Below are 57,671 nucleotides of genomic sequence, written 5' to 3' on the forward strand. Positions count from 1 at the left end.
CGAAATAAATGCATAATAACGAACCTGCAAAATCCCTGCCCGTACTATTCTGATAATTTCTTTTCCAAGAAAATACTTATTCTTCAGTAGCTTCGTTTTTAGGCTTCTCTTTTGCTTCTTTACGCAACGATAGGCTTGAAAGGTTTAAAGCAAAACAAAAAATCAATACTACAAGCTACAATCACCTGAGCATCAGCGAATGAAATTTATTACCTGGCTTACATTTATTTTGACCCTCCTAGTTTTTGGCAGTGTTTATATTTCGCCTGAAAACTTTCCCTACGTTGGATTACTTCCTTTTTTCATTCCTGTTGCTTGGCTTTTCAATCTTTTTTTATTCATAATTCTTGCGCTTTCATGGAGAAAATTATCATTTGTTCCTCTTAGCGCTTTATTAATTGGATATAGGTTTGCTGAAATTACTTTTCAGTTAAATGACCAAAATAAAGAGTCTGAAGGCCTTCATGTACTCACCTACAATGCGCATCTTTTTGATTACAAAAGACGAAGCGGAGGAGAATTTGACCCAAATGTTTTTGCATGGCTTCAGGATCATCCCGCACAGGTCAAAGTTTTTCAGGAGTTTTATCAGGATTACACTACTCCCTCAAGAAATGCTGTTCAGCTATTGGGAAAAGATTCGGGGATGGAAATATCTTATCAGATTATAGAAGGAAACCCGCAAAAAAGATCCTACGGCTTAGCTATTTTTTCCAAATACCCAATCATTAATGAGGGAAAAGTATTCGACAATAACAGAACCAATGGAGCCGTATTTGCCGATATCCTATATAATTCGGACACCCTAAGAATTTATAATTGTCATCTGGAATCGATGAAAATAAATTCTGAAGCATTGGATAACATAGATGGTGTAAGAGAGAATTACCGTCAAACTTTGGGTAAACTTAATAGAGGCAGTTTGGCCAGAAATAAGCAGTTAAATGTTTTGGAAGAACATATTCTGAATAGCCCTCACCCAGTCATTTTGATGGGGGATTTCAATGAAGTTCCTTATTCAAACACTTATTTTAGGCTAAATAAAATATTAAACAATGCCTTTGAAAGTGCCGGCAGGGGGTTTGGTTTTACCTACAATAAGGTATTATTCTTCTTGAGAATTGATCACATTTTTAGCTCCAAAGAACTCAAGGCTGTAGATTTTGATACTCATAGAGAGGTAGATTATTCAGATCACTATCCAGTCTCTGCAACCTTTATTTTGGAAAAGGATATCTCAGATTAATCCTGCCCATTCTTCTTTTCCCAGACCTTTTTCATAGGAAGAAGGATCACGGGCAGCAAAATAAGGTCCGCTAACAAGGCAAAGACCAGGGCAGAAGAAATCAATAACCCCGTGTAATGAGTCACACCAAACCTGCTAAAAATCAAGACTGCAAAACCTGAAACCAAAATAAGAGTAGTAAGGACTATAGCCTTTCCTGTTTCCAAAAAAGTCCTCTTGAGTGCATATAATAGATTTTTACCATTACTCAATTCCATTTTCAACCGGGTCATAAAGTGTATACTATCATCAACAGCAATACCAAATGCCACTGTAAATAGGATAGCCGTTGTTAGTTTAAACTCTACTCCCAAAAAATACATCAGTCCTAACATCCAAAGCAATGGAATAATATTTGGAATTAACAGAATGAAAGAAATACGCCAGGACTTGAATAAAAATCCTGCAATTATACCAACCAACAAGAAAGCTACTCCAAGTCCTCTAGCCATTTGAATGGTAACTGACTCATGTCCTTTATCAATTAAATAGGAAGTACCTGTCCATCTTACTTGAATAACATCCCCGTTTATCTCCTCTTCAATATATCCCCTTACTTTCTCTCTTATTTGGCTCATTTGCAGGCTCCCTAAATCCGGAATTCTAGCTGAAATCCTACCTTCCATCAGATCCTCGGAAAGAACCAAAGACCCTTGATTTTTCGAAACCCTGCCTAAAAACCTTTCCATCCTTCTAAATTGCCCTGGACTGGGAAAAACAAAGGCAGCATAATCACCTTGATTTTGTGCTTGATTTAGCGTTTTCACCAAGGTTACCGGAGATAATACACTGATCTCTCCAAACTCCTTTTTCAATTTCATTTCTAGCTTATCTATTTCTTTCAAAGCCTCATAATCGAGAAGATTTTTAGATCCATTACTTGATTTCAAATAAATTTCTAAAGGATTAGACCCTCCAAATTGCTCATTAAAAAAATTAAAGTCATTTTGGATAGGATGGTCTGAAGGTAGATTATCGAGAAGATATCCATTGATATCTATTTTACTGCCTAGATAAACAGATAACATGCTGATGAAAAAAAAGAAAACTAAAATCTCTTTGCTTTTTATAAATATTTGCCTGAGAGCCTTGTGATAAAAATCAGGAGCTATTTTTTCAGAATCACTACTTACACTCAACTTTTTCCAGCGATATAATAGAAATGGAGTAATTAAACTCACTGAAAAAAACATCATCAGAATCCCTAAACCAGTGGTCAACCCAAAGTCCTTCAACGCTGGAATACTTGTGAAATAAAGAGAAAAGAACCCTAAAGAGGTGGTCAAAATTGTCAATGTCACAGGAACCCATAACTCTTTAAAAACCTTTGAAATGGCTTCATCTTTTGACTGGGTTACTTTTAAAGCTTTGATAAGGTGTGTGAAAAAATGGATTAAAGCACTAAGTCCTACGATTAAAAAAATTGTGGGCTGCATTACAGACATCAATGCCAATTTTTTCCCGATCAATAGAATCAATGCAAAAGCCCAAAGTACTCCAACCAACAATACTAAAATCGGTATCACCACTCCCCACCAGCTCCGGAAAATCAAAACTAAAATAAGTAGCATCAAAATGAGAGAAGCCCCGAAAAACAAACCAAATTCATTTTGCATCAAATCCACAAAATCACCTTGTGTCTGTATTTTGCCTGCCACTGCCTTGGGGGCTAGGTCTTGAGACTTCCACAATTCTTGAATCTCTCCATAAAGAAGGTCTCCATCCTCTTTGGAAAGATTATCCTCATTTTTAATCAAAACCAAGAGACTTTCTCCATCCTTGGCAATAAGGTTGCCTTGATATTTCTTCTCGTCCCCTTGAAAGTTTACTTCATCTTTCTCCAAATCCCAAGACAAGGCAGCACGTTCTCTAACACCAAATGGACTAATAATAGGTTCCTTAACTGTTAAAATCGAAAAGACCGAATCCACTTTTTCCAAACTTGTAACAGATTCCTGAAACTGATCTAGCTCCGATAAGAAAGAAGCATCAAACATCCGTCCATGTGAATTTTCAAAAGCTAGTAGCAGATAATCATTATCGCTGCCAAAAATCTCCTCATACTCCCTGTAAAAGGCTAAATTCTCATCATCTTGAGGAAAAAACTGTTCGAAATCATAATCAAAAACCGGCTTTGGCTGAAGAAAACCCAAGATCAGACAAAAAATCACTGCAATGGAAAATGAAAAATTAGCACCTGATTTAGTAAACATCCAATAGCAGTTTAAATATGTCTCCGACTCCAAATGTCACACAATTATAATCAGATTGTGTCTTCTTTGTTTGATAGCAATTCCGATATTTGTCTGAAGCTATTATCTTGTTGACTAGAAAAAAACCAAAACAACCATGGAGCAATATCATGACCTGATGAGGAAAATATTAAAAGAGGGGGTGAAAAAATCTGACAGAACAGGTACTGGAACGATCAGTATTTTTGGACATCAGATGAGATTTGATTTGTCAGATGGGTTTCCGGTTGTGACTACCAAAAAACTTCATTTGAGGAGTATCATAATAGAACTTCTCTGGTTTTTGAACGGTGATAGCAATATCAAATGGCTGAAGGAAAATGGTGTTTCCATTTGGGATGAATGGGCAGATGAAAATGGAGACCTTGGACCTGTATATGGATATCAATGGAGACATTGGCCTGACGGTAAAGGTGGCGAGATTGACCAGATTAAGAACTTGATCCATCAAATTAAAACCAAACCTGATAGCAGGCGCCACATCGTTAGCGCTTGGAATGTTGCCGATGTAGATCACATGGCTCTTCCTCCTTGCCATACGATTTTTCAGTTTTATGTAGCAGAAGGAAAATTATCCTGTCAACTGTATCAAAGAAGTGCTGATGTGTTTTTGGGTGTTCCTTTTAATATTGCGTCCTATGCCCTATTTACAATGATGGTGGCTCAGGTTTGTGATCTTCAGCCGGGTGAATTTGTACACACTTTCGGAGATGCTCACTTGTATTTAAATCATTTGGAACAAACTGAGCTGCAGCTAACTAGAGAGTGTAGGCCTTTGCCTACCATGAAAATTAATCCGGAGGTAAAAGATATTTTCAGTTTCAAATACGAGGATTTTGAATTGGTCAATTATGATCCCCATCCACATATCAAAGCCCCAGTTGCTGTATAAAAAATTAGCCCCGAATTTCAGAAAATTCGGGGCTATTTAATTATTGACCTAATTCATATTTTAAGGTTCTTCCTTTCTCGACCGCTGGAAGACCTTCAGTCATCCATAGCGGAGCCGGAGCGCCTTTCAAATAATGATCAAAGAATTGACTGAGTCTAATTGACAAGTCCTTTCTATTTTTTCGCTGACGCAAGTTATGATCTTCACCATTGTATTGAAGCAACCAAGCTGGCTGGTTTAAACGCTTCAGGGCCATAAACATCTCAATACCTTGATACCACGGAACTGCTCCGTCTTCATCATTATGCATGATCAATACTGGGGTATTAACTCTATCCATGAAAAACAAAGGTGAGTTTTCTATATAATAAAGTGGCTTCTCCCAAAGAGTCCCTCCTATTCTAGATTGAGTTTGCTCGTATTGAAACATACGGCTCATTCCTGTACCCCATCTGATTCCCCCATAAGCAGAAGTCATATTTACCACAGGAGCTCCAGCTCCAGCTGCTTTAAACATATTGGTTTGCGTGATCAAATACGCCACTTGATATCCACCCCAGCTTTGCCCTTGAATTGCCATATTATCGGCATCCACAAAACCTTTGGCAACGATAGATTGGACCCCCGGGATGATACAGTTGTAGGCACTTGGTCCTGGTAATCCCAGATCATATTTAATATCCGGAACAAATACCAAATAATCATTGCTGACAAAAAACGGAATATTAATCGTTGAAGCTGAAGGTGCAGGGCTTCTGTAATTATGCAAACCATCACTATTTCTCTCATAGAAGTAAACCATCATAGGATACTTCTTATTGGGATCAAAATATTCCGGTTTAAAGAGAAGTCCTTGAAGTGGTGTTCCGTCATTTGCCAGATAACTTACCAATTCCACAGAACCCCATTTAACATTTGCTTGTTGCGGATTAAGATTAGAAGCTTTTCTTAGATTTTTGAACTTCAAATCACCTAAGTACAAATCAGGAGATTCTTTATAGGTACTTCTCTGAACCAGAATTTCATCTGAATCTTCAGCTTTCGTCAATCCATAATATCTATGAGCAGTCATCAGAATTGATTTAGGAGCAGAGCCATTCATTGAACCTTCAGCTATGCCACTTTCTTTTGACATTTCATTGAAGGCTGTCAGATAAAGTTTTTCTTTTGGATCAATGCTTTTCTCTTCTCTATCCAAAGTAATTCTTCTGTACTCGATTTTATTTTTTCTTCCTTCTCCGGCTGTTACATTAACAGCAGCATTTGGATTTCTAGGATCAATTTTCCAGATATCATATCTATCATTGATCAAAATTGCTTCGTCTCCAGCCAACCAACCTGCAACGCCATAGGAACCAGGAAGAGAGGGAGAATCATGCAATTCTTCATAAAAGACGACGTTTTCAATTCCAGAAGTTAGGTTAATTTTCTTTTGGGCAACAATATCGTATGCAACCCAGGCGCTATCGGTACTTGCATACCAGGTTACATAATTTCCTTCAGGTGAAACGCTTGGGTATCCCGGCGCATTTTTTTCGATCAAAGTTCTTTCGCCGCTTTCAAAGTCTACCAAGTATAAATCTCTTCCAATCTGAATATCCCAGCTATAAGCTCTTCTATATGGAGCATCAGTCCAAGCTATTCCAAAATCTCTTTCTATTTTGTTTTCGAGAATGACATTGTTGACTTCCCTGTCCTCTAACTGTGCAATGCTTCTATCAGTTAGGTCCATTGCAGCTGTGTAGGACCGCTTTTCCTCTCTGGACTTATTTCTCAATTGCATAGGCTGAATTTCAGCATCTTGCCAGCCCCAGATATCTAAGCTTACTCTCTCATCATCCAAAATAGTAGTATCAGATTCGTAAGCATAATCCACATAGTCTTCAGCTACACCGAAAAACAACCTGTTTTCATTTTCAGAAAACCGAATAGAGCCATCATTACTGATTCTTCCATTTTCTAATATGCCCTGACTATTTCTTGTAGCAACCTCCTCTACCTTGGGATTAGAGGTGGTTGTGAGATACAGGTTATAATATGGCTTTTTGGATTTGGCTGAATCATTTGTACTCAAAAATGCCAGATATCTGGATTTTGGAGAAAAAGTCACTCGCTCGTAAGCTGTATTCCCTTTATGTAAGACTGTGGATTGTCCCGAACTTAGGTTGAGTAAATGAATTGCAGCATTATCCAACGTATCCTCTTCAGCTAATACATAATGAAGGAAATCACCATTTCTGGAGAACCCATAAGATTTAACTCTGGCGAATTCATAGGATTTGGATCCATCTAGGGATCTTACCAACAATTTAGTACCATCCGTTTTCTTAGGCTTTTCTGCTTTTGCGGTGGAATCAGCAGGATCTTTTTTCGCTGGCTTTTCCTTTTCAAATTGAATAGCAATCCAACTTCCTCCTTTTTCAGGAATTGCAAAAGACTTAACCTCTGCCATTTTTTCCAGTTTGCCAGTTTTCATTTCATAGATGAACAAACTATCCTTAGGCATGTCGTCCTTTTTGGTCTTTTTCAACTTCAAAACGCGAATTGAGTCTTCTTGCGGAACAATCTTTCCGACCGCGTAAGTATCGTCAGGTGTGAAGTTCCAACCCTGAGCTCTAGGGATCACAAACTTTTTACTGACATCTTTAAAAGGTAAAATCTCTAATCTTCCATCTCCATCCTGTGGAGAAATCATATACCCTACCCAAATTCCATTTTTTGTAATTCGATCTGATGACAGGTTCTCCCAGCCATCATAATCATCATGTGTAAGGGAACGCTTTTGCTGTGCCTGTAAACCTGAAATGGTCAACATCACAGAAAGCATCAGTATTCCGCTTATTCTTCTCAGCATAATTGATTGGTTTAGAATGTATTATTTCAATGTAAATTCCTGTACAAATAACCCTCCTCTTGTAGAAGAGAGCTTAATTTTTCCTTTTACCTCTTCGGCACTATTTACTTTCACTTTGAAGCTGATCGTTTTCTTCTCACCTTTTCCGGTGTAGCCCGCATAAATAGTTTTGTCATACAAGTCAGGACTGGTTATTTGAACTTTCGCGTTCTCGTATCCTTCAGTCAATGCTTTGGCAAATTCCAAGGATACTCTGTCTTCCTGAACAATCTTTACAAGTTTGGCTTGCTCCAGTGCTACAGGAAGCCCCCCTACATTTTCCCAAGTGAGGAAAATCTCATATTCTCCATCTTTGATTTTTTTAATTACTGGCTTTTCTATTTTGATCTCAGGAAGCCTTTTTGCCATAGCTAGATTAAATAAAGCCTGTTTCTTGGCCCAATTTTCCAATTGCCAAGGCGGACCGTTTTGTCCAAAAAACTTCGGATGAAATCCTCCAATTTCAACTTCGCCTAACTCAGGGTGATTAAATGGTGTCCAAGACTTAAAGCCTTTCCCTCCATTTTCTTCTTCATCCCAAACCAAGGCATCGTAATCATCATAAATGCCATCATTATTATAATCCTTCATGGCTCCGTTGTTCCACAACTCATCACCATACCAAATACTTCCAAAATAGAAGTAGCCAAAATCAGGTCCATGCCCAAATAGTGGAGAAGGCTTTAGGGGATCACCTGTCATTCTATTGACTTTATATCGGGTAGAATAGGTTTCATACACATCCCCGGCCCATGGATAAGCTGTATATGAAAGTCCCAGTTCATCCATCTCTTTATATATAGCCAAATCTTCTGGATACATTCGCTCTTCACTTTTAGAAGTTGAAGGCGGTCTTAAGTGCATGGGAACTCTGGTATCCATAGAATTGACCACAGAAATATTGGCATGACTTAACATCCAAAGGACAGTAGATCGAGTTTCTGGCTCACTCAAAGGATACTCACCAGCACCATATTGTGTATAACCTCTTCCCGTCAAGTCACCACCTATATCAGGTCTCCAGTTTTCAGGATAATTTCTATGAAGGTCTAGACCACCTACGCCGTCTTCATTATAATCTCCATCCCCATCATTATCGATCCCTTCTGTGTAAAGTAGATAATCACCTTTGCCAGGGAAAACTCTTTTCATCAATTTCCCAGATGGATGATCAGGATCTATGATATAATTGGCCTTTTTCTTTTCTTCCTCGGTGACTGCCTTTTTTCTCATTTGATAGATTATTCCATCGCCGTCCAAATCCTCCTCAGGGTCTTCATCTATTAGTCCATCTCTATCATTATCGTGGGGTTTTACCGTACTTCTGTTTCTTTGCTCGGTATATAAGTAAAGATTGGAGCCATCCGGATTGTTTTGAGGTCTTAAGTAGATGGCTTTGGTGTCAATCAGATGAGTAATCTCTTTGTCCTTGCCATAATTCTCCAACAGATGTTGAGTCAACCAAAGAACAGACTCGCTAGCAGTGATTTCGCCTGAATGTCTTCCTCCTTCGAAATACGCTGCTGGTTTTTCGGTGTCTTTTCCAGTCTTTTTATTGGTAAGCGTCATCTGATAGATTGGTCTTCCTTCAAATGACTCTCCTATTATATATAGGTCAACAATTTCAGGATAGAGTTCTGCCCATTTCTCATACCAATGATACATGACATTGACTGTATGATACTTGTCAAAAGTCAGCTTTTCTCCCGGCACATATTCGACTTCAGGGAATTTGTGTTTTTTAAAAAAAGAGGGGCCATGACGCTCGCCCGATACTGTATGAAATTTGGCACTGGTATCACTTTCAGTAAAGACTTTGGCTTTTTGAAAAGTATCAATTTGGCCGTAACTCATCACAGAAAGTAACATCAAACTTGATAAGCTTGCTATTTTCTTCATGATTCGGTGGTTTTTAGAATGGCTAAAAGTAAAAAAGGTGATACATCTCTGTATCACCGTTTACAAAAAAAAGCCGGAAAATTCCGGCTTCTATTTTCTAATTGTCAGTTCGAATGTTTCTGGAGAATAATTCGCAAACCCAGGAACAGGCTTGCATTTTGGGAGCTGCCTCACCAAATAATCAATTCTTTCTCGCAGGCCTTTATCAGTCTCAGTCAATAATTCATAGCCTGAAAGTTTTCCTTTAGAATCCACCATCAATAAGACTTTCACTTCCTCCACGTCTCTTGACTTTTTTGTTCTAAAAAGAAAAGGTGAATAGGAATCAATCATGTCTAGCGTATATTCTGGCCAAGCCCAGTGGGAATCTAAATTTGAAGCCATGCTTTCTTCTGTGTTAGTCAAGGGCTTTAATTCCAAATCCTTGGAAATTGTAATCTCCTCAGCCTTCACAGATTTATTTGGAACAGACTTTAAGCTCAATCTATTATATCTAACAATTGAACTTTCAAGTTTATCATCATTTGATTCGTCCCCATTCATTTGCGCGGCAGCAGAAACAGAAAGCTGAACCGCTAGAAAAATCATTACCGTCGCGATAGGGCCAAGAGTCTTTATTTTGAATGAATTCATCATATTCAAAGTATTTGTAACAAAAATACACTTTAAATTTTATCAAATGCAAAAAATTGTATTTTAAATTTTAAAAAAACCAATAAAAAAGTCTTGCCAGCAGCAAGACCCTTTTCAGAATATAAACCCAAATATAACTTTAGAGATTAAAAGTTTTTCTTTTTCAACTGAATGTTTGGAGTTTTCTCCATTTTTCAAATTTAAAATTTTGCCTTTATTCTAAAAACAAAATAAACTGAAAGACATTCATTTCGATTCCAAAGTAAATGCATTTTGAATATAATTACAAATTGAAAAAATAATTTTGCAATATTTTGAACAATCTTTAATTTACATGCGATTTCATTAACAATCATCTAAATCCAATCAAAAAAAATGGATAAAATTTTAGATATCGATAACATAGACCTCAAGATTATCTCCTTGCTGAACGAAGATGCCAAAACACCTTATACCGAAATTGCCAAAAAGGTATTTGTGTCTTCGGGGACTGTCCATGTGAGAATGAAGAAATTGGAAGATATGGGCATTGTTAAAAGCGCAACTCTGAATATCGATTTCTCCAAACTTGGTTATGACATCTCAGCATTTTTAGGCATTTATTTGGAAAAAAGCTCCCTATACGATACAGTTATTGAAAAATTAAAGGCAATTTCCGAAGTAGTAAGTGCTTACTATACGACAGGTAATTATTCAATTTTTGCAAAAATCATCTGCAGAGACACCAATCACCTTAGACTCGTATTGGATAAAATTCAGAAGGTAGAGGGCATTGACAGAACAGAAACTTTAATTGTTTTGGAAGAAAGTATAAACAGACCAATTCAATTTTTTGATAAAGAAAAAGGATAAAAATATCTATTTAGATCAAATCTAAATAAAGAAAAAGCGATATTATCGCAAATAGCCTGGCATTGTCAGGCTTTTTTTATTTCCGAGAAAATATTCCCAAATTTGAACCTGAAGGGCATTTTTAATCGAAGAATTGTATCTCCAATAGATTTTTCGAATGTGATTGAACATAATATTTTGATTATATGTTGTACCTTCGCAGTCAAAATGTAATTAGTCTAAATAACTCACCAATAATGAGCAAAGACAACGAAATTTTAGAAGAATTCACCTCAAAGGAATACGAACACGGTTGGTCAGTCAATTATGAGGCTGATGAAGCAGCTGTGGGCTTAAATGAGGATATTATAAAATGGATCTCTGCAAAGAAAGAGGAGCCTTCTTGGCTATTAGAGTGGAGACTCAAAGCTTTTAGAACTTGGCAGGAAATGGCTGAGCCCGATTGGGCCAACGTGACTTATCCTAAAATTGATTTTGATAAGTTGAGATATTACTCTGCACCTAAGCAATCTAATAAGCCAAAAAACTTAAATGAGGTTGATCCGGAGTTATTAGCGATCTACGAGAGACTAGGTATTTCTTTAAATGAGCAAAAAAGACTTCAAGGTATTGCTGTAGATGCAGTCCTTGATTCAGTTTCTGTTGCTACTACCTTTAAAGGTACACTTAGCAAACTCGGAATCATTTTCTGCTCCTTCAGTGAAGCGGTGAAAGAGCACCCTGAATTAGTTAAAAAGTATTTGGGATCAGTGGTCCCAATGACAGACAATTATTATGCAGCTCTTAACTCGGCTGTCTTCTCTGATGGATCATTCTGCTACATTCCAAAAGGTGTAAGATGTCCTATGGAGCTTTCCACCTACTTCCGAATCAATGCCGCAAACACGGGTCAATTCGAAAGAACCTTGATCGTTGCGGAAGAAGAGTCATATGTATCTTATTTGGAAGGCTGTACAGCACCTCAAAGAGATGAAAACCAACTTCATGCGGCTGTAGTTGAAATTTACGCAGCAGCTCATGCAGAGGTGAAGTACTCTACCGTTCAAAACTGGTTCCCAGGAGACAAAAACGGTAAAGGAGGTATTTACAACTTTGTTACGAAGAGAGGAATCTGCGCTGGAGATCATTCCAAGATTTCTTGGACTCAGGTTGAAACTGGATCTGCAGTGACATGGAAATATCCATCCTGTATATTAAAAGGAGATTACTCTATAGGTGAATTCTATTCAGTAGCCGTAACCAACAATTACCAACAAGCTGATACCGGGACCAAAATGATTCACATTGGTAAAAACACCAAATCAAGAATCGTATCCAAAGGTATCTCAGCTGGTAAATCCCAAAACTCCTATAGAGGTCAGGTTCAGGTGATGAAGAGAGCAGATAATGCCAGAAACTTCTCCCAGTGCGACTCCTTATTAATGGGGGATCGATGTGGAGCTCACACTTTCCCATATATCGATATCAATAATCCAAGCGCCAAAGTAGAGCATGAAGCGACTACATCGAAAATTGGTGAAGATCAAATTTTCTATTGCAACCAAAGAGGTATTGCCACAGAAGATGCTGTTGCTTTGATTGTTAATGGGTATGCAAAAGAAGTTCTGAACCAACTTCCAATGGAATTTGCAGTGGAAGCGCAAAAACTATTAGCCTTAACCCTAGAAGGATCTGTAGGTTAAGCGCCTGAGTTAAAATTTGAAATTGAAAATCTAGAACCATGTTATCAATAAAAAACCTACACGCATCAATTGAGGGCACTCCTATCTTGAGAGGCATCAATTTGGAAGTAAAAGCAGGTGAAGTTCACGCTATCATGGGACCTAATGGGTCCGGAAAATCTACTCTTGCCTCAGTTTTGGCTGGAAGAGAAGAATATGAAGTAACTGAAGGAGAAGTGACTTTCAAAGGCAAAGACCTTTTGGATCTTGCACCAGAAGATAGAGCTAGAGAGGGCGTATTCCTTGCATTTCAATATCCTGTAGAAATTCCTGGTGTATCTTCCACCAACTTCCTCAGAACTGCCGTGAATCAGGTAAGAGAATATAGAGGTTTGGAGCCTTTGGATGCGGTGAAGTTTCTTTCTTTGATGAAGGAAAAAATGAAATTGGTTGAGATTGACCAAAAACTTTTGAGCAGAGCTTTGAATGAAGGTTTTTCAGGAGGGGAGAAAAAGAGAAATGAAATTTTCCAGATGGCAATGTTGGAGCCAACATTATCCATTTTGGACGAAACTGACTCTGGATTAGATATTGACGCACTTAAAGTCGTATCCAACGGAGTTAATCAATTGAAATCAGCAGATAATGCTACAATCGTAGTAACTCACTATCAGCGACTTTTAGATTACATCGTACCAGATTATGTACATGTATTATATAAAGGAAGAATAGTGAAATCAGGAACCAAGGAATTGGCCTTGGAACTGGAAGAAAAAGGTTACGACTGGATCAAAGAAGAAATTGATTCGGCAGCCACTGTCTGATTTATAAAAAAACTACCATGAGTACCTTGACAAAACAAGATACCTTCTCTCCTTTATTGGAAGCAGCAACTGACAATTTTAATGAGCAGAGAACTCTGGGTAAAGAGAGTTTTCTTTCTCAAGGTTTGCCGGCTGTAAAGGAAGAGGAATATAAATTCACTCAGATATCCAGAAAACTGGAAAAAGAAATTTCAGACTTTCAATCTGCAAAACCAATTGAGTTGACCAAAGAACTTGTCGACCAATCTATTTATGAAGGTTTTGAGGGAAATGTCCTTGTATTCAACAATGGATACTTTATTTCTGAACTTTCTGACTTGCCTGAGGGTGTAGAGATTTCTTCTATTTCAAAAAAAGAAGACTTGAATATAGGAAGCATTGCCAAGCCTGAAAAGGATGCTTTTGCTGCCTTAAATTTAGCTTCATTTCAAGACGGTGCATTTATATCTGTTCCAAAGAAAACTCAAATAACTGCACCAATACTCTTGCTTTCATTTTTTAAAGCAAATTCTGGACAGGTTGTACAACCTAGAATATGGATTGAATCTGGTGATTTTGCTGAAGTTACTTTCATTGAGCAGTCTGTCCTTCTAGGAGAAGAAACTGTCTTTGCCAATAAAGTGGTAGAGATCAAGGGAGGATTGAACACCAAGATCAATTACTACAGACTTCAGAATGAAGGCAGGCTATTCATCGAAGTAAGCAATATTGAAACTGATATTCACCAAGACTCTCAGTTTTCAGCAGTTACCATATCACTTTCAGGAAATATGGTTAGAAATAACCTCAACCTGAATATTCTGGGAAGTAATTCCGTTGGGAACATGTACGGCATTTACCTATTGAACGGTAAAACACACGTGGATAATCACACGAACGTAGATCACACCGTGCCTCATGCAGAATCTAATGAATTGTACAAAGGAATCTTGACTGACCATTCAAGAGGAGTTTTCAATGGAAAAATCTTTGTAAGACAAGATGCTCAGAAGACCAATGCTTTTCAGCAGAACAATAACATCTTGCTTTCTGAAAATGCGGTAATCAATACCAAGCCACAATTAGAAATTTGGGCAGATGATGTGAAATGTTCTCATGGATGTACGACAGGCCAGTTGGATGAAGAGGCTTTGTTCTATTTGCAGGCGAGAGGGATAGATAAAATGCAGGCAAAAGGTTTGCTTTTGTATGCATTTGCAGGAGAAGTATTAGAACACATAGAAACCGAAAGCTTCCAAGCATACTGTACTAATTTGGTGCAGGAAAGACTTGGAAGTAAATTCTAAAATCCATTCATGAATTTTGATGTGAACCAAATCAGGGGCTTGTTTCCTGTGCTTCACCAAGAAGTACACGGCAAGCCCTTGATTTATTTTGATAATGCAGCAACTACACAAAAACCGAAGCAGGTTCTTGAGGCATTAACCTCCTACTATGAAAAGGATAATTCCAATATTCATAGGGGTGCACATGCTCTAGCTGACAGAGCTACTCAGTATTTTGAAAATACCCGCGAGTCCGTTAGAAAATTTATCAATGCCAAAGAGAGTGCTGAAATAATCTTTACAAAAGGAACTACTGAGTCAATTAACCTAGTAGCGCAGACCTTTGGTAGGAAATTTATCGGTAAAGGTGATGAAATCATCATCTCGACCATGGAGCACCATTCCAATATTGTTCCTTGGCAAATGCTCTGCGAAGTAACAGGAGCAGTCCTGAAAATCATCCCCGTTCACGAAAATGGAGAGCTAGACTATCAGGAATTCGAGAAACTTCTTACTTCCAAAACCAAACTTCTAAGCGTAGTTCATGCTTCTAATGCACTGGGCACGATCAATCCAGTCAAGAAAATGATTGATGCAGCGCATGCTGTTGGAGCCAAGGTGTTATTGGACGGAGCGCAATCCACGAGTCATTTGGAAATAGATGTTGTGGGCTTGGATTGCGATTTTATGGTGTTTTCTGCTCACAAATTATATGGTCCTACCGGATTGGGAGTGTTGTATGGAAAAAGGGAAATCCTTGAAGCCATGCCACCATTTTTGGGTGGTGGAGAAATGATCAAGGAAGTTACCTTCGAAAAAACAACCTACAATGACATCCCTTTCAAATTCGAAGCAGGAACTCCCAATATAGCTGACGTAATTGCATTCGACGCTGCAATAGAGTTTATTGACTCCTTAGATAAAAAGGCAATTAAGGAGCACGAAGATGAGCTTTTGAGCTATGCCAATGAATTGACGGCTGATATCAAAGGCTTTCAACCGATAGGTACGGCAAAACAAAAAGTATCTGTTCTATCTTTCAATATCAACGGCATGCACCCATTCGATGTAGGTCAAATGCTGGACGCTAGAGGTATCGCTGTGAGAACAGGCCACCATTGTACTCAGCCTTTGATGAAACGATTTGGAATAGAAGGAACTGTTAGGGCTAGCTTTGCTGTTTACAATACCAAATCTGAAATTGAGCAAATGGCAGAAGGAATTGCCAGAATAGCCAAAATCAAAAATAAATGAGCAGCATCAACGAAATTCAAGACGAAATCGTATCAGAATTTGAGATCTTGGGAGATGACAGAGAATCCACCATTTTCTACATAATGGAACTTGGAGGAAACTTAGAGGATTTTCCCGTTGAGGAGCAAAAAGAAGATAATATCATAAAAGGCTGTCAATCTAAAGTGTGGTTGATTGCAGATGAAAATGATGGTAAAGTACACTTCAAAGCTGATTCAAATACGGACATTACCAAAGGATTGATTTCGCTTTTAATTCGTGTTTTGAATGACAGAACTCCAGAGGAAATCATCCATGCTGATCTCAATTTTATTAACAGAATAGGCATGGGGAGTATTATTGGGAGTCAAAGATCCAATGGGTTGGCTTCAATGATTAAGCAGATGAAGTTGTATGCCATTGCCTTCCAAACCAAGCTAAACGCCTAATTATGGAAACTGAAAATAATACAGTTGGACAGGTTACAAATTTGAAGGAGAAAGTGGTTCAGGCCATTAAATTGGTTTATGATCCTGAAATTCCAGTAGATGTTTATGAATTAGGATTGATCTATGAGATCACTGTTTATCCTGTCAATAACGTCTATGTTTTAATGACCTTAACCTCACCGAACTGTCCATCAGCGGAATTTATACCTTCTGAGGTAAAAGATAAAATACAGCAGATTCAAGGAATTAATAATGTGGAAGTAGAAGTAACATTTGATCCACCCTACTCTCAAGATATGATGTCTGAAGCTGCAAAACTTGAATTAGGATTTCTATAAAGAACTATAAATAATAAGATAATATGTACCCTGAAGAATTAATTGCTCCTATGAGAGCTGAACTCTCAGATGTAGGATTTGAAGAGTTTAGAACAGCAGAACAAGTTGCTACCCACCTAGGTCCAGACCATAAAGGAACCACTTTCGTGGTGGTGAACTCTGTCTGTGGCTGTGCTGCAGGTGCAGCAAGACCGGGCGTAAGATATGCTTTGGAGAATGCTTCGAAGAAACCGACTACTCTTGCAACAGTATTTGCCGGAAACGATCGTGAAGCTGTGGATAAAGTGAGAGAAATCGTATTACCTTATCCTCCATCCTCTCCTGCTATGGCTTTGTTCAAAGATGGAGAACTAGTTCATTTCATCGAGCGTCATCACATTGAAGGAAGAAATGCTAAAATGATCGGTGACCACTTAGTTGAGGTTTTCGAACATTTTTGTGATTAAAAAAAGCCCTTCGGGGCTTTTTTCATGAAAATTTTGCGAGAGCAATCTTTTTCGAAAAGAAATTTTAAGGATTTATTGTATTTCCAATAACCAATTTAAAATTCCCTTGCTTTTCAAACGGTAAAAAGAGCATTTTTGCAAAATTATATTACCCATCGCATAATAAAACCTTAAAAAATATGGGATTTTAGTAACTTAAGGCCATCTTTTACGGTTTTTATAAAAACGCAATCCAAAAACAAGTTATATGTCTGATTCCGCCAAGTTGTCCTATAACGGACAAGATTTTGAGTTTCCGATTATAGTCGGAACCGAACAAGAACCTGCAATCGATATTGCAAAACTAAGAGGAGCTACTGGTCTAATCACCTTGGATCCAGGTTATAAAAATACCGGATCAACCACTAGTGCAATCACATTTTTAGATGGAGAAGAAGGAATTCTTCGATACAGAGGATACAGAATTGAAGATTTGGCAGAGAAGTCAACTTTCTTGGAGGTAGCTTACCTTCTTATCTACGGTGAACTTCCTACCCAGGCTGAATTTGAAAACTTCTCCAAAGAAATCACTCATCACACTTTGGTACACGAAGACATCAAGAAGATTCTAGATGGCTTCCCTTCCAATGCGCACCCAATGGGCGTGCTATCTTCTTTGATTTGTTCTCTATCTGCTTTCTACCCTGATTCATTAAATCCAAATAGAAGCAAAGAAGAGGTGAACATGAGCATCATCCGTCTTATTGCCAAAATGCCAACTTTCGCAGCATGGGCATACAAGAATGAAATGGGACATCCAGTAAATTATCCAGATAATACATTGGATTATTGCTCCAATTTCTTAAAAATGATGTTTGCCCTTCCGGCAGAAAAGTATGATGTAGATCCTGTAGTATCTAAAGCTTTGGATAAATTATTGATCCTTCATGCCGATCACGAACAAAACTGTTCTACTTCTACAGTGAGAATTGTAGGTTCTTCTCAAGCAAGTATCTATGCTTCTATTTCTGCAGGTATCAATGCGCTTTGGGGACCACTTCACGGAGGAGCAAATCAGTCAGTAATCGAAATGCTAGAAGCTATCAAGGCTGATGGTGGAGATGCTAAAAAATATCTAGACAAAGCAAAAGACAAGAATGATCCTTTCAGATTGATGGGTTTTGGACACAGAGTGTATAAAAACTTTGATCCGAGAGCGAAAATCATCAAGAAAGCAGCTGACGATGTATTAGAAAAACTAGGAGTAAATGATCCAGTATTAGAAATCGCCAAAGAATTGGAATACGCTGCATTGAATGATCAATATTTCGTAGACAGAAAGCTATATCCAAATGTGGATTTCTATTCTGGAATTATCTACCGTGCATTGGGTATACCTACTGATATGTTCACGGTAATGTTTGCTTTGGGTCGTCTTCCAGGTTGGATCGCACAATGGAAAGAAATGCGTGAAAACGGTGAACCAATCGGTAGACCAAGACAAGTATATACTGGTGCAAATGAAAGAGATTATGTTTCTATGAATAGAAGATAATTTGATTTAAGCTAAAATATGAAAGCCAGCCTTCCTAAGGTTGGCTTTTTTATTGACATATCTCATCCAAACCGGATTTTTAGCGGATATTTGGAAACTGAAAACACCAATTAGAGTTTACATGAAACCTACCACACTGGATGAGGCAATGGCCTTAACCAAAAAATTTACAGAAAGACCCAGTAATGAAGAATTATTGAAACTTTATGGCCTTTACAAACAAGCCACTGAGGGAGATAATACAGGAGAAAGACCGGGGGGATTTGACTTCAAAGCTGCTGCTAAATACAATAGCTGGTTGAGTTTAAAGGGAAAAAGTCAGGAAGAGGCTACCCAAGAATACATCGATTTTGTCGGTAATTTGTCCGAAAAGTACATCTAAATAGAAAGAGGATAGAATTCATCAGAGAGATCTATCCTCTTTTTTTGACTTATTCTTTAACAAGTTTTTTTGACAAAAGCCTATCGTTCTTGTCTTGAAAATCGTTGGGCTAAAATAGATCCGACAATCAATTGCTGAATGTGATAAAGCATCACTGGAAGAAGTACTAATCCCAGAATAGCAGGATCGGGGAATATCACTTTTCCAATCACAACTCCATGCACCAAAGATTTTTTGGAACCACAGAAAAGAGCCGTAATCCTATCTTCTACTGAAAAGGAAAGTACATTTGAAAGGTAGTATGTAATCATGCATATCAAGGCGAAGAGCCCTAACATGATCGCAGCTAACTGAAAAAGAGTAGATAAGGAATATGGCGCAAATATTTTTTGAGTAAATGACTCCGAAAAAGCCGTAAAAACAATAATCATAATTACGCTTTGATCCACATATTTCAGTCGTTGCAGATGTTCGTGGATTTTAGAAAAAAGCCATTTATGAAGAAATATTCCTAAACAAACCGGGAGTATGACCTTATAAGTTAATTCCAAAAGAGTTGGCAAAAAGTCTACCTCAACTCCCAGGCTAGCTTCTCCTAGAACATCCATCCAGAGAGGAGTGACTACCACTCCGATCAAGCTGGAAATACTTGCGTTAAATATAGCAGCAGGAATATTCCCCCTTGCGATTGAAACCATTACTACTGATGCACTAACGGTTGAAGGCAAAGCCGATAAATAACTAATTCCCAAAACAAAATCCTGTTTGATTGAAGGAATCAATTGAAGTCCCAAGAATACTAGCAATGGAAAAAGCAAAAACGTAGTTAATTGAATCAAAAGGTGCAATTTCCAGTTGGAAAGACCTTGTCGTAACTGATGCGGATCGAGCTTCACTCCATAAAAGAAGAAAACCAATGCAATTCCTACATTGATGATCGGTTTCCAAGGGACTGGACTGGATGCTGCCCCCCATTCTGGAAATAGATAGCCCAAAGCAATGGCTCCAAATAGTCCTAAAAGAAAACCATTGAGACCAACTCTCTTCAGAAGACTCCAGATTTTTTCCACTTAGCCAATCAATCTTTTAAAATTATCACAGAGGACAGCAGTCGCTATCGCAACATTCAATGACTCGGCAGAGCCAAAGGCAGGAATGGTTATTTTCCTTGAAACAAAAGGCTCTACCTCTGGAGAAATTCCTTTCGATTCATTCCCCATCAAAATTACCCCCGGTTCTACTTTTGACAAGCCATGCAGATTTTCCCCATCCAAAAATGCTCCATAAACCGGTAAATTCCAGGAGGAGAGAACTGTAGGTAAGTCTCCGTAAAAAAATTGAATCCTGGTAAATGACCCCATACTAGCTTGAATAACCTTGGGGTTATAGAAATCAGCCGTTTGAGAGGAAAAAAGAAGTTTTTTGATTCCATACCAATCCGCAATACGGATGATGGTCCCTAGGTTCCCGGGATCTCTTACATCATCCAGCGCAACGACAAGCTCATTTCGATCGGGTGTAAAAGCTTCATTGACTTTTTGCTTTACCACTGCTAAAGCCGAATCATTGCTTTGATATTGACCCAAGCTTTCTAATTGATTTTTTGTTGCTTGGATAATTTCGAAACTGCATTTTTTTAAAAGAACATTATGCCTTTCGATAAAATCAGGAGTAGCCACCAAAAAATCAATGATGAAGTCTGAGTTGATCACCTCCACAACACTTTTTTCACCTTCTACAAAGAACTTTTGATGTTCGGCACGGTATTTCTTCTGATGTAAGGATTTTATAAACTTAACCGTATTTTTGCTAAGCATTGTGATTGAATCTTTCGATTTGAAATTCTCCAAATATATACTTTTTCTTTCTCTGCTAGGGCTTGCTTCAGCTTGTTCCTTGACTAAAAATCTCCAAGAAGGAGAATATGTAGTCTATGAATCTGATATAGAAGGGGTAGAAAAAGCTAGCGAAGAAGAAATAGCTGGTTTAATCCAGCAGGAACCCAATTTTAGAATTCCTGTTTTTAATTTTTCTCCAGGAGTCACTATTTACAGATTTGGGAAATCATTCTTTGACAGTGTCGCAGTCAGTGAAAAAAGGGTTGAAATTGAAAAAGAGCTAAAGCAAATAGAACAACAGCTTGACTCTATTCCAGGGGACAGAAAACTTCAGAAAAAATCCGATAAGCTCAATACCAAAATCGAGAATCTCAAAGAAAAAGAGGAATATGGAAATGGGTTCATGCGAACTGGCAATCCGGTAACAGTTTTGGATAGCAGCCTTTTGGAATCAACAAACAGGAATATTTCTGCTTACCTCCAGAATAATGGTTTTTTTGATTCAAGGAGCTCTTTTGAAGTAGAAACAAAAGGGAAAAAGGCATATGTAACTTATAGTATTGTAGAAAATACACCTTATAGAGTCGACTCTGTTTATACCAGAACTGACAACGAGGATATCCAGATTATTCTCAATCAGAACAAATCAAAATCCAACTTAGCCAAAGGGAAAATCTATGCCCAAAATGACATCATTGCTGAAAGAAATCAAGTAGAAGAATTATTGAAAAACAATGGGTTTTACATGTTTTCCAAATCCTACTTGGAGTACAATGTGTATCAGGATACTGCTAAGAAAAATGTTCAAATTGAGCAAATTATAAGGAAACCCACATTTGCTGAACAGCATGAAATCTATACGATTGAAAATATTAATTTTAGGATTAACCCTCCCTCAGATGGATTCAGCGACGGCAGAGTTTCAGGTCAATATGACGGTATAAATTTCAATTTTTATAGAGATCGATATTCAGAGAAAATTCTTGCTTCGAGAATTCTATTTGATAAAAATGATCGATACAGCCGAAATAAAGTAATTGAAAGCCAAAGGCAACTAAGCAATCTGGACCTTTTCAGGTTTGTCAATATTTCCTTTGACACCTTAGGTACTTCATTAACAGCAAATATTTTTACTCAGCCAGCTCAAAAATATCAATTGACAAATCAGCTGGGTTTGAGTGTAACAGAACAGTTGCCTGGACCTTTTTTCAGTACCTCATTAAGAAATAGAAACTTTTTCAGAGCTGGAGAAATCTTGGAATTCAACTTCAGAGCAGGTCTGGAAGGTGTGGCCTCTGCGACAAATCAGGGGGTGTATCAAAGTCAGGAATTAGGAGTTTCAGCTTCTATTATTTACCCGAGATTTTTGATTCCATTCGTTCCAAATACTCTGAAAAAATACGGGAAATACAATCCCAATACACGAACCCAAATCGGTTATAACTATACTAACCGACCAGAATATACCCGAAAGGGTTTGAACGGTTTGCTAGCATATACTTGGGCTACCACGAATCAAAGACAGCAATTCACCATCAACCTTGCTGATATCAACTACATCAGAACTCCAAATATCACAGATGACTTTTTGGATGTTTTGCAGAATTTAGCCAATCAGGGAAATAATTTGATCTGGTCCTTCCTTCCTTCTTTTGTAAGTAGCGTTTCCGGCCAATCCGTCATCAACTTTAATCGTTATGGAGACTGGAAAAGAAGACCATCTTCCCTTCTTCGATTGTTTGTAGAAAGTGGCGGTACTTCGCTCAACTTATTCAATGTGCCGAGCAACAACAATGAAAACCTTCAGTTTGCCAATTTCCAGTGGCTTAAATTTCAGGCAGATTTTAGGAGATATTATCCAGTCGATCAAAAACAGACTTTTGCCTATCGTTTAAATTTCGGAATCGCCCAACCTTATGGAGTGAGTGCTGGAATTCTTCCTTACGAAAAATATTTCTTTGCGGGTGGAGGTACGAGTATCAGAGCATGGCAAGCAAGACGATTGGGACCTGGAAGCTCTGTACCAACCATAGGTGATGGAGGGCGCTATGATTATAATTTCGAGCAACCTTCGGAAATGATCATAGAATCCATGCTGGAATATAGAAGAAAGCTTTATGGCTACTTTGACATGGCCTTGTTCATCGATGTGGGGAATTCATGGATGATAGGCGTAGATGCCAGTAGACCCGGAGCAGATTTTAGGTTTGATCGATTCTACAAAGAGTTTGCTGTAGGTTCTGGCATAGGTTTGAGAATGGATTTTGACTTTTTGATTATTAGGCTAGACTTAGCTACGAAAGCAATTGACCCATCTCAACCAGAAGGAGAACGATGGGTGTTGGACAATATTAATTTCAGAAGACCATTTGGCCTAAGAGGTCAAACTGTACTTAACTTTGGGATTGGATATCCCTTCTAAACAAATGGCTAGAGCGAGTAAAGAGGAAATAGCAGAATTATATCAAAAAATCCAGGTTCATATATGCTCAGAATTAGAGCAATATGATGGAACGGGAAAATTCAAAGAGGACAAATGGGAAAGAGCTGCAGGCGGCGGTGGGAGAACCCGGATTTTTGAAAATGGCCAAGTGATAGAAAAAGGTGGCGTTGCTTTTTCAGCTGTTCATGGTCCAACACCTGAAAAAATCCTGAATAAACTGGGTTTGGAAAAAGCAGATTTCTACGCTACAGGTGTCTCGATTGTACTGCATCCTATTAACCCTCATGTCCCCATCATCCATATGAATATTCGTTATTTTGAAATGGAAAATGGCGTTTATTGGTTTGGAGGCGGCATTGATTTAACCCCTCACTATATAGTACCTGACGATGCTCGGTATTTTCATCAGCAATTAAAGTCGGTTTGTGATCAATTTGACGATACTTATTATCCAAAGTTTAAAAACTGGGCGGACGATTATTTTTACCTCAAACACAGAGATGAGACGAGAGGAGTTGGAGGAATATTTTATGACCGCTTAGCCGGTAAAAACGATGAGCAATTTTCAAGCATACTTGAATTTAGTTTAGCCTTAGGAAGACTATTTCCGAAAATTTACGGGCACTTCATGAAGAAAAATGCCGGAAATCCAGTAACTGTGGAAGAGAAAGCCTGGCAAAATTTGAGAAGAGGAAGGTATGTGGAATTCAACTTGGTATGGGATGCAGGCACTAAGTTTGGTCTGGACACAAATGGCAGAACTGAAAGCATCCTGATGAGCATGCCTCCTCAGGCAGAATGGACCTATATGCACGAGCCAAAATCTGGGAGTCGGGAGGAATTTACGCTCAAGCATCTTAAAAAAGGGATAGACTGGCTTAATTTTCACCCATGATAGAGCAAATCAAAAAATGGGATGAGGATTTATTCCTCTGGCTTAATTCTTTTCATACAGACTGGTTGGATCCAGTCATGTACCAAGCCACAGAAACAATTACTTGGATTCCATTATATGCTTTTTTGATCTATAAGATTTATAAATCCAACCCCTCAAATAGTTGGTGGGTATTTGGAGGTGTGGCGCTGACTATTTTGATTTCGGACCAATTTACTTCTGGATTTATGAAACCATTTTTTGAAAGATTAAGACCCTGTCATGACGAAAGATGGACTGATGTCATTCATAATTATGGGAGATGCGGAGGCTTGTATGGATTCGCATCTTCACACGCCGCAAATACTTTTGGCTTAGCAGTTTTTCTCAATAAAAAATTAGGAAAATCCATTAAAGGACTGGGCTGGATATTTTTATATGCAATTTTAGTCAGTTACACCCGGATTTATTTGGGAGTTCACTATCCAGTAGACATCCTGATTGGAGCAAGTATTGGAACAGCGGCAGCCTTTATCAGCTGGTTTTTGATAGTATTTGTGAAAAGAGAGTTCTTGAAGAAATTTTTGAAATGAACTTAAACAGAACATCAAATGAGCAGGAAACAATTTTGAAATTCCTAAAGGAAATTCAATCCTACTCTCCTTTGGAAGACCATTCTGAGAAGGCTCTAGCAAATATTTGTTTTACCCAAAAAGTAGGAAAAAATGAGGTCCTTCAAGAAATAGGAAAAACTTGTAAAACCATATATTTTGTAATGGAAGGCTCTGCCAGAATCTTTTACCTAAAAGACGGGCTTGAGATTACGGAGTATTTCGCTTTTAAAAATGATTTAATAGTCAGAGCTGAAAGTTTGTTTAAATCTTTACCAAGTAACAAGGGGATTGTATCGATAGAAGAGACCTTATTTGTTGGAATTCCTTCAAATGCACTTTTCTCATTATTTGACGAGTTCCATGATATTGAAAGACTTTTTAGGATACTAATTCAAACAGTCTATCTAGAAACTATAAAACGTCTTGAATCCATTCAATTTCAAACTGCAGAAGAAAGATATAAAGGCCTTTTTGAGAACCATCCTGAATTCATTCAAAAGATACCCTTAAAACACATTGCTTCATACTTAGGAATTACCCAGGTAAGTCTCAGTCGAATAAGAGCGGGAATTTCCTGATTTTTTAACATTTGTAAAAAGAATACTTCCTTGAAAACCCCAGTTTTGAAACATGAATTCAATTCATTATCAAGCTGTTCAAGGACTAAAGGAAAATTGGAAACAATTCAGTCTTTTAGTAGTCATAAATGCTTTGGTGGGAAGTATGATTGGCTTGGAACGCTCAATTTTTCCTGAATATGCATCCACCATTTTTGGAATTGAGTCAAATTCAGCTTTTCTGACATTTATCATAGTATTCGGAATCAGTAAAGCTATTTCCAATTATTATGCGGGAAAATATGCCAATCGATTAGGGCGTAAGAATTTATTAGTCCTTGGATGGATAATTGTCCTGCCCGTACCATTGATTTTAGCTTTTACAGATTCATGGCTAATAGTCTTGTTAGCAAACCTATTACTTGGTGTGAGTCAGGGTTTAACCTGGAGTAGCACAGTCATAATGAAAATCGACTTAGTTGGGCCAAAAAATAGGGGCTTAGCGATGGGTTTGAATGAATTTGCGGGATATCTTGCAATTGGTATTACGGCCTATTTCACAGCTAATTTGGCATCAAACTTTGGAGTGAGACCTATTCCATTCTTAATAGGTTTTGGAATAGCTCTCCTAGGGCTATACCTTTCTTTCTTTTTTTTAAAAGACACTACTCGTTTTATCAGGGTAGAGAAAACCGATTCCAAAAAGGAAGAGAAGAATAACATTTTTTGGAATACCACCTTCCGTAGTCCAAATTTATCTTCAATAACACAGGCTGGATTAGTAAACAATCTGAATGACGGAATGATCTGGGGCTTGTTACCTTTATTATTGATTCAAAAGGAATTTTCTTTAAATGAAATTGGAAAACTGATTGCTATTTATCCTTTGGTTTGGGGAATGGGCCAATTATTTTCAGGGAAAATAGCTGACATTATTTCAAAAAAATTCTTGATTGTTTTTGGGATGATTATTCAAGGGTTTGCAATAATAATTTTAGCATACTCAAATTCCTTTAGTCAATTTTCATTTATCTCTATTGTATTGGGAATTGGAACTGCAATAGTATATCCTACTTTTCTAGCTGCGATTTCAGACGAAACCCATCCGGAAGTTAGAGCGGAAAGTGTTGGGGTATTTCGACTTTGGAGAGATTTGGGCTATGCTTTTGGAGCAATTTTATCTGGATGGATCGCTGATAATTTTGGACTTGAATTAGCAATTGTCTCCGTAGGTATGTTGACAATAGCATCTGGAATAATCACTCAATTAAGAATGACTCGAGAGGCATTTTTCAGAAAATTGAGATAAATAATTAAGTCATTCCAGGAAATTTTCATTCATAGTGATTTTATGCTTTAATTAGTGACATCACACCAAACCTTAAACAAAATGAAAAAACTGAAATCAATTTTCACCCTAGCCTTAGCGTTCAGCTTTTTAGCAGCAGTAACATTTACTTCATGCGGTGGCAAGAAAGAGGAAAGCAGCGAAACAGAAACTGAACAGGTAGAAAGTGAGCACCCAGATGAAGGTGAGCATCCAGCAGGAGACAGCACAGAACATCCAGCAGGAGGTGAGCATCCAAGTAGTGACTCAACTTCTGAAAGTTAAAAATCAAAAAAGGCTATCGAATTCGATAGCCTTTATTTTTTAGGAATTTACTTTTCTTTGAAAGGTGAATTTGGATGGTGCCTTTATCTCTTTTCCATTGATCTCTAAATAGGGAAATGCAATGAAATTAATTGGGCCCGCATTAGGTCCTGGATTAACTTCCAAATCCCTACCTCTGCTTAACTCAATTCTATTGGCAGGGTGCCTTCCGAAATAATAAGTAGCTAAAGCAGTATATTTATTAGCTTCCGAAATATCAACTGGCCACCATTTCCCATCTGCATAAAACTCTGCCCAGCAGTGATAACCATCAATTCCACCTTCATTCCTATCCGAAGGAATAGATGCTCCAATCGCAAATCTTGCTGGTATATCTACTGATCTGGCCAAGGAGATAAAGAAGGAATGAAATTCAGAGCAATTCCCGGTTTTTGAATCACAGGCGTAATTTGAGTCTCCATTGCCATAATCGCCAAATTTCATATAGCGCATATTGTCTATGATATAATCATATAAGGCTCTGGCTTGAATTAAGTGAGACTCTTTCAGCTTTTCTCCCAAAACTTCTTTAGCGATCTCTTCAAACCTCCCTCCTTTTGGCATGAGTCTGTTGGAAGCTAAATACACCTTGGGGTCTGGAGCAGAAGCCTCGTAAGGACCTTTTTCTTTCCTTTTTACCTCGTAGCTGATTTGGATTTCTTTCCCGGAATCTTCTGGCTTTAATTCATAATAAAGCAAAGTATTGCCAAAAACCTTCTCTTCAATTTTTCTGGACTCTATATCAGATTTCGTCTCTATCAGTTTCACATCCTGAAAAGGGTCTGACTCAGGAACTGGAATCCACATCCGCGCAGGACCTTCCAAGCTAGGAATTTGAACAGTATAATAGAATTCAAAATGATCAGTCCCTTCGACTACTCCTAACAGGTTATTGTTTGATTGTTCCAAAGCCACTCTATACCAAGTTTTATCTTCCTTATTTTGCTTCCAACTGTAAAAAGGTTTCCCATTCAACTTATGCACCGTGGTCTGAGTGACATTCATTGCTCCAGGCTTCCCTTCCATGAAGAAATCTACATCGTATACGTCTCCACTTTCATCCACCAAGTCAACACAGGCAAAATGACTATCGGGGCCTAGGTTGGATAGGTATTCGGTATGTACCCGAACCAACTTCATTTTGAGATCATGATTTTCATCTTTTACCGGAAAAACTCCGTCATTTTCAGCTGTTTTGACTGCGATGAAGTCTTTTATTCCTTGTTCTATTTCAGGTATGGAAACCGCAGAACTTGATGAACTTTTAGTTACTGTATTTTCCTCTTTGGAATTACAAAAGGTTAAGGCCAAAAGCCCAGAAAATAAAACCGTTCTTGAAATTGTGAGAATATAACTTTTCATGCGTCTAAAATACACATACCGTTTCAAAAGGACTTCAAATACAGGAATAAAGAATATTTTTTACTTAATTGAATAAAACACCAGTAATACTATGAAACTATCCATTCTAAAAACCAGAATCTTATCTCTTTTGGCTTTACTCCTTTTTTGCGGGGTAATATTTGTTTCTTGCGGAGATAAGAAGGAGGAGAAATCTGAAAACAATACCGAGCAAACAGAAAAGATGGAGAACCCGGACGACGAGCCGGCTATCACTCATTAATTTTTTCAAGATCTAGATCGAAGATTTGCTTTTGTAATTTTATTCATCGTAATATTGCAATATATTATTATATAGATATCCGCTTTCTTACCAGCATTGACAAAAATACGGCTTATTGTCAGCTGAAAGGATCAGAATCCGAAAGCTTCGGTCTTCGGTCATCGGTCGCCTGTACTGAGCGAAGTCGAAGTATCCAACCTGTCAAGCAAGGAAAATAAGGCTACTGGCATGATTGCGGATAATCAGATATTATTATTACGATGGGGATTACTCAAACGCACCTTTTTACTGACGCTCAAAATGAATTGGCCAATGTCGCCAAAGCTTTAGCACATCCAGCTCGAATTGCAATCATACAATATTTGATCAAAACGAATACTTGTATCAATGGGGATTTGGTACAAGAACTGGGACTGGCGCAAGCCACTATAAGCCAGCATCTTCGTGAGTTGAAAGAAATTGATATAATTCAGGGAACCATTGAAGGGACAAAAGTGAATTACTGCATCAATCCTGAAAAATGGAACTCCATCAAGAGCTTGTTTCTAGGCCTCTTTGATCAATTCAATTCAAATAATTCCTCAACCTGCTGTTAAAATCATATCGCTATGAAACTTTCAGAAATTAAGTCCATCTTAAAAAACTCTCGAACTATCGAGTTTCAACTCCCTAATGGAGAATTGGTTCCAAGTCATTTTCATGTGACAGAAATCGGGAAAATATCTAAAAACTTCATTGATTGTGGGGGGACCATTAGACAAGAGGAGAAAGTCAATTTTCAATTATGGAATCAAAATGATTACGATCACCGACTACACCCAGAAAAACTTCTGAAAATCATAGAACTATCTGAATCGAAACTAGGAATACCGGATTGGGAAATTGAAGTGGAGTATCAAGGTGAAACTATTGGAAAATATGGTTTAGACTATAATGGAAAATCATTCCTCCTTATCACTAAAATGACAGACTGTTTGGCCAAAAGCGAATGTGGAATTCCTTCAAAGCCGAAAGTCAGACTCTCATCATTGCAATTAAATTCCAACTCCTGTAGTCCAGGTAGCGGTTGCTGCTAAATTTTAGCTATGGATTATACACCACTCACCTTTTTACCCAAGCTTGAAGACTCCATCAAGCAAATCCTCAATACTCCAATCACTGACGAAAGGAAGGAAGTGTTGAGCCCATTGATTCATTATATCAGAGAAAAGCAGGATAAAAATGAAGCTATCAACCTGAATTTTATTTGCACACATAATTCTAGAAGGAGCCAATTTTCACAAATTTGGGCTAAGGTAGCTTCTAGCTATCATGGCATAAAGACCAACTGCTTCTCAGGAGGAATCGAGATCACTGCTTTTAATGAGAGAGCTGTAGCTTCATTGCAAAGAATTGGGTTTCGTATCATTTCGGATAATGCGACTGATAACCCGAAGTATGAAGTCTTTTATTCAGATACGGCACAAAGCATCAAAGCTTTTTCCAAACTTGTTGAGGATCAGTCTAACCCAACTTCCAATTTTGCTGCGATTATGACCTGCGATCATGCCGACGAGAATTGCCCAATAATTTCAGGAGCAGAAATACGAATACCCGTCAGGTTTGAAGACCCAAAAAAATTCGATGATACTGAATTAGAACAAAAAATGTATGATGAAAGAAGTCTTCAAATAGCGTCCGAAATGTTTTATGTGTTTTCGAGGGCTAATGATTAAGAAATTCATTATAAAACTTTTCTATAAGGCTCAATGAGACCAACCTTTACCTTACCAATCCTCTATTTTTATCAAAATTTTTTATTGAATTATTAGAATATTCAAAATTTTATTATATATTCTAATGGATTTAGGCGCAAATACCTACTAATTATTCGAAACCCAGTAACGAAAGAATAAGCTAAGTCCTCCTAAATCCTATCCATTTGACGCTCAATTAATTGAATAAAGAATGGTGACACCAATGCTTTAAATACATTCAGTTAGAATAGGTAGTAAAGCAGAAAATCTAGGATTCTTTTGAACATTCACTAGTTCAAAGGATTTATAACTAAAAGTACTCAGCAATCTTGTCTGAGATTAACACTTTCATTTTGTAATAATTATGCAAATACATTTTATGAAAAAAAATATACTATCCTTAGTCTTCACTTTGTGGTTTGGGCTTGTTGCCTATTCGCAAGAAGCTATTACGTCAATTAACCTGGACCTCATTCAAAATGAGATCAACGGCGGAAAACCACTGCCGGCTGAAGAAAAATTCTATTTCAGAGGAGCCATCCCTCAGGATGTGGAAATGGTTAAACTTTTCATATATCAGTCAAAAAAATCTCCTAAGGCAGGTGATAGTTATTTTTGGAAAGCCCCATTTGGATACAAGGAACTTTCTTTTCAAATCTTGGTAGACAATCCTTTAAGATCTACAGAGGAGTTTAATCTTGAATTTGGATTTTATAAGAAAGCTGGAGAAAAAGAGTTGGAAGAGCTCCGAAGACTTATTCAAACCAACCTAGCAACTTATCTCAACACCATTTCTTCCGTGAGAAGAGGAGGCATCAAATTCGAAGATTCTGACGAGCAAATACTTTCCAATATGGATCAAATTGTCCAATCAGGAGCTTATTATTTCGAATTACCTGATGGCAAACCTTTCCCAGGTTTTTCTGATATCACTCGAAAGAAACTGGAGCAAAGAAAACGCCTAAAATTAGGTAAGGCGAAATTCAACATCATCAAAAAAACCGAAAACGAAAATGAGCGGGCTGTTTATGCACAGCAATATTTACAGGAGTTAGAAACCATCGTTTTTGCTGAATTAGATCAATTTCTCAGTCCTAACATGCTTGTCCAAGTAGATCAGATTCAATTTCAGAATTATAGAAGCGAGAAAACCCCTAATTCTATTCCTATCAATTTTGGGTTTGGTGCCATCTCACTTTCTCAGGATTTATCCTCTCAAGAGTTTGTATACAGTCCATACCTTGGTTTTTCCTTCCCACTCGGCAACAGGACTTTTACTCGTTTCATGAGTAATTTATCGATCAGCACAGGAGTGTTTATTTCCGGAAGCATGGAAAACTCTTTGGGAGAAGCTATCAGTGGGCCAGTTTTAGACCGACCAGTATTCGTAGGATTGGGTTATAACTTCTTCCGATTCATAAGACTCAATGCTGGAGGCACATATCTAACTACCAACAAACTGGATGGAAGTAAAGCGGACAGAATTCAACCCTATGTTGGATTAAGTGCCGAAATCAATTTGTGGTTAGGATTTGGAAACAAAAAATGAAAATTATGAAAAAGCTAAGCTTGATTTTCATTTTATCACTGATCATCAATTCTGTAAACGCCCAGCTTTACGGGTACAAATGGAGAGTTGGAGCAAGTTTTGGAACTACCAATTACATTGGGGATATCCGTCCTTTTGGACTCAATAGTCTGAGTGATGTAGGTAGACTCTATCAACGATCAACTGTCTATTCTGAAGACCTTTCTTATCAATTTTCTCTGGAATATGCACTTGGCAACTCAGTTGGAATTATGCTCACGGCAGGAAGCTATCAATTTGGCTCAAGCGATAGATATATCGAAAATGATGGCACTTTATATAGGGAAAGTAATAGGTTCGACAGGGCTTTAAATTTCAGAACGGATTTAATTGATGCCGGGCTTTCCTTTGTTTTAAAACCTGATAATAACTGGTTGCTTTCCGGTAAATCCTTCCTTGCTCCATATTTGGTTGTTGGGATGGGAGTTCAAAAATTCGATGTATATGGAGACCTTTTGGATGAAAACGGAAACAGATATAATTACAGCAATCCCAATTTAATCCCAGATGGAAGTTTTGAGACGAGATTGAGGGATGTTGAAACAGAAGTTCCAGGAGGTTATAAAAAAGCTACTCTTTATGCTCATTTGGGCATGGGAATCAGATTCCGGATTACCAAAGGAATTGAACTTTTCGCACAATCAGATTTTAAAAGGGCGGCAACTGATTATTTGGACGATGTGTCTGGAAGATATAGAAATCGATATGACAACTCTTTTCAGCATTATGCAGCATTGCCAGGGACTAATACCCCAACACCGGATAAGCCCTATCGAGGAGACGTAAATTCGCAGGCAGACTGGTATATCTATCATGGGATGGGCATTAAGTTCAGCTTAGGAGCAAACAAGGAAAGTTTCAATCCTCCTACCGTATCCCAGCGCTATACCTACACCCCTAAAGTTTTGAGCGAAAAAACTGAAGCAACTGCTGACTCAATTCAAAAAACTGAAGAACCAAAAGTTAATCTAGCACCCACTGTTACAAATAATTATTTTACGATTGTACAATTACCAGGATTAGAAAAATCAGCACCGATCATTGATACGGTAAGACTGGATTCTATTCAAAAAGCCAATATTGATAGGAAAATTGATTCATTGAAAAATACCAGAGCGCTGGTACAAGCAAACAAGGATTCGATTCAAAATAGGCTTTCAGAACTCAGTGAGAAGATTAATGAGTTGCAAATTGACAGTCTCAGTTCAAAGGATTCTATACAGATATTGATCAATCAGTTTGAGAATCAAACTTTGGATTATCAAAAGGAGATTAGCAGAATTGACTCTTTGGATAAGGTTTTGGTTATCAAGGGAGATTCGCTATTGGGAGCGAAAAACACACTAATCATCTCTAAAGTTGATACGGCCCAATTCATTGAAAAAATCTTGCTTTATCCAGGGAAAGTCAATAAAATCATTTACTCTCCTAAAGGATTTAGCGAGTTCGAGCTGGACTCTCTTTCAAATTCACAAATGAGAATCAGCAATCAGCAAATTCCGGATACAGTGAAGAGTACAGAGGTGCTGATTCCGGAAATTGAGAAATCAAAAACTGACGCCAAACCAGTCGAAAATGCTCAATGGATAAGCCGAGAAGATTTTGAAAAAGAAATTTTAAAATACAGGGAAGAAATGCTTAAGGCGCAGGCGATTAGAGACTCCGCAATGCTCAAGGCTTTTTCTTCCAGACTATCAAGCTTCCAAGCTCAAAATAGTAATCAAGAAGAAAGAACGACACCTCAACAGATAGTAGTTAATCCTCAATCTAATAATACGAATACGTCCGAAGAATTAGAAAGGTTGAGAAGTAGACAAGAAATACTAGAGAGGAGAAATCGGGAACTCTTAAGAGATGCAGCAATCATCGGTGGCACGGCTGCAACAACTTCTGCTTTAAAGAAAAATAAAACAGACGAAAGTCAAATACTATATATACAGGATAGCACCCTTTTGGATAGAATTACTCAAGATGCTATTCTGATAGATAGCCTTCGAAAAGAGGCCTCAAAAGAAAAAGTGAGGATAGACACCGTGGAAGTTGAGAAAGTGGTTGAAAATACTAAGCCTGTCCTTCTGGAGGAAAGTAAACTTGAAGTCTATTTTGGAATCAATCAATCAGAGTTGAGTGAAGAAGAAAAAGCAAAGTTGCTTCGGTTGAAAGAGATCTTGGAAACAAATCCCCAATTAGGCTTGGAGCTAATTGGTTTTGCTGATAATACGGGAAGCGTCTCCTACAACCTCAGATTGGTAGAGAAGCGGGTGAATTCCGTCGAAAAACAACTAATAGACCTAGGAATAGATCAGAAGAAAATTTTCAAAGATTCTGGAGGTTTAATTTTACGCGGAGCCTCCAAAGGTTCAGTTGACAAGGACAGAAAAGTAGAAATCCGTCTAACCTCTCTTCCTGCCGGGAAAGACTAAATTTCAAATGCTTTTTAAGTATTCTTTCCATTTTTAACAGGAGAATAAGAATCCTGCTAAATTTAAAGAATGAAGAAAGCATTTCTTGCCAGCATTGTCTTGCTCTTAGGCGGTATTGCCTTTGGACAAGAAAGTAAAGTCTATGAATCGAATAAAGTTCAGGATTTTAAACTTGTACCCTTACCAGCCATAGCTTATAATCCTGCCAATGGTTGGATGTTTGGGCTAGCTCCTTCTGCTACTTGGTATATGGGAAATCCCACTACTACCAAAATGTCCAATTTCGTAGGGAACCTACTATACACAACTAAAAAACAGTGGATTTTTAGCTCTAGAAGTAATATTTTCTTAGATGAAAACAGCTTGATCTTAGTGGGAGACTGGAGATATTTTGTCACTTCCCAACCAACCTATGGTCTAGGCAGTTCTACCCCGAATGACCCCTCCCCTAACCCCAATCAAAACTCAAGCTTTTGGGGTGCACAACAAATGGATTTTAGACTGATTCGTTTTTATGAAACTATTTTAAAACGAATCTCTGACAGCAATTTTTACTTGGGATTAGGTTATCATCTGGATATACATTCGAAGATTGATAATTTTTTCTTGAATGAAGATTCAATTGAGCCTATTTTGGATTTTGCTCATAATCAATACAATGAGTCATTAGGCTTTGATACAGATAGATATGCATTATCCGGAATTACCTTAAATGCAGTTTATGAAAATCGAGATAGGGCGGTTGCTCCTTATGAGAAAAACTTTGCCTTGCTTTCTTATAAAATCAACCCTTCATTTTTAGGGTCTGACCAATCTTCCTCCACACTATTGTTGGATTACAGGCATTATATCAACCTCAATGAACAAAGAAAAAGGCATTTAGTCGCCTTTTGGGCATATGGTAACTTTCTAGTCTCTGGAAATTTACCTTATATGAACTTACCTTCCCTTGGTTGGGATATGTTTGGCAGAACGGGAAGAGGCTATGCACAAGGAAGGTTCAGAGGGGAAAACATGGTTTATTCAGAAGTAAAGTATCGGTTTCCACTACAAAGGTTCAAAGAAACCTTTGGAGGAACTTTGTTCGTGAATGCCAACTCCTTCAGCAGCAAATACAATTCTGAAAAACTATTTGAGCAAGTCAACCCAGGTTATGGCTTAGGATTGAGAGTCATGATAAATAAAGAAAACAGAACCATTATTTCTGCAGATTATGGCTTTGGAAGAAGCGGTAACTCAGGTTTTTATCTTAACATCAACGAGTCCTTTTGATTTCGCTTAGTTCTAAAAATAATTAGGCTATCTCAAAGTTGATGCATGTCCCAATGAGCGGTCAGTTAAAGGTCTCCAATGAATTTTCTAGTATCCATTAGCCTTTGACTCCACTCAGGCTGACAAAACAACGCCATTAAGATAGCCCCTTAATTAATGCTCATAGTATCATGCAGCATTTCTGGCTGCATTGATAATCCCGAACATACTTCTTAAAATTAATCGCTGTAGCACCTCATTGCTCTTCCCATCTTCCAGCATACTCTGAATAGCGTATTGTTGTATGGTAATGAGTGGCAAAACAATCCTTTCCCGAATGGCAATTGAGGTTTTAATCACTTTATTATCCCCCATCAACTCCTCCATTTGAGAAACTTTTTTAAGTTTTTCTACAGATCGCTCATATTCTTGGAACATGAGTTTCCAAAACTCCCCATACTCTTCGTTATTTTTTAGGTAGGAAGTTGCTGGGTAGAAACACTTATTCAAAGACTGCATGGAGTTACCAAGAAGTGTCCTAAAGAATAAACTGTTTTGATACAATTCCTTTAATTCATCTACCCGGTTTTCCTTTTCCATCTCTGCAATAGCCGCACCTACTCCGTAATAGCCAGGGATATTTTGCTTCATTTGAGCCCAAGAACCAACAAATGGAATCGCTCTTAAATCCTCAAACTTCAAGCCTTCGCCCTTTCCTCTTTTCAAGGGACGGCTGCCAATATTCGTCATTCCAAAGTACTTAAGTGGAGTTACATGCTCTAAATATGGGACAAACTTGGGATGATTCTTAAAGGCCTTGTACGATTCATAACCTCTATTAGCCAACTCTTCAATCAAAGCCCGCTGATCTTCAGTAAGGTTTCTTTCAGAGTCAGAATAAAGATGGTTTTCAAGACCCGCACTTAGCAGCTGTTCAAAATTATAGGTACAAGAAGCCTGCTTTCCATAGTTTGCCGAAATAGTCTGGCCCTGTATAGTGACCTGTATTTCAGTATTTTCAACGCGCTCTCCCAGTGATGCATAGAAATTATGCATATTCCCTCCACCTCTTGCAGGAGGCCCACCTCTACCGTCGAAAAAGACTACCTCGATTCCATTTTCACGGGAAACCCGAGTCATTTCCTCTTTTGCTCTTAATATTGACCAGTTCGCCTTCAAATATCCTCCATCTTTGGTTCCATCTGAAAAGCCCAACATGATGGTTTGTTTATTCCCTCTACTGGCTAAATGCTTTTGATAAGCAGGCAAGCGATATAGGTAGGTCATTATCTCAGGTGCCTCAGCCAAATCGTCTATTGTTTCAAAAAGCGGAACGACATCCAAAGGAAGATTCTCTTTTCCTTTACCTAATGTCAGTTTAGCTAATTGGAATACTTCTAAAAGATGTTTGGCAGATTGACAGTTGGAAATAATATAGCGATGCAAAACATCCTCCCCATTGGATTCATGGATTTTTTCAATTGTTCCAAAGGACTTCAGCATTTCCTGATGAAACTCATCCTGAATTCTTTCAATCTCAGGAAGGGAGTCTACTGCCAATAATTGCTGGATTTGCTCCTCCTCAGTCCCTTTCCATTCTACACCTTTTACTTCAAAAATCTCTTCCCAAAGCGCATCATGTTTTCGACTATCCTGACGCATATCCATGTAGGCAAAATGGAACCCGAAAATTCTGACTTTCAGAATAAATTCATCCAAGAGTTCCAAGAATAAGCCGTCATGATATTCAATCAAAGCTTCCCTTGCATTCAAAAGATCCGCTAATAATTCTTCTTTATTGGAGTAAACAGGTTGATCTTCAAAAAGCGTAGAATAAATCCCTTTTTCAACTTTAAGAATTACATTTTCTACGTGTTTGAAAGTAAGTCTTCTCCTCAACTTTCTTACATCCCGGTAGTAACAGCGTAAAATCCATTTTTTCAATCTTTCCGCTACCTGCATAGTGGTTTCATGAGTCACAAATGGATTTCCATCTCTATCTCCTCCCGGCCAAAAACCTACTTTCAGCAAACCTGGATTCTCCCAATCATGCAGCGGAATATTTAAGCGATTGAGCATTCTGATCATGATATCGGAGATACTTTGATAGAATACATTCTCCAAAAACCAAATCAAGCTGACAGCTTCCTCGTAAGGACTTGGCTTTTCTCTATTTATAAAACCTGTCTTTCCCAACTGCTGAAGCAATTGATTAATTCTCCCGATATCATCCTGCCGGATCGCATTTTCCAAGTCGGTGATAATTCCCAGCACATTTCCGGGATAGAATTGAGTCGGGTGAGCGGTTAAGGTTAATCTAACCGAGAAAGTCTTCAGTTTTTCAATTAATGCCTCTTTCTTATGGTCACTCTCTGCTCTATTGATAAGAGCTTTGATAGAGCCTTTACCACCCAAATCATTGATTTTTTCATATGCAGCATCTTCAATGGAGTCAAAAAGCACCACCTGTCTCTCCACATATTGAATCATTTGAAATAGCAGATCTGTTCTTTCCTTCTCAGAATTGGAAGGCATCATTTCTTCAAAAAAGCCTTCAATAATCTCTCGCGGAGTCTTCTCCGACTCAAATCCCTTTTGGCAGGCAGTTCCCAAAAGTGGCAACATGGTACCTGTTCTGAAAATATGATCGAAAGGAAGATCTAAAAAAAGTGAGTTATAAATTGTGAAGCGTTTTGCAACTTCGGTATCGTAGGTTTTATACATTAAGTAAAGAGGTTTAAAGCATTCTAAATTAATAAATTTCTTGTTTTTTACCGAGCAAATTGCCATTTCATTAAATAAATCATTCAATCATTTCTTTTTTTTCATTGATGACTAATGGAAAAACAATTCTTTGTAGCTTAACCTATTGATTTATCATCCTCATGAAAAACCTTCTGATCATATCATTGATAATTGCCTTGTATGCCTGTAAACAAAAGGAATCCGATATGGAAAAATCCCAAGAACTATTAAGTTATAAATTTTTAGTCGGAACTTACACAGATTCCGAGGAACAGGGAATTGATCTTTTAACTTTTTTTCCCGAAAAGGATTCTTTAAGCCTTGAAACCATTGCCAAAGGAATCTCCAATCCCTCTTTTGTCCTGACAGGAAAAAACCAAGAATTCCTATACACAGTATCTGAAAATGCGGGTGAAAATGGCGGTCAAATCTTGAGTTTTGAACTCAAAGATTCAAGAACGGCATTACAGATTTTAGATTCAGCTTTTACCGCTGGAGACCATCCTTGTCATATTGCAATTTCACCTGATGAAAAATACATCCTTGTCAGCAATTACTCTGGGGGTAATCTGGCTGTTTTCAAAGTAACTAATGGAAATTTGGAACGGGTGCAGGTTATACAGCATCAAGGATCAAGTCTCAATAAATCTAGACAGGAATCAGCACATGTCCATAGCGCAACATTCGATCCGACCGGTGAATATGTATGGGTTGCTGATTTAGGATCTGATGAATTATATCGCTACAAATTTGAAAGTGGCCTTGAAAATCCACTTTCCTTTGAGGAGAAAATCCCCATGACCTCTGGAGATGGACCAAGGCATTTGGCATTTTCGAAGGATGGAAAAGAACTTTTTGTGGTGCAGGAACTGACTTCCATTTTAGAAGTTTTCAGCTATGGGAATGGTCAAATGAAAAGTAAACAAAGACTCCCTCTTTTTTCCGAAGAATTCAAGGGTGCTTTAGGAGCGGCTGAAGTTAGGGTTTCGCCTGATGGCCGACATGTTTATGCTTCAAATAGGGGTGATTCGAACAGTATTTCGGCTTTTAGAAAAAATGAATCTGGGAACTATGAATTGATCCAGCACTACTCTTCCGGAGGAAAAATGCCTAGAAATTTCAATCTTACTTCCGATGGAAAATATCTTTTAGCTGCTCATCAGGAAAGTCATGAAATTGTAGTCTTTGAAAGAAATGCTGAAACAGGTGAATTGGCAAATACCGGAATAAGCATCCAAGGTCATAAACCTGTTTATTTACATCCCATTCAATGATTATTTAGGTTCCTCCCAAGGAATAACTGAATTATAGTGAATTTCTCCATTTTGAATTTGTAGAGGGGATTCAAGATTATTATGGTATAATTTCCCTGTTCCAAGGCCTTGATGAATAGAAGGTTGATATTGAGAAGCTAACTGAGCGATAGCGTTCAAACCAATATTACTTTCCAAGGCAGAGGTCATCCACCAACCTATTCCCCTTTCTTCTGCCTTTGCTATCCACTTTCTGCTCTCCAAAAATCCCCCTAGTAATGTGGGCTTGAGAATAATATGTTGAGGCCTGATAGTATCCAACAACAAATCCTTCTCTTTTACTCCAATCAACTCTTCATCCAAAGCAATTGGCAAAGGAGTCGACTTACATAGTAATCTCATGGTATCCCATTGACCGGCTTTGATGGGTTGCTCTATGCTGTGAATTCCAAGGTCTGCTAATTTCGCCAGTTTACTATGCGCTTCTTCAGGAGAAAAAGCTCCATTAGCATCCACTCTCAAAATCATCTGCTCAGGACTGAATTGCTTTCTGATAAATTCCAGCAATTCACATTCTTGCTTAAAATCAATGGCACCGATTTTCATTTTAATACAGGAAAATCCTGATTCCAGCTTTTCCTGAATTTGTTGCATCATGAATTCTCGATCACCCATCCAGATCAACCCGTTTATTGGAATAGCTTTCTGCTCTTCAAAAAACAGATTGGAAAAAAACTTTTTCTGTCCTCCATTGACAAAATCCAGCACAGCCATTTCAATAGCAAATCGGATAGAGGGAAAATCAAAGGACACATTTTTTTTAACAGTATCTAAGATTTCATCTTCCTCCAGCGACCACTCCACTTTCTCTAGTTTTTCAAGCGTATTCTTTAAAACTTCCTCAAAATCCTGACGATCATCAATGCTCAATTTTACCAATGGAGCAGCTTCACCCCATCCAATTTGATTAGGACTCTCCTCATTGTAAGCCTTGATCCACCAAATATTCCGAGTCTTTAATACACCACGGGAAGTCCCCGCTTCAAAGCGAAACTGGAGAGTTCTGGGAATCAATTGAAATTTCAGAGATAGCTGTGACATAAGACAGGCAGGGCTAAAAGATTAAAGAGACTATATTTGCGCTTTGAAATGAAACGCATGAAAGAGCCTCAGATTAACTTAAGAGACTACGAATATACACTTCCAGAAGATCGAATCGCCAAATACCCTTTAGAAAAAAGGGATGATTCAAAGTTGCTTCATTATAAAGCTGGAAATATTACACACCATCGTTTTTATAATCTTCCCGATCTCCTGGAAGAAGGAATGTTGCTTATTTACAACGATACCAAAGTCATTCCTGCGCGATTAATTTTCCAAAGGGAAACTGGAGCCAAAATCGAAATTTTCTTATTAGCGCCAGTATCTCCGAGCACAGTTATACCAGAAATCATGCTTGCCAAACATCCGGTATCTTGGGAAACCATGATAGGAAATGCCAAGAAATGGAAGGATGGGGAAATCCTGAAAGGGCGAGTTCAACATTTGGGAAAAGAAATCATCTTAGAAGCTAAGCTTCTGGATAGAGAAAGGAAATTGGTAGAGTTTTCCTGGTCTCCATTCGATGTTGCATTTGTGGATATCGTAGAGTCTAGTGGAGAGGTTCCTTTACCTCCCTATCTCAATAGAAAAGCCGAAGAAGAAGATAAATCTAGATATCAGACTGTTTACTCCAAAAAAGAAGGTGCTGTTGCAGCCCCAACTGCAGGACTTCATTTTACCGAAGAGGTTTTTTTAGCAATCAGAAAAAAGGGGGTGAAAGAATCAGAAGTCACCCTTCATGTCTCTGCAGGCACGTTTCAACCAATTAAAGTTGACAAGGTGCAAGAACACCCCATGCACAGCGAACAAATTCATTTGCAAAGATCTGTGATTGAAAAATGTTTGGAACAAGAAGGTAAAACTGTCGCTGTGGGAACAACCTCAGTTAGAAGTTTGGAAAGCCTCTATTGGTATGGAGTGAAACTGATAGAAAATAAAGGAGAAGAGTTTTTTGTGGAAAAATTATTTCCCTACGAAATAAGAGAGGTGTTGCCTTCCAAAAAAGAGGCATTGCAAGCTGTTTTGGATTTAATGGATTCAACTGGGCAAACCGAAGTCATGGGAAGCACAGAAATATTCATTTTCCCAGGTTATCAATTTCAAATGATTGAAGGGTTGATTACTAATTTCCACCAGCCCGGAACAACTCTTGTTCTTTTGATAGCGGCCATGATTGGGAATGATTGGAAATCTGTATACCAAGAAGCCTTAGAAAAAGATTATAGGTTCCTCAGTTATGGAGACAGTAGCTTGCTTTGGTTTGATTAATCCGAACCCAATTTCTTTATTCCGTCGATAAGGTTTTGATAATAAGATCTACCAACCGGTACTAGATCCTCTCCTACCTTTACTTCTCTCGGATTAATTGAAATTATTTCATCCAAGCGTACTATATAACTTTTGTGGATTCTCATAAATTCTTTCTGGGGAAGCGCTTCTTCAAAATCCTTTAGAATATTCCTCACAGAAATCACAAAATCTCTTGCTACCAAGGTGGTGTAATTTCCATCCCCCTTCAGCCAAAGAACGTCTTGAAACTTTACTTTAACCAAAGATCCATCATGACGAACAAATATGGCATCTCGGATTAAAAGGTTTGATTCTTTCTCCAAAGAAGCATCATGTTTGCTTGTTCCATTACCGTTCTTCTTAATACCTTCTAATAGCTCTTTCATATCCTTTCGATTTACACTTGCAACTTCCTGTGAGAGAGGATTGTTTTGATTTTGTAAATTAAGGACTTAAATCAGCATATATTTTTGACCAAATGTCTCAATCAATCAGATTTTCAACTTTTTATCCAGCTATTTTCTCACTGATTTTCTTGAACTTTTCCTGTACGGATCCTGAAAATCCAGTCATTGATGATAATTCAGGAGGAAGTGCCAACAGTACAGTTACTATTTCATCTATTTTGCTAGAAAATGTATCAGGTTCCCCGGCCAATAGGTTTCAGGAGGAGTTGGAAATATCTTTTGAAAGTACTGATGACGGAAAAAAATACTCCTTAAAAATTCCAGCTAATCAAAACCCAATCAATAAAACCATTGAATTAGCCACAGGTAACTATACTTATACATATCTCAGTTCATCAAGAAATGAAACTTCCTCTGTTGCCGAGATATCCATAAAAGGCAGTTTCAAAGCCGATAAAGTCAATCAGGAGCTAGTGCTTAAAGGAAATAGACTCAATAAAAGGATTAGAGTTGCATCCAATCAACCGATACTAGCTCCCTCCATATTGTTGGAAAATGCAAAACCTTTATTCGAAGCCTCTCCCAACAACTTTTATATCTACCATAATTTAAATGGAAGGCTAGAAATAAAAATTCCAATCGGAAATACCGGAAAGTTTATCACGCAGTTCGATTCCAATGCAGAATCTAACCTAGAATCAGCCTATAGAATTGAATTCAATGCAGGGAACTCCAGTTACCAAGAGGGTCAGATCAAAATCAACAGCCAAAATCAAGTGATTTCTCTAAGTCCTTCTACAATTAATACTCTGGAAACCTCCCAAAATGAAACCTCAGGATTGGCATATATCAATGGAAAATTGTTTTCGATAAATGATGGAGAAAACCCCAATCAAATCCATGAACTCAATCCTTCCACTGGGGAGGTTTTGAGAAATATTACAGTGACGAATGCCAGCAACATCGATTGGGAAGATTTGGCCCAAAGCGAAACGCACCTATATATTGGCGATTTTGGAAATAATTTGGGGAAGCGAAGAGACCTGGTCATTTACAGAGTTTCGATTGCTGAGCTACTCAATCAGGATAATTTGACAGCCGAGCAGATTAAGTTCTCCTATCCTAATCAAACTGACTTTAGCGGTTCTTCCGAAAACCATAGATTTGATTGCGAAGCCATGATTTTTTACCAGAATAAGCTTCATTTATTTTCAAAAAACAGAGGATTTAATGATTCCGACCATTATGTACTTCCTGCTATTCCCGGTGATTTTGAGGCGGAGCTGGTAGAAACAATCTCCTTAAATGCACTGGTAACCGGAGCCGATATTAATCGCCAGACGGGAGCTATTTCTTTGATTGGCTTTAGAGTTTTGGGTGCAAATCCTTTGGAACAAGCTATTTGGATCAGCGAAGGCATAAGAGAAGATCAAAAGTTGAGCAACTTCTATCCCGAAATAAAAATTGGATATATTCCGATTAGGGGATTTCCTGAGGGAATAGTCTATCAGGAATCAGGTCATTTGTTGATTAGCTCAGAAAGATTTGTCTTGGAAGGCGTTTACAATATCCCTGCGACATTGGCGATAATTGGCCTTGAAGGGTCTCATTAATCTAATTGAGACATTTTCTTTGCATTATTTCGAATTACTTCATCCAGTTCTTGTGCGAGTGGCTTGAGGTAGGAAATATATTTTTGATTCTCCTCATCAAGCTTTCTGTAATCAATCAAATCCAATAAGCCAAGCATGGAGGAAAGCGGAGATCTCAAAATATGCGAAGGACGTATGGCCAATTCTCTTAAAGTCTGGATTTCTTTTTCCTGCAAATTAATTCTGTTGTACAAAACACTTTGATCAATTCCTTGAATCATTACCCAGCGCTTTTTGCCTTCCGAATAAATGACTTTAGTATGAAATGACCAATATTCTGAACCACCAGTTTTATTGGTGATTTTCACAGCTAATTTCTTCTCTTGACCTTCAAAAGCCTGAGATATTATTTCCATCAGTCTTTTAGACTTATCTCCTGCAAACTCGGTATTAAAACCTGCCTTAGCAGGAGAATTGCTGGAATTCCACTGTTGAATCAAAGATGAGGCAAGGCTATTTTGCTGGGCAATCGAAAAATTTCTCTCCAAAATCCAGACCGGCCCAGAAATTAAGTCCAATTGCTCATTGGCAAAAGGTTTTGCATTATTTGCATAGAACTCATCTTTTGGCGCAGGTCTCATAAACAATAGAAATCCTTTGGAATGTTTTAATAGATTAATGGAATAAGAAGAATAAGCTGAAGCTCCGTTGGCCCTCGCTTTAAATTGTATTACTCCGTCTGTAGAGATGATCTTTTCCAACTCTAAACGGTCAAAAGAATTCAATTCAATTAACCCAGAATCCAGCAAGCTTTTCCCTGTTAAAGCTGCCCCCCCGCTAGCAATCCATTCTTCTACTAAGGGTTCCGCGGAAATAAAAACCAGATTTTCATCTAGTTCAGCCTTTCCATAATTGAGAAGATCTATAAGATGATTCCATGGAAGTTTTCGTTCAAGGAAGTTTAAATCGACACCAATTCCAATAAATCCCAGAGGATCCATTTCAGAGTTGATCACCATAGAAAACTCCCACCATGATTGTGTACATTCCTGATCATTGAATTGGAGCAAAACCGGATATTTCTCTTTGGGCTTAAGCATCAATTTATCGATCAAATCCTCCAGATCTTGTGTTGATCGGTGATCCAGGTGATCAAAAATAGAAGATGAATCAGTAATGCTGCCTATAGCTTTAAAAAGCGCATTTGAATCTTCAACATTTCCCTCTATGTCTAAAAAGACCAGATAGAAATGCTCTGAGGCCTGAAAGAATTCAGGAATAAGCTTGTCGATATGTTCAATGCTAATCAATTTGGGTGTAAAACTTGGGGTGATAATCCAATAAGTACTCTTCGAATATTGCAAAAAAATTTTATTAAAAAAAAGACTCCATTGATAGAACAAAATTCTATAAACCAGGCATTTACGGGATAAAATTTGTTTGGATAATATAAAAAGTAAGACCTAAAACAAAAAATGCTTTTTGTCACCAAAAAGCACTTGAATTTTTTTTTGAAATTTTCTAAAAAAAATTACATCCAGTTTGATTCTAATTGCGAAAAACTAGTGTAATCAATCTCCTTGATCAATAAAATCAATGAATCAGTGAACTCCTGTTTACTGATTCTCACAGTAAAAGGGTAGGTATGGGAATCGGAGGATTTTACTTTTACAGACCCGAAAAGACGAGAGAGTTCAAATCGAGAATCAGAGTGAATTGCCACAAGGGCAGAATCAAATTCACAATTCTCAATCAAAAAAGAGGCATTTGTCGTTTGAATAATCATGATCTAAAAATTTATCTTAAAAATACCAATTAAAGAGATCCTGCAAATACCTTGACCTAAAAATTTCAAGAAAAATAAAAAAAACGCTTAAATATTTGAATTGATAGTCAGGGGATTAAAAAAATTAGCTTTCAATCTTCAGATGCTTCGGCAGATTCCTTGCTTAAATCTTTTCATTTGGTTTATATTTGCATCGCCTAAAGGAAATGGTTAGCCGTTAGGTGAAGGTTTATATGAAATCTTTATAATTGAATTTGGGATAATAAATGATACTCTTTTGTTAGAGAGAAGAAAGAATTCCAAATCATAAAAATATTAGAGAGTTGGGTGAGTGGCTTAAACCAGCAGTTTGCTAAACTGTCGTACGGGTCAAACCGTACCGGGGGTTCGAATCCCCCACTCTCTGCTGAAATTCTTAAGAGAATTAGTTTCGGGGTGTAGCGTAGCCCGGTATCGCGCCACATTTGGGATGTGGAGGTCGTAGGTTCGAATCCTGCCACCCCGACTACTTTACTCTCTTTAAAAACAAAAGGATTAATTTTTCAACTGATAGAACACAAGTTTATTAATCAGTTCCAATTTTATTTTTTTCAAAAAGACTCTTCCAAAATTTCTTCTTTAGTAGCTGATTCTGCTCAGGTACCATCGTTTCATCACTCAATAAAAACCCGAAAGGTTCTAAACCTTCAGAGTTTTCAAAGGTGATTTTCAATACTCCTACCAAAGGAATAAACAAAATCATTCCTGATATTCCCCACAACCAACCTCCCAGAAGTATTGCCAAAATTACTGCAAGGGCATTTACTTTGACTTGAGATCCTACTACCAAAGGAGTAATCACATTATTTTCAAAAAGCTGAATGGCCCATAGCACTCCGAACGTCAAAAAAGGATATAGTAAATTATCTGTGGTCAAAAAGACATAAAGGATCGCAAAAAAGGAAGATATGAATACTCCAACATATGGGATGAGGTTCATAATCGCAATGAAGGCTGCAAATAACAAGAAGTATTTCACTCCTATGATATAGAAGAAAATCCCAGCCAACACTGCTACAATTAAAGTAACCTTGACCATTCCGGTAAGGTAGGATTGAATAACCTTTCCCGACTCCATTACCCATTTCAATACTTTGTCTTTATGCTGTGAAGAAAATCGAATTAAAAAATTCAAGAAGAAATCCTCGTAATAGAGTAAAAGAAAAATATAGAGCGGGATGATTCCGGCAAGTGTAAGTGACTTCCCAGTATTAAACAGAGTAGTGTTGAAATTTTCTGGAGTCAAAAAAGACCATACTTCTGGCCTATTGCCAGGATCAAGTATTTCGTTTCCCAGAATTACATTAAGCTCATCTAGGTAAAGACTCATTTTATTCTGTAGATTTTGTCCTATTTCAGGAATATCCCGAATCAAGCCCACCATCTGATTGAGCAATACGTAAAAAATACCGGTTACAATCACAGCAACCATCAAAATACTAATGATAATGGCTATGCTTCTGGGGAATTTTTTCTTTTCAAACCAACTGGAGATCGGGTGTAAAGAAAAAGCAAAAAACACACCCCATACAAGTGGAACCAAAATGAAAGAGCCTTCTCTTAAGATGATCGACCCAAAAACAATGATCACCAAAAAAAGAGCTGTCCGTTGAAGTACTATCATCAGGCGAAATATTTAATATAGGAATATACAAATTCCAGCCGAATAGAATTTTGTCCTTCGACAAAATATACCTTCTGATAAACTCTAGTTATGCGTATTTTCAATAAAAATTAGATCTACAGCATGAAAAAACTTCTTCTCATTTTCCTCCTTCTTCCGACTCTTGCTTTTTCGCAGACACAAGTAGAAACATTTGAGGTTTATAGCCCTTCTATGAAAAAAACATTGAAGGCTGCGATTACACTTCCTGAAAATTACTCAAACTCTGACAGCAGACTCCCAGTCCTTTATCTTCTCCATGGCGGCAGTGGCGCTTATTCGGACTGGCATGAAAAAGTAACCGAGGAAAAGCTTGTCAATAAAATGGCAGATCAATACCAAGTAATCATAGTAACTCCAGGTGTGGGACCAGCCAGCTATTATTATGATAGTCCCAAAATGGATTCAGTGAAATATGAAACATACCTTATCAAAGAATTGGTCCCCTTCATAGATTCTAATTATAGGACCTTGGCAAAAAAAGAGTCGCGAGCTATAACCGGACTTTCCATGGGAGGACATGGGGCGATATTGCTTTCTGCCAAATATCCTGAATTATTTATAGCAGCAGGGAGTATGAGTGGGGTAATGAATATTGATACTAGGATGTGGAAAGTACCGGATGATTTCAGGAATTTAAGAGCTGAAGGGCAAAAACAAATGCTTGGTCAGGAATTAAACTATGAAGCACCAAACTTCAATCCCTACACTGCCGTAGGATGGGTGAAACAAATGAAGGAAAATGGCTTGGCCCTAATTATTGATTGCGGAGTGGATGATTTTCTGATCGATACCAACAGACAAATGCATGCTCTATTACTCGAAAACGGTACTCCACATGAGTATATCGAAAGACCGGGTGCTCACACTTGGAAGTACTGGACAGAAGCGCTCCCGGTTCATATGCTCTTTTTCGATAAATACCTGATCAGAAAATAGATAGACAACACTAGATCCTGAAATGGTAAAAACACCTTAGAATTCTCGACTATTTTTTGCTTTTTGCAAAACATATTTCACCCAAAACTATGTCCAAATTTGATCCTATAAGGCCTTACTATGATGCTGAAGCTAATGCAGCTATCAGGAAAATCCTGGATGACCCAATGCTGGAAGCAATGATGGGATTTACTTTTCCTGAGGATAATCAGAAAAACTGGAAGGAATTAATGAAGCATACCCATTCATTGAGAGATTTTCAGATCAACTTCATTTATCCTGGTTTGATGAAGGTCTTGGAAAAAAGTTCTGATGGCCTGAGCACCGGTGGCTTTGAGCTTTTGGAGCCCAATACTGCCTATTTATTTATATCCAATCACCGAGATATCATCCTGGATACTTCTCTGCTCAATGCCTGCCTATACGAAAATGGTTTGGTGATGACCACCTCTGCAATTGGGGACAATTTGATTCAAAAACCTTTTTTACAAACGCTCTCTAGATTAAACAGAAACTTTGCAATCCAAAGAAGCCTAAAAGGTAGAGAACTGCTAGAAAGCTCTCAACTGGTTTCTGATTATATCAGAAAATCACTGCTTCAGGAAAATAGAAGCGTTTGGACAGCCCAAAGAGAAGGCAGAACTAAAGACGGAAATGACTTTACTCAAAAGGGGGTATTGAAGATGCTGACCCTGGCGGAAAAAGAGGGAGATCCTTTTTCTTATTTTGAAAAAATCAAGCTCGTACCGGTTTCCATTTCTTATGAATACGATCCTACAGATGTATTGAAGATGCCCGAACTCTTAGCCAAAGCAAGGGATGAAAAATACATTAAAAGTGAAAATGAAGATTTCCTCAATCTCTTAAGAGGGATTATTGGGACTAAAAAGCGAATCCACATCGAAGTGAATGCTGTCCTAGATCAAGAAATCAAAGAAATAGCGCAATCAGGAAATAATCTCAGCGAGAAGCTGAACCAGCTTTGTCGATTAATCGATTTACAAATTTGGAATGGATTCAAGTTATGGCCAAGCAATTTTATTGCTCATGATTTGCTATACGGTGAAAAAGAGTATGCCAATGAGTATACAGAGGAAGAGAAGACAGCTTTTGAAAATAGGTTTAAAAATAAAATAGATACCAAAGACCCCGATGTGGTTAAAAACTTCTTGGCTATGTATGCCAACCCGGTGAATAATCAAAAAAAAGCGCTCAGTGAAATCTGAGCGCTTTAATTTTTATCTAACAGGTATTAGAATCTTGAACTGAGTTCCTCCACCCAATGTAGAGTCAAGTTCTACCTTTCCTTTCAATCCTTGCACAAGATGCAAGACCAATTTCAATCCGAAACCATAGCCAGTCTCTCCTGCCGAACCATTTGTTGAAGTTCCTTCTCCACTCAAGATCTCATCGATTTTTTCCTGACTCATTCCAGCCCCAGAATCCTTCACTTCAAATAGCAATATTTTATCATTACCAATAATCTCCATATCACAGAGCACCTCAATTTTCCCACCTTGAGGAGTAAACTTGATGGAGTTGGAAACAAGGTTACCTAAAATTTGTAAAATCTTGTTTTTAGGAAATGGCACTTCTGCATTTGGAGATTCTACCTGAACTTCCAAATCGATATTTTTAACTAATGCTTGAGGCTCAAACATTGATACCATCTTTGTTTTCAGAGAGTTCAGCGTAAACTCTGCATCAGTAGGCTTCCTTGGCTCTTGATCTTTGCTAGAACCATAATCTTGGGATAAAATTTCATCCGCCAATTCCAATAAAGATTTTCCGCTTTTCTGAATCAAGCTGATAAATTCCAGCACCTCATCTAGCTTATTCTGATTGCCCTGAGACTGAATAATCTCTGCCAATCCAATAATCCCTCCAAGCGGACCTCTTATGTCGTGAGCCACTCTATTTTTTACTTGCTGAGTTTCGTGAACTCGCTTTTGGAGACCTTCTACAGCCTTATAAATTTTTAGCCTGTTGACTACCTCTTTTGCAATAATGGAAAGCATCTCCTTTTTCTCAGGGCTGAGCTCCTTATAATCTGTGTCTAAAACACAGAGCGCACCCAAGCTGATATTCTCATTGATTTTTAGAGGAATTCCATAATAGTAACGAAGATTTGGATGGCCTATCACAAATGACCTATCATTGAACCTTTCGTCTGCTGACAAATCTTCAACCTCAAATTCTGACTTCTTGGGATCAAGAATTGTATATTGACAAATAGATTCTTCTCTTGGCATTTGACTTACATCCATACCAAATGACGAAACACTCCATTGAGTGAAGTGATCGATCAAGTTTACTAAAGACACTTTAGTACCTGCTATTTTAGCTGCTAGTTTGGTCAGATCAGATAGCGAGTTTTCCAGATCCATAAAGTCTAGATCCAGCTCACTTAGCGCCATCAACCTTTCCATTTCATTCTCAGGAATGAGTGATTCGATACTTTTTTTAGGGTGATTCATGATGTAAAATAAGTGGTATATTGGGTTGGTTTCCAAATTAAAATCATCAAATAATTCATGGATTTGAAAAGGAACATTTTCCCTTGATTCAACAGCAAAAATCCGATGACATAATCCATCTTCAACTAATTTTATCTATGAGGAATTTATTGATAATGAGCTTTGTAGCCCTATTTATTATTCAAACTAATTTACTTGCCCAAAGTTTAGACACCATCCCTATCGGTTATATTCAAACCAATTTAGGAGAGGTATATATTGAGCTTGACTATAAAACACCAAGGCATCAAAGCAGCTTTATTGAACTGGCGGAAGCTGGCTATTGGGATTCACTGACTTTCAACAGGGTAATTCCAAATTTCGTAGCACAGGGAGGTTGTCCCGATACCCCGGAAGGCTTTAATGATCCTGATTTTTTACTCGAACCTGAATTTCATCCTGATCTAACACACCAGTATGGCGCTGTTGGAGCGGGAAGAGATAATAACCCGGACAAACTCTCTGCCAGATGTCAATTCTATATAGTACAAAATACGCAGGGGCTACATCGATTGGATGGGGACTATACTGTTTTCGGAAAGGTAATCAAGGGAATGGATGTAGTAGACCAAATCGTCCATGTGGAGCGGGATTCTGATGACCAACCGCTCATACCGATTACCATGAAAGTCTCTGTGCTTTATCTTAACTTGGAAGATCTAGCTCAACTGAAAAACAACAATTAAAATGAACCCAATTAAAATCCTGATTGTCGGTTGTGGCAACATGGGAGCCTCTCATGCAGCAGCCTACCATCAAATGCCAGAGTTTGAAATTTGCGGACTGGTGGCACGAGGAGAAAGTAAAAATCGCCTCAATGAAAAACTCAAGTCCAATTATCCGCTGTTTGATAAATATGAGGATGCATTAGCCCAAAGCAAGCCAGATGCTGTTTGTATTTCTACTTATCCTGATACTCATGAGGAATTTGCCATCAAAGCTTTAGAAGCAGACTGTCATATTTTTATAGAAAAACCACTGGCCGATACTGTCACCGGTTGCGAAAGGATTATCCAAAAAGCAAATGAAACAGGCAAAAAAGTAGTGGTTGGCTACATTCTCCGTCATCATCCATCTTGGATCAGATTTATTGAAGAATCCCAGAAATTAGGAAAGCCACTTGTAATGAGAATGAACTTGAATCAACAAAGTCATGGATACATGTGGGATGTACATAGGAATTTGATGAAAAGCTTGAGTCCGATTGTAGACTGCGGCGTGCATTATATAGATGTAATGTGCCAAATGACCCGCTCAAAACCACTCTCAGTCACAGCTATAGGAGCTCGACTTACAGATGATATAGCATCAGATAATTACAATTATGGTCAACTGCAAATACGCTTTGAAGATGGATCAGTTGGATGGTATGAAGCAGGCTGGGGCCCCATGATTTCAGAAACGGCTTTTTTTATAAAGGATGTATTCGGACCAAAAGGAGCGGTGTCGATTGTTGCAAAAGATGCAGGTGCTTCAGGCAAATCAGATGATGTCGATTCTCATACCAAAACAGAATCCATCAGAGTTCATCATGCTGCCATTAATGATAAAAATGAATTTACAAAGGCTGACCAATGGATAGATATGAAGGATGAACCCAATCACCAAGAATTATGCAATCGAGAACAAAGCTATTTCTTAAAAGCTATCCAAAAAGATTTAGATTTGAGTGACCACTTGCAGGATGCTTTAAACAGTCTGAAAATAGCATTCGCTTGTGATGAATCAGTAAAAACCGGGAAGGTTGTCGAGGTATGATATCCTGAGTCCGTTCTTTCTAAAATCAAATATTAAGCGTAAATTATTAGCATCAACATCGCCCTTGATGAGCCCTGCAAAAAAAAATCACCCCACCCAATCCGGCTCTCAGAAAACTTCTTCTGAGAAATCTGATCCAAAAAATACAAAGTTTGTCGATATAATTGAAAATATCAACGGGCTAGGGATTTGGAGATTAAATATCCAGACTGGAGAAAATGAATGGTCTGAGGAATTTTTCAAGATCTGCGGACTCAATCCGAAAAATACAATTCCCAGCTCAGAACTGAGATGGTCCATTATTCATCCTGAGGACCGAGAAGAAGCAAAAAAAGCTTTTGAAAATTCAATTACCACGGGAAATCCCTACAAGCTAGAAAAGCGGATTACCCTACCAAATGGGGATATCAAACACATTGAATCCGAAGGTAGGGTTAGTTTTGACGAACATGGTAAGCCTCTTTACTTGATTGGTACATTTAAGGATATCACTGATTTAAGAGTCAATGAAAATCAATTAAGCCAAACCACAGACGAATTAGATAGCATCCTAGAGAATTCGATTGATTTGATTTTTATTTTCGACAAGGATGGAGTGATATCAAAGATCTCCAATAGTGTCATTGAAACCTTGGGTTATCCCAAAGAAGATATGATTGGAAAGGAGTATACGGAATTTGTTTATCCGGCGGATTTACAAAAAACACGGGAGGCAAGTGATCAAATCAGAGATGGGGTTAAGATTAAAAATTTCAAAAACCGTTATTTGAATTCAGAAGGAAAGCTGATTCATTTTAATTGGTCTGCTTCTCTGAAAAAGGGCACTGATGATGTTTTGGCAATTGCCCGAGATATCACCGAATTGGAAGAAATTAAAAAATCCAGGAAGCAGGATAATTTTCGAATTCAAACCATTCTTAATACTTCGCCAGACTTGATTTGGAGTTTGGATCATGAATTCAAATTGGTCAGCGCCAATAATGCTTTTAAAAAAATAATTAAGGATACCATTAATTGGGAACTTCAAGAAGGAGATCTTTTAATTGATGAGAATCGCTACGGAAAAGAGTATGCGGAAATCTGGAAAAATCATTACGAAACCGCGCTCTCAGGGAAAAAACTTAAAATTGAAGATAAAGTTAAATTTGGAAAGAGCACTGAATTCCAAATATATGAGACAAAAATCAACCCAATAAAAGTTAAAGGCAAAATAGTTGGGCTTGCCTGCTTTTCAAGAAATATCACTGAAAAACGAAATGCGGCTGAAAAAATCAAACAGCTAAACAAACGCTTGTTGAAAGGACAAGAGATGTCCAAATTAGGATACTGGGAAAGCAACCTGAATACCAACAAAGTATTTTGGTCAGATGAAATGTACAAAATCTGGGAAGTGAAAAAATCCGACAGCAATCTCAATTTTGATTTTTTCTTTGAAAGCATTCACCCGGAAGACAAGAAAAACTTCCTTTATCATAGAAATAGGGCAATTACCAAAGAGAAAAATTTAGATGTAACCTACCGCATCATCACCGAAAAGGGTCATTTAAAATTCATTCATGAATTAGGAGAACTCGTCGAGGATGACAAAAATGGAGAACAGGTATTTAGAGGAACGGCTCAAGAAATCACGAAAGAAAAAGAAACTGAAATCAAACTGAGAGATAGAAACTTTTTTATAGAATCCACTCTAGACAATATCTCTCTTGGAATCGCCGTCAATAAGATCAGTGATGGGGAAGCCACTTATATGAACAAAGCTTTCGAGGAAGTATATGGCTGGCCAAAAGAGGAAATAGTCAGCGTGGAATCCTTTTTCCAAAAAGTTTATCCCAATCCAGAATATAGAGAGTGGATGCAAAACCGGATCATGGAGGACATCCAAAGTGGTGATCCTGAAAGAATGACCTGGAGGGGAATAATCATCACCACCAAAGATGGTCAGGAGAAAATTGTCAATGCCAAAAACATCCCGGTTCCTGATTTGAATTTGATGATCTCTACGGTCACGGATGATACAGAAAGATACTGGGCGGAGCAAGCTTTAAAAATCAGCAATGATAGATTCAAACTTGTATCTGAAGCCGTTTCTGATGCTATTTGGGATTGGGATCTAGAAAAAAGCACCATTTTTTGGGGAAGAGGGTATCATCGTTTATTTGGTTATCCAGAATCCCAAAATCAAGTAGATGAAAGCGCTTGGCTGGAAAGTATTCATCCAGAGAATTACGAAGACATTTGGCATAGTATTCAAGCGGCGAGGAAAAATCCAAACCAAAAGTTCTGGTCTGGTGAATATAGATTTAAAAAGTTTGACGGTTCTTATGCTTATGTAAATGAAAAGACCATCATTATAAGAAACACCAAGGGAGTTCCTGTAAGAATGGTTGGCGCATTACAAGATATCACCAAAGAAAAGGAACGTGAGAATCATCTGAAATTATTGGAGTCTGTGGTCACTAATACCACAGATGCAATTCTTATTACCAATGCTGACCCAGATGAAGAAGGGTACAAAATTATTTACGCAAATCAATCATTTGTAAATATGACGGGGTACTCTCAAGAAGAAATAATTGGAAAAACACCAAAAATTCTCCAGGGGAAAGATACCGATGTAGAGAAAATGAAACGATTTGGAAAAGAACTTAGAAAATGGAATAGTACTTCTGTGGAAATAATAAATTATAAAAAAGACGGCACTCCATTCTGGGTGAATATAGTAGTTGTTCCAGTAGCAGATCAATCAGGATGGTACACCCACTGGGTAGGCATCCAAAGAGACATCACAGAAAAGAAAAAAAGAGAACAGGAGCTCGAATTAATGAACGAGCGATTCAAAATGGTATCGGAAGCTACCAATGATGCTATTTGGGACTGGGATGTTAAAAATGGGAATCATTTCTGGGGCGAGGGATTTTCCAAATTGTTTGGCATAGATCTCAGCAAAAAGAAAAATGATACCGAAGAATGGGAAAAGCGAATCCATCCAGAAGATCGCGAAAAAGTACTGGCTCATCTCCAGTTAATTTTAAAAAACCCGGATCAAAAAGAGTTTCAGGTTGAATACAGATTTCAAAAAAATGAAACTGAATATGCTTACGTCTTAGATTCTGGAACGATAGTGAGAGATGAGGACGGAGAGCCATCCAGATTAGTTGGTGCGGTGCAGGATATTAGTGCTCAAAAGGATTATGAAAACTCCCTCAAACAATTAAATGAAACGTTAGAGAAGGCCAATAAAGAGCTGGAACTTTCTAATCAAGAATTGGAACAGTTTGCATATGTGGCATCTCATGATTTACAAGAGCCTTTAAGAATGATCTCCAGCTTTTTGGGATTGATCGAAAAAAGATATGATACAGTCCTAGACGAAAAGGGAAAGAAATATATTCACTTTGCTGTGGAAGGTGCAAAGAGAATGAGACAAATCATCTTGGATCTCCTGGAATTTTCCAAACTGGATAATTTTCAAGAATCTAAAATATGGATTGAATCATCAGAAATCCTAAACATTTCTAAGCTTTTCCTTAAAAAAACTATACAGAAAAAGGATCCAATCTTCCATATTTCTCCATTACCGAAGATTTTTGGACATAAAAGCACCTTGGTTCAGCTTTTCCAAAACCTGATTTCAAACGCAATCAAATACCAACCTGAAGGACAAAAACCTGAAATTTGGATCTCTGCAAAAGAGAAAAAAACCGAATGGGAATTTGCTTTCAAAGACAATGGAATAGGCATAGAAAAAGACTATGTAGAAAAAATCTTTATTATTTTCCAAAGACTGCATGTACAAGAAAGCTATTCAGGAACTGGGATAGGGCTTGCAATCAGCAAAAAAATTGTCGACATGCATGGAGGTAAAATCTGGGTGAATTCTACCCCTTCTAAAGGTTCAACATTCTATTTCACGATTCAAAAGCCTAGCGAATAATGAAATGGATTAGAAGTCTTTTTTTTAAATCGCCTGCTGCAACAGGACTCGTCGTTTTTCTTTTATCCTTTGGAACTGGCCTTTACCTTACCTTAAAGGAGTACCAGCTTGAGCTTGTAGAGGAGGAAGAGGATGTTGAAAATATTGCTGAATTACTGGAAGATAGAATCGATAAAATTATATCCTCTGCAAATTCAGCTGTTAATATTCTTGCCTACTTAGTAAGAACAGATAGACTGGATCAAAATTTCAGAGAAGTTGGCCGAAGCATAATTGATAACATTGACATTATTGATCAAATTCAAGTCTTAGACTCAGGGGAAATCGTAGCAACCTACCCATTGATCGGAAATGAAATGGTCATTGGATATGATATCCTCAAAGATCCGAATAGACGAGAAGAAGCCCTAATGGCAATTGAGCAAAGAGAGCTCTATTTTGCAGGTCCATTTGACCTCAAGCAGGGTGGTAAAGGGATAGTAGGTAGACTTCCTCTTTATAGAAATGGAGTTTTTGACGGATTTACCGCTATCATTATTGACTGGTATAAATTCAAAGATCAGGTCTTATTTGGCTACCAGCCTAGTTCTGATTATGCCATAGATATTTTAAAAATAGATCCAATAAGTAATGATATCTCTTCTTTGATTGAAACTGATTTCTCTCAATCTGGAGGACCGATTTCAGAGATAGAAATCCCTAGTGGAAACTGGATTATAAAAGTTCAGCTGATCAAAAGCAATGCATTTATTTCCATTATTCCAAACACAGTTTTTCGATTGATTTCTTCCATCCTTTTAGGATTTTTAATATTTAAACTTGCCGAACAACCCTACAAGCTTACTCAGCAAGTGGCGGAAACCACTAAAGAGCTGAAGCTTAGTAATCAGCGATTTGAATTAGCAACCAAAGCAACTTCTGAGATTATCTGGGATTGGGATATGGAGAAAGACTATACCTATAGGAGCGATAATTTTGAAAGATTATTAGGATACAGTCAAGAAGAGTCTTTTTACAATGATAAATTCTGGAAATCCATTATTCATCCTGAGGATTATTATGAGGTTGAAAATAATTTGAAAAATGCTTTGGATAGCTCTGCCGAAAAATGGTCCCAGGAATTTCGCATAAAAAAATCTAATGGAGAGTTTCTATATATAATAGACAAAGGCCTCATTATTAGAAATAAAAAAGGCAAAGCGATACGAATG

48 protein-coding genes and 2 tRNA genes (1 of these 50 cut by a window edge) are annotated in these 57,671 nt (G+C 37.8%); 36 read left to right on the forward strand and 14 right to left on the reverse strand.

Annotated elements, in window-relative coordinates:
• The first annotated feature begins 199 nt into the window (after positions 1 to 199).
• Entirely contained in the window at positions 200 to 1,246 is a 1,047-nt protein-coding gene (locus BM073_RS12350; protein ID WP_091654543.1) for an endonuclease/exonuclease/phosphatase family protein, read from the forward strand.
• Here the strand turns inward: BM073_RS12350 and BM073_RS12355 are convergent.
• The gene (locus BM073_RS12355; protein ID WP_091654544.1) at positions 1,243 to 3,498 is read right to left on the reverse strand and encodes an efflux RND transporter permease subunit; all 2,256 of its coding nucleotides are present in this window, start codon (positions 3,496 to 3,498) and stop codon (positions 1,243 to 1,245) included. The genes BM073_RS12350 and BM073_RS12355 overlap by 4 nt on opposite strands.
• Before the next feature lie 136 nt (positions 3,499 to 3,634).
• Here BM073_RS12355 and BM073_RS12360 point away from each other — a divergent pair, with 136 nt between their 5' ends.
• The gene (locus BM073_RS12360) at positions 3,635 to 4,429 is read left to right on the forward strand and encodes a thymidylate synthase (protein ID WP_091654545.1); all 795 of its coding nucleotides are present in this window, start codon (positions 3,635 to 3,637) and stop codon (positions 4,427 to 4,429) included.
• A gap of 40 nt (positions 4,430 to 4,469) precedes the next feature.
• On the opposite strand, the gene BM073_RS12365 is transcribed toward BM073_RS12360, so the two are convergent.
• The 3 genes from BM073_RS12365 to BM073_RS12375 form a co-directional block, all read right to left on the reverse strand.
• The gene (locus BM073_RS12365) at positions 4,470 to 7,283 is read right to left on the reverse strand and encodes an alpha/beta hydrolase family protein (protein WP_091654546.1); all 2,814 of its coding nucleotides are present in this window, start codon (positions 7,281 to 7,283) and stop codon (positions 4,470 to 4,472) included.
• Positions 7,284 to 7,304: 21 nt separating this feature from the next.
• Positions 7,305 to 9,221, reverse strand: a complete 1,917-nt coding sequence (locus BM073_RS12370) for a M14 family metallopeptidase (RefSeq protein ID WP_091654547.1) — start codon at positions 9,219 to 9,221, stop codon at positions 7,305 to 7,307.
• Positions 9,222 to 9,311: 90 nt separating this feature from the next.
• On the reverse strand, positions 9,312 to 9,857 hold the full coding sequence (locus BM073_RS12375; RefSeq protein ID WP_091654548.1) for a hypothetical protein: 546 nt from the start codon (positions 9,855 to 9,857) through the stop codon (positions 9,312 to 9,314).
• Positions 9,858 to 10,229: 372 nt separating this feature from the next.
• Between BM073_RS12375 and BM073_RS12380 the strand changes: the two genes are divergently transcribed.
• The 10 genes from BM073_RS12380 (at position 10,230) to BM073_RS12425 (ending at position 18,838) form a co-directional block, all read left to right on the forward strand.
• Positions 10,230 to 10,706: an Lrp/AsnC ligand binding domain-containing protein gene (locus BM073_RS12380; protein WP_091654549.1), complete on the forward strand. Its 477-nt coding sequence runs from the start codon at positions 10,230 to 10,232 to the stop codon at positions 10,704 to 10,706.
• 236 nt (positions 10,707 to 10,942) lie between these two features.
• Entirely contained in the window at positions 10,943 to 12,388 is a 1,446-nt protein-coding gene (gene sufB, locus BM073_RS12385; RefSeq protein ID WP_091654550.1) for a Fe-S cluster assembly protein SufB, read from the forward strand.
• 38 nt (positions 12,389 to 12,426) lie between these two features.
• A complete protein-coding gene (gene sufC / locus BM073_RS12390; RefSeq protein WP_091654551.1) occupies positions 12,427 to 13,191 on the forward strand; it encodes a Fe-S cluster assembly ATPase SufC in 765 nt (254 codons plus the stop codon).
• Positions 13,192 to 13,208: 17 nt separating this feature from the next.
• Positions 13,209 to 14,477: a Fe-S cluster assembly protein SufD gene (sufD, locus tag BM073_RS12395; protein WP_091654552.1), complete on the forward strand. Its 1,269-nt coding sequence runs from the start codon at positions 13,209 to 13,211 to the stop codon at positions 14,475 to 14,477.
• A 9-nt stretch (positions 14,478 to 14,486) separates the two neighbouring features.
• The gene (locus tag BM073_RS12400; RefSeq protein WP_091654553.1) at positions 14,487 to 15,710 is read left to right on the forward strand and encodes a SufS family cysteine desulfurase; all 1,224 of its coding nucleotides are present in this window, start codon (positions 14,487 to 14,489) and stop codon (positions 15,708 to 15,710) included.
• Positions 15,707 to 16,138: a SufE family protein gene (locus tag BM073_RS12405; RefSeq protein WP_091654554.1), complete on the forward strand. Its 432-nt coding sequence runs from the start codon at positions 15,707 to 15,709 to the stop codon at positions 16,136 to 16,138. The genes BM073_RS12400 and BM073_RS12405 overlap by 4 nt, the downstream gene beginning before the upstream one ends.
• 2 nt (positions 16,139 to 16,140) lie before the next feature.
• The gene (locus tag BM073_RS12410; RefSeq protein WP_091654555.1) at positions 16,141 to 16,476 is read left to right on the forward strand and encodes an iron-sulfur cluster assembly protein; all 336 of its coding nucleotides are present in this window, start codon (positions 16,141 to 16,143) and stop codon (positions 16,474 to 16,476) included.
• Positions 16,477 to 16,499: 23 nt separating this feature from the next.
• Entirely contained in the window at positions 16,500 to 16,922 is a 423-nt protein-coding gene (locus tag BM073_RS12415) for a BrxA/BrxB family bacilliredoxin (RefSeq protein WP_091654556.1), read from the forward strand.
• Positions 16,923 to 17,169: 247 nt separating this feature from the next.
• Positions 17,170 to 18,456 (forward strand): citrate synthase, encoded by a 1,287-nt coding sequence (locus BM073_RS12420; RefSeq protein ID WP_091654558.1) that lies wholly within the window; start codon positions 17,170 to 17,172, stop codon positions 18,454 to 18,456.
• Between the two features lie 121 nt (positions 18,457 to 18,577).
• Entirely contained in the window at positions 18,578 to 18,838 is a 261-nt protein-coding gene (locus tag BM073_RS12425; RefSeq protein WP_091654560.1) for an acyl-CoA-binding protein, read from the forward strand.
• 80 nt (positions 18,839 to 18,918) lie between these two features.
• Here the strand turns inward: BM073_RS12425 and BM073_RS12430 are convergent, their stop codons facing one another.
• Together BM073_RS12430 and BM073_RS12435 are read right to left on the reverse strand one after the other, a co-directional pair.
• Positions 18,919 to 19,908, reverse strand: a complete 990-nt coding sequence (locus BM073_RS12430) for a bile acid:sodium symporter family protein (protein ID WP_091654562.1) — start codon at positions 19,906 to 19,908, stop codon at positions 18,919 to 18,921.
• Positions 19,909 to 20,655: a TrmH family RNA methyltransferase gene (locus tag BM073_RS12435; protein WP_091654563.1), complete on the reverse strand. Its 747-nt coding sequence runs from the start codon at positions 20,653 to 20,655 to the stop codon at positions 19,909 to 19,911. It lies immediately after the preceding gene.
• A gap of 19 nt (positions 20,656 to 20,674) precedes the next feature.
• Here BM073_RS12435 and tamL point away from each other — a divergent pair, with 19 nt between their 5' ends.
• The 6 genes from tamL (at position 20,675) to BM073_RS12465 (ending at position 26,776) form a co-directional block, all read left to right on the forward strand.
• A complete protein-coding gene (tamL, locus tag BM073_RS12440) occupies positions 20,675 to 23,098 on the forward strand; it encodes a translocation and assembly module lipoprotein TamL (RefSeq protein ID WP_091654758.1) in 2,424 nt (807 codons plus the stop codon).
• Between the two features lie 4 nt (positions 23,099 to 23,102).
• Positions 23,103 to 24,014 (forward strand): oxygen-dependent coproporphyrinogen oxidase, encoded by a 912-nt coding sequence (hemF, locus tag BM073_RS12445; protein ID WP_091654759.1) that lies wholly within the window; start codon positions 23,103 to 23,105, stop codon positions 24,012 to 24,014.
• On the forward strand, positions 24,011 to 24,586 hold the full coding sequence (locus BM073_RS12450) for a phosphatase PAP2 family protein (protein ID WP_091654565.1): 576 nt from the start codon (positions 24,011 to 24,013) through the stop codon (positions 24,584 to 24,586). The genes hemF and BM073_RS12450 overlap by 4 nt, the downstream gene beginning before the upstream one ends.
• A complete protein-coding gene (locus BM073_RS12455; protein WP_091654567.1) occupies positions 24,583 to 25,185 on the forward strand; it encodes a Crp/Fnr family transcriptional regulator in 603 nt (200 codons plus the stop codon). The genes BM073_RS12450 and BM073_RS12455 overlap by 4 nt, the downstream gene beginning before the upstream one ends.
• 52 nt (positions 25,186 to 25,237) lie before the next feature.
• Positions 25,238 to 26,473, forward strand: coding sequence for an MFS transporter (locus tag BM073_RS12460; RefSeq protein WP_091654569.1), 1,236 nt, complete (start codon positions 25,238 to 25,240; stop codon positions 26,471 to 26,473).
• Positions 26,474 to 26,554: 81 nt separating this feature from the next.
• Complete coding sequence (locus BM073_RS12465) at positions 26,555 to 26,776, forward strand: hypothetical protein (RefSeq protein ID WP_091654571.1); 222 nt, start codon at positions 26,555 to 26,557, stop codon at positions 26,774 to 26,776.
• Positions 26,777 to 26,815: 39 nt separating this feature from the next.
• Here the strand turns inward: BM073_RS12465 and BM073_RS12470 are convergent, their stop codons facing one another.
• Positions 26,816 to 28,177, reverse strand: coding sequence for a transglutaminase-like domain-containing protein (locus tag BM073_RS12470; RefSeq protein WP_091654572.1), 1,362 nt, complete (start codon positions 28,175 to 28,177; stop codon positions 26,816 to 26,818).
• 91 nt (positions 28,178 to 28,268) lie between these two features.
• Between BM073_RS12470 and BM073_RS18115 the strand changes: the two genes are divergently transcribed.
• From BM073_RS18115 to BM073_RS12500, 7 genes are all read left to right on the forward strand, one after another.
• Positions 28,269 to 28,439 (forward strand): hypothetical protein, encoded by a 171-nt coding sequence (locus BM073_RS18115; protein ID WP_175557912.1) that lies wholly within the window; start codon positions 28,269 to 28,271, stop codon positions 28,437 to 28,439.
• A gap of 260 nt (positions 28,440 to 28,699) precedes the next feature.
• A complete protein-coding gene (locus tag BM073_RS12475) occupies positions 28,700 to 29,035 on the forward strand; it encodes an ArsR/SmtB family transcription factor (RefSeq protein WP_091654574.1) in 336 nt (111 codons plus the stop codon).
• Between the two features lie 12 nt (positions 29,036 to 29,047).
• Positions 29,048 to 29,515, forward strand: coding sequence for a DUF6428 family protein (locus tag BM073_RS12480; RefSeq protein WP_091654576.1), 468 nt, complete (start codon positions 29,048 to 29,050; stop codon positions 29,513 to 29,515).
• 9 nt (positions 29,516 to 29,524) lie between these two features.
• Positions 29,525 to 30,154 carry a low molecular weight phosphatase family protein gene (locus BM073_RS12485; RefSeq protein WP_245756416.1) on the forward strand — a complete coding sequence of 210 codons (630 nt, stop codon included), beginning with the start codon at positions 29,525 to 29,527 and terminating at the stop codon, positions 30,152 to 30,154.
• A gap of 400 nt (positions 30,155 to 30,554) precedes the next feature.
• A complete protein-coding gene (locus BM073_RS12490) occupies positions 30,555 to 31,724 on the forward strand; it encodes a hypothetical protein (RefSeq protein ID WP_091654578.1) in 1,170 nt (389 codons plus the stop codon).
• 5 nt (positions 31,725 to 31,729) lie between these two features.
• Positions 31,730 to 34,186, forward strand: a complete 2,457-nt coding sequence (locus BM073_RS12495) for an OmpA family protein (protein WP_175557913.1) — start codon at positions 31,730 to 31,732, stop codon at positions 34,184 to 34,186.
• Between the two features lie 69 nt (positions 34,187 to 34,255).
• Positions 34,256 to 35,458 carry a BamA/TamA family outer membrane protein gene (locus BM073_RS12500; protein WP_091654582.1) on the forward strand — a complete coding sequence of 401 codons (1,203 nt, stop codon included), beginning with the start codon at positions 34,256 to 34,258 and terminating at the stop codon, positions 35,456 to 35,458.
• Positions 35,459 to 35,626: 168 nt separating this feature from the next.
• Here the strand turns inward: BM073_RS12500 and BM073_RS12505 are convergent, their stop codons facing one another.
• On the reverse strand, positions 35,627 to 38,161 hold the full coding sequence (locus tag BM073_RS12505; protein ID WP_091654583.1) for a phosphoenolpyruvate carboxylase: 2,535 nt from the start codon (positions 38,159 to 38,161) through the stop codon (positions 35,627 to 35,629).
• Between the two features lie 161 nt (positions 38,162 to 38,322).
• On the opposite strand from BM073_RS12505, the gene BM073_RS12510 reads away from it, so the two are divergent.
• Positions 38,323 to 39,456: a lactonase family protein gene (locus BM073_RS12510; protein ID WP_091654585.1), complete on the forward strand. Its 1,134-nt coding sequence runs from the start codon at positions 38,323 to 38,325 to the stop codon at positions 39,454 to 39,456.
• Here the strand turns inward: BM073_RS12510 and menC are convergent, their stop codons facing one another.
• Complete coding sequence (menC, locus tag BM073_RS12515; protein WP_091654586.1) at positions 39,457 to 40,536, reverse strand: o-succinylbenzoate synthase; 1,080 nt, start codon at positions 40,534 to 40,536, stop codon at positions 39,457 to 39,459. It abuts the gene before it with no gap.
• A 57-nt stretch (positions 40,537 to 40,593) separates the two neighbouring features.
• Between menC and BM073_RS12520 the strand changes: the two genes are divergently transcribed.
• Positions 40,594 to 41,805 (forward strand): S-adenosylmethionine:tRNA ribosyltransferase-isomerase, encoded by a 1,212-nt coding sequence (locus BM073_RS12520; RefSeq protein WP_317042660.1) that lies wholly within the window; start codon positions 40,594 to 40,596, stop codon positions 41,803 to 41,805.
• Here BM073_RS12520 and BM073_RS12525 read toward each other — a convergent pair.
• Positions 41,802 to 42,212, reverse strand: a complete 411-nt coding sequence (locus BM073_RS12525; RefSeq protein ID WP_091654590.1) for a LytR/AlgR family response regulator transcription factor — start codon at positions 42,210 to 42,212, stop codon at positions 41,802 to 41,804. The two genes, BM073_RS12520 and BM073_RS12525, sit on opposite strands and share 4 nt — an antisense overlap.
• Positions 42,213 to 42,304: 92 nt before the next feature.
• On the opposite strand from BM073_RS12525, the gene BM073_RS12530 reads away from it, so the two are divergent.
• Positions 42,305 to 43,846: a hypothetical protein gene (locus tag BM073_RS12530; RefSeq protein ID WP_091654591.1), complete on the forward strand. Its 1,542-nt coding sequence runs from the start codon at positions 42,305 to 42,307 to the stop codon at positions 43,844 to 43,846.
• On the opposite strand, the gene BM073_RS12535 is transcribed toward BM073_RS12530, so the two are convergent.
• Together BM073_RS12535 and BM073_RS12540 are read right to left on the reverse strand one after the other, a co-directional pair.
• Positions 43,843 to 45,189: a hypothetical protein gene (locus BM073_RS12535; protein WP_139217494.1), complete on the reverse strand. Its 1,347-nt coding sequence runs from the start codon at positions 45,187 to 45,189 to the stop codon at positions 43,843 to 43,845. The genes BM073_RS12530 and BM073_RS12535 overlap by 4 nt on opposite strands.
• Before the next feature lie 167 nt (positions 45,190 to 45,356).
• Positions 45,357 to 45,611, reverse strand: coding sequence for a hypothetical protein (locus tag BM073_RS12540; protein ID WP_091654594.1), 255 nt, complete (start codon positions 45,609 to 45,611; stop codon positions 45,357 to 45,359).
• 317 nt (positions 45,612 to 45,928) lie between these two features.
• Here BM073_RS12540 and BM073_RS12545 point away from each other — a divergent pair.
• Both BM073_RS12545 and BM073_RS12550 read left to right on the forward strand, forming a co-directional pair.
• Positions 45,929 to 46,017: transfer RNA gene (locus BM073_RS12545), tRNA-Ser, on the forward strand.
• 25 nt (positions 46,018 to 46,042) lie between these two features.
• Positions 46,043 to 46,116: transfer RNA gene (locus tag BM073_RS12550), tRNA-Pro, on the forward strand.
• 60 nt (positions 46,117 to 46,176) lie between these two features.
• Here the strand turns inward: BM073_RS12550 and BM073_RS12555 are convergent.
• Positions 46,177 to 47,274 (reverse strand): AI-2E family transporter, encoded by a 1,098-nt coding sequence (locus BM073_RS12555; RefSeq protein ID WP_091654596.1) that lies wholly within the window; start codon positions 47,272 to 47,274, stop codon positions 46,177 to 46,179.
• A gap of 123 nt (positions 47,275 to 47,397) precedes the next feature.
• On the opposite strand from BM073_RS12555, the gene BM073_RS12560 reads away from it, so the two are divergent.
• Positions 47,398 to 48,252: an alpha/beta hydrolase gene (locus tag BM073_RS12560; protein WP_091654598.1), complete on the forward strand. Its 855-nt coding sequence runs from the start codon at positions 47,398 to 47,400 to the stop codon at positions 48,250 to 48,252.
• Between the two features lie 89 nt (positions 48,253 to 48,341).
• A complete protein-coding gene (locus BM073_RS12565) occupies positions 48,342 to 49,478 on the forward strand; it encodes a 1-acyl-sn-glycerol-3-phosphate acyltransferase (protein ID WP_091654600.1) in 1,137 nt (378 codons plus the stop codon).
• 12 nt (positions 49,479 to 49,490) lie between these two features.
• On the opposite strand, the gene BM073_RS12570 is transcribed toward BM073_RS12565, so the two are convergent.
• Complete coding sequence (locus BM073_RS12570) at positions 49,491 to 50,729, reverse strand: GAF domain-containing sensor histidine kinase (protein ID WP_091654601.1); 1,239 nt, start codon at positions 50,727 to 50,729, stop codon at positions 49,491 to 49,493.
• Positions 50,730 to 50,866: 137 nt separating this feature from the next.
• Between BM073_RS12570 and BM073_RS12575 the strand changes: the two genes are divergently transcribed.
• From BM073_RS12575 to BM073_RS12590, 4 genes are all read left to right on the forward strand, one after another.
• Entirely contained in the window at positions 50,867 to 51,454 is a 588-nt protein-coding gene (locus BM073_RS12575; protein WP_091654603.1) for a peptidylprolyl isomerase, read from the forward strand.
• Between the two features lies 1 nt (position 51,455).
• Positions 51,456 to 52,526: a Gfo/Idh/MocA family protein gene (locus tag BM073_RS12580; protein WP_091654605.1), complete on the forward strand. Its 1,071-nt coding sequence runs from the start codon at positions 51,456 to 51,458 to the stop codon at positions 52,524 to 52,526.
• A 67-nt stretch (positions 52,527 to 52,593) separates the two neighbouring features.
• Positions 52,594 to 56,460 (forward strand): PAS domain S-box protein, encoded by a 3,867-nt coding sequence (locus BM073_RS12585; RefSeq protein ID WP_091654606.1) that lies wholly within the window; start codon positions 52,594 to 52,596, stop codon positions 56,458 to 56,460.
• A protein-coding gene (locus BM073_RS12590; RefSeq protein WP_091654608.1) for a PAS domain-containing protein crosses the window boundary here: on the forward strand, positions 56,460 to 57,671 show its 5' portion. 1,161 nt of this gene lie beyond the right edge of the window; 1,212 of the gene's 2,373 nt are visible here — the first part of the coding sequence; the start codon lies at positions 56,460 to 56,462; the stop codon falls past the right edge of the window. Before BM073_RS12585 ends, BM073_RS12590 begins: the two co-directional genes overlap by 1 nt.

This window comes from Algoriphagus ornithinivorans, assembly GCF_900115305.1.
GTDB classification, from domain to species: Bacteria; Bacteroidota; Bacteroidia; order Cytophagales; family Cyclobacteriaceae; genus Algoriphagus; species Algoriphagus ornithinivorans.

What these genes read in the sequence shown, in the direction of transcription:
- BM073_RS12470 (WP_091654572.1), bottom strand. Translation starts at nt 28,177, where the DNA reads ATGAAAAGTTATATTCTCACAATTTCAAGAACGGTTTTATTTTCTGGG.
- BM073_RS12495 (WP_175557913.1), top strand. Translation starts at nt 31,730, where the DNA reads ATGAAAAAGCTAAGCTTGATTTTCATTTTATCACTGATCATCAATTCT.
- BM073_RS18115 (WP_175557912.1), top strand. Translation starts at nt 28,269, where the DNA reads ATGAAACTATCCATTCTAAAAACCAGAATCTTATCTCTTTTGGCTTTA.
- BM073_RS12455 (WP_091654567.1), top strand. Translation starts at nt 24,583, where the DNA reads ATGAACTTAAACAGAACATCAAATGAGCAGGAAACAATTTTGAAATTC.
- BM073_RS12410 (WP_091654555.1), top strand. Translation starts at nt 16,141, where the DNA reads ATGGAAACTGAAAATAATACAGTTGGACAGGTTACAAATTTGAAGGAG.
- BM073_RS12415 (WP_091654556.1), top strand. Translation starts at nt 16,500, where the DNA reads ATGTACCCTGAAGAATTAATTGCTCCTATGAGAGCTGAACTCTCAGAT.
- menC (WP_091654586.1), bottom strand. Translation starts at nt 40,536, where the DNA reads ATGTCACAGCTATCTCTGAAATTTCAATTGATTCCCAGAACTCTCCAG.
- BM073_RS12425 (WP_091654560.1), top strand. Translation starts at nt 18,578, where the DNA reads ATGAAACCTACCACACTGGATGAGGCAATGGCCTTAACCAAAAAATTT.
- BM073_RS12360 (WP_091654545.1), top strand. Translation starts at nt 3,635, where the DNA reads ATGGAGCAATATCATGACCTGATGAGGAAAATATTAAAAGAGGGGGTG.
- BM073_RS12540 (WP_091654594.1), bottom strand. Translation starts at nt 45,611, where the DNA reads ATGATTATTCAAACGACAAATGCCTCTTTTTTGATTGAGAATTGTGAA.
- sufC (WP_091654551.1), top strand. Translation starts at nt 12,427, where the DNA reads ATGTTATCAATAAAAAACCTACACGCATCAATTGAGGGCACTCCTATC.
- BM073_RS12525 (WP_091654590.1), bottom strand. Translation starts at nt 42,212, where the DNA reads ATGAAAGAGCTATTAGAAGGTATTAAGAAGAACGGTAATGGAACAAGC.
- BM073_RS12585 (WP_091654606.1), top strand. Translation starts at nt 52,594, where the DNA reads ATGAGCCCTGCAAAAAAAAATCACCCCACCCAATCCGGCTCTCAGAAA.
- BM073_RS12350 (WP_091654543.1), top strand. Translation starts at nt 200, where the DNA reads ATGAAATTTATTACCTGGCTTACATTTATTTTGACCCTCCTAGTTTTT.
- sufD (WP_091654552.1), top strand. Translation starts at nt 13,209, where the DNA reads ATGAGTACCTTGACAAAACAAGATACCTTCTCTCCTTTATTGGAAGCA.
- BM073_RS12460 (WP_091654569.1), top strand. Translation starts at nt 25,238, where the DNA reads ATGAATTCAATTCATTATCAAGCTGTTCAAGGACTAAAGGAAAATTGG.
- BM073_RS12520 (WP_317042660.1), top strand. Translation starts at nt 40,594, where the DNA reads ATGAAAGAGCCTCAGATTAACTTAAGAGACTACGAATATACACTTCCA.
- BM073_RS12420 (WP_091654558.1), top strand. Translation starts at nt 17,170, where the DNA reads ATGTCTGATTCCGCCAAGTTGTCCTATAACGGACAAGATTTTGAGTTT.
- BM073_RS12370 (WP_091654547.1), bottom strand. Translation starts at nt 9,221, where the DNA reads ATGAAGAAAATAGCAAGCTTATCAAGTTTGATGTTACTTTCTGTGATG.
- BM073_RS12530 (WP_091654591.1), top strand. Translation starts at nt 42,305, where the DNA reads ATGTCTCAATCAATCAGATTTTCAACTTTTTATCCAGCTATTTTCTCA.
- BM073_RS12465 (WP_091654571.1), top strand. Translation starts at nt 26,555, where the DNA reads ATGAAAAAACTGAAATCAATTTTCACCCTAGCCTTAGCGTTCAGCTTT.
- hemF (WP_091654759.1), top strand. Translation starts at nt 23,103, where the DNA reads ATGGCTAGAGCGAGTAAAGAGGAAATAGCAGAATTATATCAAAAAATC.
- BM073_RS12380 (WP_091654549.1), top strand. Translation starts at nt 10,230, where the DNA reads ATGGATAAAATTTTAGATATCGATAACATAGACCTCAAGATTATCTCC.
- BM073_RS12365 (WP_091654546.1), bottom strand. Translation starts at nt 7,283, where the DNA reads ATGCTGAGAAGAATAAGCGGAATACTGATGCTTTCTGTGATGTTGACC.
- BM073_RS12490 (WP_091654578.1), top strand. Translation starts at nt 30,555, where the DNA reads ATGAAAAAAAATATACTATCCTTAGTCTTCACTTTGTGGTTTGGGCTT.
- BM073_RS12355 (WP_091654544.1), bottom strand. Translation starts at nt 3,498, where the DNA reads ATGTTTACTAAATCAGGTGCTAATTTTTCATTTTCCATTGCAGTGATT.
- BM073_RS12505 (WP_091654583.1), bottom strand. Translation starts at nt 38,161, where the DNA reads ATGTATAAAACCTACGATACCGAAGTTGCAAAACGCTTCACAATTTAT.
- BM073_RS12435 (WP_091654563.1), bottom strand. Translation starts at nt 20,655, where the DNA reads ATGCTTAGCAAAAATACGGTTAAGTTTATAAAATCCTTACATCAGAAG.
- BM073_RS12405 (WP_091654554.1), top strand. Translation starts at nt 15,707, where the DNA reads ATGAGCAGCATCAACGAAATTCAAGACGAAATCGTATCAGAATTTGAG.
- BM073_RS12575 (WP_091654603.1), top strand. Translation starts at nt 50,867, where the DNA reads ATGAGGAATTTATTGATAATGAGCTTTGTAGCCCTATTTATTATTCAA.
- BM073_RS12560 (WP_091654598.1), top strand. Translation starts at nt 47,398, where the DNA reads ATGAAAAAACTTCTTCTCATTTTCCTCCTTCTTCCGACTCTTGCTTTT.
- BM073_RS12485 (WP_245756416.1), top strand. Translation starts at nt 29,525, where the DNA reads ATGGATTATACACCACTCACCTTTTTACCCAAGCTTGAAGACTCCATC.
- BM073_RS12475 (WP_091654574.1), top strand. Translation starts at nt 28,700, where the DNA reads ATGGGGATTACTCAAACGCACCTTTTTACTGACGCTCAAAATGAATTG.
- BM073_RS12565 (WP_091654600.1), top strand. Translation starts at nt 48,342, where the DNA reads ATGTCCAAATTTGATCCTATAAGGCCTTACTATGATGCTGAAGCTAAT.
- BM073_RS12570 (WP_091654601.1), bottom strand. Translation starts at nt 50,729, where the DNA reads ATGAATCACCCTAAAAAAAGTATCGAATCACTCATTCCTGAGAATGAA.
- BM073_RS12580 (WP_091654605.1), top strand. Translation starts at nt 51,456, where the DNA reads ATGAACCCAATTAAAATCCTGATTGTCGGTTGTGGCAACATGGGAGCC.
- BM073_RS12480 (WP_091654576.1), top strand. Translation starts at nt 29,048, where the DNA reads ATGAAACTTTCAGAAATTAAGTCCATCTTAAAAAACTCTCGAACTATC.
- BM073_RS12375 (WP_091654548.1), bottom strand. Translation starts at nt 9,857, where the DNA reads ATGATGAATTCATTCAAAATAAAGACTCTTGGCCCTATCGCGACGGTA.
- sufB (WP_091654550.1), top strand. Translation starts at nt 10,943, where the DNA reads ATGAGCAAAGACAACGAAATTTTAGAAGAATTCACCTCAAAGGAATAC.
- BM073_RS12400 (WP_091654553.1), top strand. Translation starts at nt 14,487, where the DNA reads ATGAATTTTGATGTGAACCAAATCAGGGGCTTGTTTCCTGTGCTTCAC.
- BM073_RS12500 (WP_091654582.1), top strand. Translation starts at nt 34,256, where the DNA reads ATGAAGAAAGCATTTCTTGCCAGCATTGTCTTGCTCTTAGGCGGTATT.
- BM073_RS12450 (WP_091654565.1), top strand. Translation starts at nt 24,011, where the DNA reads ATGATAGAGCAAATCAAAAAATGGGATGAGGATTTATTCCTCTGGCTT.
- BM073_RS12510 (WP_091654585.1), top strand. Translation starts at nt 38,323, where the DNA reads ATGAAAAACCTTCTGATCATATCATTGATAATTGCCTTGTATGCCTGT.
- BM073_RS12555 (WP_091654596.1), bottom strand. Translation starts at nt 47,274, where the DNA reads ATGATAGTACTTCAACGGACAGCTCTTTTTTTGGTGATCATTGTTTTT.